Raw genomic sequence first — 57,671 nt, 5'->3', positions numbered from 1 at the left:
CCGCCGCTTCAGCCTTCTCTCCGCGACTCCGTGTGAGATTTCCTTAGGGGTCGGGCAAATAGGTTGACGGGCACCGTTCGGCCAGTCAAAGTAGGCACTCGCTGCTCGCGGTGCCCCTGATTGTCCGGCTTTTGAAGCAAAGGAGGCGGGTCGATGTCGCACCGTTGGTTCTCGGCTGGTTCATCTTGCATGGCCTTCTCGACTTCGCTGCTCTTGGTAGCCTCGCTTGCGTCTTTCGGCGATGCCGGGGCGCAAGCGGCGGAGGAGGGGCGGCCAATCCGGGCTCTCTTGGTCTGCGGCGGCTGCTGCCACGACTACGCCCAGCAAAAGGAGATTCTTACCAAGGGAATCTCCGAACGGGCAAACGTCGAATTCACGATCGCCTACGATCCCGTGGCGACGAAGGAACATAAGAATCCGGTCTACGATTCCCCCGATTGGGCGAAGGATTTCGATGTGGTCGTTCACGACGAATGCTCCGGCAAGGTGACCGATCCCGAGACAATCGATCGAATCCTGAAGCCGCATCGCGGCGGATTGCCGGCGGTCGTGCTCCATTGCGGGATTCACAGCTACGGCAGAGATGCATGGCCGAAAATGACGCCGTGGTTCGAGTTCACGGGCCTGCCGAGCACGGCCCACGGCGCGCTGGCGCCGATCGCTATTCATTTCGTCGACGAATCGAGCCCGATCACGAAGGGTATGGCCGACTGGACGACGATTCGCGAAGAGCTTTACAACAACGCGGCCGGGAAGGTGCTCGACACGGCCCACGGGCTGGCTCGCGGCAAGCAAACCACGAAGGACAAGAGCGGCAAATCGACGACCGCCAACTATGTCGTGGTGTGGACGAATTTCTACCGGGGCAAAACGCGCGTGTTTGCCACCACCATCGGCCACAACGATCAAACCGTTGCCGATCCGCGCTATCTCGATCTGGTCACGCGTGGTCTGCTATGGTCGGTCGACAAACTCGACGACGCCCACCTCAAGCGGGTGAAGAAATCTTCCGCCGAACCATCCCAGGCCGGGAGATAGCGCGACGCGATCACGAAATCAGCGTGGCCGGGCCTTCACGGCAACCGCCGCGCTGACGCTATCCTCTTCGCCGTTGATATACGACTTGAGGTAATGGTTTTCCAGCGTCAGGTTGTCGTGATGTGCTTTCACGATGTCGCCGATGGAAACGATGCCAACCAACCGCCCGCGATCGACGATCGGTAGATGGCGGATTCGCTCCTCGGTCATCACGCCCATCGTGTCTTCCACCGAATCGCTCGGCGAACCGGTGGTGACGTCGATGGTCATCGCGTCGGCGACTTTGACCGCTCCCAGCCCGCCCGGATGCGCGGCGCAGGCGCGGAGCACATCGCGTTCGGTGATGATGCCGAGCATCGGCGCGGAGGAATCGGATTCTGTCACGACGAGCGAGCCACAATTGCGCTGCACGAGCGAGCGCACCAATTCGTCGAGCGTGGCTTGTGGGCGGATCGTATGAACCGCGTTGCCCTTGTGGCGAAGAATGTCTTGCAGAAGCATGGCCGGACCCTTTGTGAGAAAAGAAACGCGTGTTTCAAATCGAACCCGAGCGCCATCAACGATGAAGGCACTCGACTCGTCTCGCCCGCGCAACGGCGATGCGAACGATCGCCGCTCGAGCCTACCACTTCTCACTGTATTTGGCGTGCGCCGGCCGCTGCTAATGGTCTCAGCCGTTCTGCCGAGCTATTCGTGTCAGCGCCCGCCTCGGATCGCCTGCCGAACAGATTTGCTCCGCATGAAGCATAGCGGTTCGATCGCAGGAAAGTCAAAAGAATTGGGGTAAAACGTTCTGCTGTTGCGCGGCGCCTCGTGAAAGATTTCACGGACACTTCGCGCGCCGCTGCAAGTCCGTCGGACAATTCTCGTCGATAGCACTCGACTCGACGCCTTGTGGATCACGCCGGCGTTGGGAAAATGGGACCGCTCACACCGCTCCGTCGAGAAGGAGACTCAAGCGTGCTGATCGATGTCGCCGAAACCGATCCTCAGACCGTTTATCGTGCGCTGGTCGGCGTGGTGACGCCGCGGCCGATTGCGTGGGTAACCAGCATCGACCGGCAAGGGCGAGCCAACTTGGCGCCGTTTAGTTTCTACAACACGTTCGGCGGCACGCCGCCAGTGGTGGTCTTTTCGCCGAACCGCAAGCTCGACGGCAGCAAGAAAGACACGCTGCGCAATATCGCCGAGACTGGCGAGTTCGTGATCAACGCCGCCGTGGCCGAATTGGCCGAGCAGGTGAATCTCTCGTCGACCGGCTTGCCGCACGGCGAATCCGAGATCGAGCTGACCGGGCTGACCGCCACCCCATCGCTCAAGGTAAAGCCGCCGCGGATTCAAGAATCGCCGGTCCATCTCGAATGCCGGCTGTTGCAAATTCTGCAAATCGGCGCGGCGCCGCAATCGGCGAACCTGGTCATCGGCCAAGTGCTGCTGATGAACATTGACGACCGCATTCTCGATGCCCGCGGCCGCATCGACCCGCGCAAGCTGCGCGCGATTGGCCGCCTCGGCGGATCGTATTACACGCAAAGCGACGATCCGTTCGAAATGCAACGCCCGCCGTCGGGGCAATAATACAGCGCAACTGTTCAACGCCGGTGAGCCGCGTCATGGTGATGATCATTTTCACAAAAATTCGGTAAGGGCCAGAAGGCGACACAGTCGCCGACCGGCCGCAGCGCGCGGGCCAATCCAGTTGCCCAGCTTCGAGAGAAACTCGGCCTCAACAGAAAGACATTCTCCCGACTTACCGGATTTTCCGAGCGGGCGATTGCCAATTGGGAAAGCGGCGGCAAACCGGAGGAGCCCGGTTTGCGACGAATCCGCGAGACAGATCGATTGCAGCGAAAGCTTGCAGAGGTCGTCGAAGCAAACGCGATTCCCGGCTGGCTCGACGCACCGAATGAAGCGTTCGGCGGCCTAAAACCGCTGGAGGTCATCGAACGCTGCGAAGTGGACCGCCTGTGGTCGATGATTTTCTATCTCGAATCCGGCGTGGCAGCGTGAGCGATTGCGCGAGTTGGCCATTGGAAACTGGCAGTCGCCAAAGGATGAGATTCAACCCCTCCGGCCCGGCGAAGCGACTGGGCCATTCTGCCCAAACGAAAAGCAGCCCCTTATGCCATCGACTGCTGCTGTCCGTTCATTGATGGTTGCGGCGGCAGGGCGAAGAAGACGGTGTGGATCGCATCGCCGGCGCGGTTCAGTTCCGATTGGAAGGAGTCGATGAATTCGTGCAGGCCTTGCTGAATGATGTCGTCGATGCTGGTGTAGTCCATCGACGATCGCAGCCGGCCCAAATGCTGCTCCGCACGGTCGTTGAACGAGCCGGGGGGCGTGCCGGTGATTTGATGCAGCGATTGCTCGCTGCGCACCAGGCAAAACCGCAACGACCGGGGAAAATCGATATCGAGAATCAAGAACTCGGCGACGTTCGACGGCAGCATTCGCCCCTTGCGCTTGCGATACATTTCCAGGGCGCTGGCCGATTTTAAGAGAGCCGACCATTGCACCACGTCGAGCGGCGTGCCGACATCGCGGCTGTCGGGCAAGAGGATGTAGTACTTCACGTCGAGGATTCGCGAGGTTTTATCCGCCCGTTCCAAGAGCTGGCCCATGCGGCCGAAATGCCAGGCTTCGCCGTGCGACATCGTCGTTTCGGTCACGCCTTGAATCAGATGGCTGTGGAGCTTGACCTGCTCGACGGTGTGGCGGATCGATTCGACGCTGGTTGAACGGGCTGCGTCGCGCATCATCAGGTAGAAGCGATTGATTTGTTCCCACATTGCCGAGGAAATGATGTCGCGAATCGCCCGGGCATTGTCGCGCGCCCGTTGCACGCACATCAGAATCGAGTTGGAATTCTCGGGGTCGAACGTGAGAAAGTGCATCACCTTCTCGCGCGACGATTCGCCGTAACGGGCGAAAAACAATTCGTGATCGCCGGTGGTGTAGACCAGCGGAGCCCACTGTTCGGTCAGCGTGCCTTGCAGATCGAGCGTCAGGTTTTCGTTGACGTCGATGAATCGCGCGACATTGTCGGCCCGCTCGAGATAGCGATTCATCCAAAAGACAGACTCGGCAACGCGGCTCAGCACGATGAATCCTGGACGGTGAGGGACGGCATACGATTACGGACGAAGATCTCACGCGGAGGCGCGGAGACGACGGAACAGAGAATTGTCAGAGGATAACGCTCCAGTTGTGATCGGATACGGCAGGCCAAATTGATTAACCACGGTGCTCGCCTTTGCTTTCTTCTCCGCTGTCTCCGCGTCTCCGCGCGAGATCTTTACGTCGTAGCGAATAGCGATTGCGACTGGCTCAGCGATGGTGGATCGCCATTTTGCGCGGCATGATCCATGAGCACCCAGGTGTCTTTGCTGCCGCCCCCTTGCGACGAGTTTACGATCATCGAGCCCTTGCGCAAAGCCACGCGGGTCAGACCGCCGGGCAAGACGTAAATATCCTTGCCATATAAAACGAACGGCCGCAAATCAACATGCCGCGCTTCGAGATGATCGTCGACCATCGTCGGCACGGTCGAAAGCGTCAGCATCGGCTGGGCGATATAGTTCCGCGGATTAGCGCGAATCTGGTCGCAATAGCGAGCGCGTTCTTCGGCCGAGGCTTGCGGGCCCATCAGGATGCCGTATCCACCCGATTCGTTCGTCGGCTTGACGACCAATTCGTGCATGTTGGTGATTACATGCTGGCATTGCGCGGGATCGGAGCAGACGAACGTCGGCACATTGGGCAGAATTGCATCTTCGTTGAGATAATAGCGAATGATCTGCGGCACGTAGGCATAGATGGCCTTGTCGTCGGCGATGCCGGTGCCGGGGGCATTGGCCAGCGTGATGCGGCCGGCCAGATAGCATTCCATCAAGCCTGGCACCCCGAGCATCGAATCCTCGCGAAAGCAGCGCGGATCGAGAAAATCGTCGTCGATTCGGCGATAGAGCACGTCGATGCGTCGCAGTCCGGTGGTGGTCCGCATATGCACATAGCCGCCGGTAATCACCAAGTCGCGCCCTTCGACCAGTTCGATGCCCATCTGCTGGGCCAGGAATGAGTGCTCGAAATAGGCGGAGTTGTAAACGCCGGGGGTCAGCAGCGCGACCGTGGGCGCGTCGCTATTCCGAGGCGCGGTGTGCAGCAGCGTGTCTAAGAGCTTTTCGGGATAATCTTCGACCGGCGTCACGCGCATTCCGTTGAACACTTGCGGAAAAGTGCGCTTCATCACCTCGCGATTCTCAAGCACGTATGAAACGCCCGACGGGCAGCGCAGATTGTCTTCCAGCACATAAAGCTGGCCATCGCGATCGCGAACCAGATCGGTGCCCGTGACATGGCACCAAACACCTTCGGGAGGCGTCATGCCGTTGCACGCCGGGCGGAGCGTTTTGGCCGTGGCGACGAGTTCTTCGGGCACGACGCCGTCGCGGCAGATCTTGCGGCCATTATAGATGTCTTGCACGAAATGGTTCAGCGCACGAATCCGCTGCTGCAATCCGCGCTCGATTTGCGGCCATTCTTCGCCGCCGACGATGCGCGGCAGAATATCGAAGGGCCACACCTTTTCGAGGCCGGCTTCATGGCCATACACGTTAAACGTGATGCCCATATTCCAGAGAGCGCCGTCGGCCGCCTTTTGATGGCGCTGCAGTTCGGCGAGGGTCAGCGATTGCAGCCGGCGAACCAGCGGCTCGCACCTTGGCCGGGGGTTGCCGCCGTCAATAAACGTTTCGTCGTAAGCCGAGCCCTGGTGATAGGTGCTGAAATCCATCATCCGAGAATTACGGCCGGAGCCGCCGCCTTGAGATCGTGATTTTGTGACGTGTACGCGGTGGGAGCGGTCTGTTTTGCCAGAAACAGACTCATCTAATCGCGATTTGCAGATCGGCTGAGTGGTAATGGGTGTCGTAGCAAAATGCGACGGCCAATGCAAATGTAGTGCCGCCCAGACATCTCCCTCCTGAACAAACGGTCGGCATGCCCCCCTTGCCTCTCCTAACCCTGAAGCAGAGCAAAGTTTCTGGCGAACCACGGTCAGCCATCGCCTGCCAACCTGACCGTTGTTCTGCACGACCTCTTGCATAAGGATCGCGCGTGCTTGCCACTGTTCAAGGCATGTTTGGGATAGGCGAAGCATTATCCAGAGGCGCCGACGTAAAATGCTTGCACTATTCCAAATGGCTTTCTAAGTGCAATACAGTAAATGATTTAGAAGTTAGCAATCAGGCAGGTCGCGGCCTCGCGTAGCATCAATCCGCATCATGCCGCGCGAGGTTGGCATATAGCTTGCGAAAAGGGCCGACCTGCCTTCGGTAGGGGATCCCTTGATGCGGCCAATTCATTTTGGGGGCCAATTCGACTGCCGTTATTCTAAACCGTTCGGAGATGGGTGCGTTGGAGTGCCAGGCGGCGGAATCCTTCAGCCTTGACTTATTTTCGCTCGCGGATCGTTATCGATCCGGTGCAACCTCGCCGACTCAGGTGATCCATCATCTGTGGAACGGGCTTGTAGCGTCGCGCGATTCGGCGATCTGGATTCATCTGCTGGGCCTTGAGGAATTATTGGCTCAGGCTCAGGCAGTCGAACACCGCTCGGAAGAGAGGAACTCCTTGCCGCTGTATGGTGTCCCGTTTGCCGTGAAGGACAATATCGACGTCGCCGGTTATCCGACGACTGCCGGTTGCGCGGCGTATCGCTATGTCGCGGAGCGTTCTGCCCCGGTCGTTGCCCGCCTGATGGCGGCCGGCGCGATTTTTGTCGGCAAGACGAATATGGATCAGTTTTCCACCGGCCTGGCGGGCGATCGAAGCCCGTATGGCGCGGTGTCGAATGCGTTCGATTCGAGCAGGATTTCGGGCGGATCGAGTTCGGGATCGGCGGCTGCGGTGGCTCGTGGACTCGTGTGTTTTGCGCTGGGGAGCGATACGGCCGGGTCGGGGCGGGTTCCGGCCGCCTGCAACAACATCGTGGGACTCAAACCGACGATTGGGGCGTTGAGTGCGGAGGGAATGGTTCCCGCATGCCGCTCGCTCGACTGCGTTGCGATCTTCGCCCTGACCGCGGAAGACGCCTGGGCCACGTTGCAAGTGGCGCGCGGCCGTAGCGCCCTCGATGGCATGGAGGGCATTGCCGGCGCGGGCATGGGCTGTGATGGGGCGGCGGAGGCGATTTCGCCGCGGTTTGCGGTTCCACGGCCGGAGCAACTCGAATTCTTCGGCGACGAAGCACATCAAAACGCGTTTCAGCAAGCGATCGGGCGATTGGAGTCGCTAGGCGGAGTTCGCGCGGAGATCGATTTTCAGCCGCTGCGCGACGTGGCCTCGATGCTCTACAAGGGGCCGTGGCTGGCCGAGCGGTTGGCGACACTGGGCCACTTTTTGCGCAGCCATTGGTCGGATGTTTATCCGGTTACACGCGAGGTGCTCGAAGCGGGGAGCCAATATTCGGCCATCGATTATTTTCGTGCCAGCCATCGCTTGGAATCACTCCGTCCGCTGTGCGACGTGATTTTCCGGGAATCCGACCTGCTCGTGGTCCCCACGATGCCGACGCTGCCGAAATTGGCCGAGGTGCAGGACGATTCGGTCGCTTGGAGCGGGCGGCTCGGATTTTATACGAACTTCGTCAACCTGCTCAAGCTGTCGGCCATCGCGCTTCCCGCGGGATTTACGCCGGACGGGCTTCCCCACGGCATCACCGTTATTGCTCCCGCCGGCCGAGAGCTGGAACTGTGCCGCTTTGGAGCCCGATGGCAACGGGCAACCGATTTGCCACTCGGTGCGACTGGCAACCGATTGCGTCCGCAGGGTGTGGCGGCGATTGTCCGATCAAGCTTGGCGTCGCAAGGCAACTCACATCCGCTCGATTCGAATTTGCCCAACTCGAAAGCGCCCAGTTCGAATTTCAGGAGGACACACTCCGTGCCATCTCAAGCGTGCGCGGCGGATCATGTGCGCGTGGCGGTTGCCGGCGCCCATTTGCGCGGCCAACCGTTGCACGAGGATTTGCTGCGTTGGGGAGGCCGGTTCGTGCGCTCCTGTCGCTCGGCGGCGCAATATCGCTTCATGGCTTTTTTGGATTTGAAGCCGCCTCGGCCTGGCCTGCTGCGCGACGACGCTCGGCCGGGAGCGGTGGATTTGGAAATCTTCGACATGCCCGTGGAAGGATTCGGCAGGCTTGTGGCTTCGGTGGCTCCGCCGCTGGCGATCGGGACGGTGGAGCTTGCCGATGGCGAGATGGTGAAAGGATTTTTATGCGAGTCGTTCGCCGCCGCGACTGCCCGCGACATCACCGATTTTGGCGGCTGGCGGAACTTCAGGGATCAACAGGCTCACGAGCCTTCGCGGTCCGATTCAACTTTTATTTCTTGAAAGGGAGCATGCATGGTTCGTAATTTTCGCGGGCTGTTGTGCGCGTTGCTCGGCGTGTCGTTGGCGATTTCGGGATTGAGCGGCTGCGGCAGTAAAGGCCCTTCGGGTTCGTCCGGCGATTTGATGGTCGGTTTTGTTTTTGTTGGGCCGAAAGACGACTACGGCTACAACCAGGCTCATGCGATCGGCGCCGACGCAGTCAAGAAAATTCCTGGCGTCAAGGTGGTCGAGGAAGAACGAGTCGCGGAAGATGCTTCGATTACGAAAACGATGAAGAGCATGATCAACACCGACGGCGTCAAGATGCTCTATCCGACTTCGTACGGCTATTTCAAGCCCTATGTGCTCGACGCCGCCAAGGAGTTCCCCGAAACGACCTTCTTGCATTGCGGCGGCCGTTGGGAAGAGGGGATGCCGACGAATGTCTACACCTATTTCGGCAACATTTACGAGTGCGAGTATCTTTCGGGCATCGTGGCCGGGAAGACGACAAAGTCCAAGAAGCTCGGTTTCATCGCCGCCAAGCCGATTCCGCAGGTGCGGCAGAACATCAACGCCTTCGAACTGGGCGCCAAAAGCGCGAATCCCGATGTCACTTGCACGGTGATCTTCACCGGCGATTGGTCGATGCCGGTCAAAGAAGCCGAGGCCGCCAACAGTTTGCTCGATCAAGGCGTCGACGTGTTGACCTGCCATGTCGATAGCCCGAAGGTGATCGCGGAAACGGCGGAAAAGCATGGCATCTACTTCTGCGGCTACCATTGCAGCCAAGCCAAACTTTGCCCCAAGGGTTATCTCACCGGCGCCGAATGGAACTGGGAAAAGGTCTACACCGACGAAGTCGACGAAGTGAAGGCCGGCAAGAAGATCGAGCCGCGCAATCTTCGGGGTGGGTTGAAGGCGGGGATCGTGAAGATGTCTCCCTACGGCGCTCCGGTCGACGACGCCACGAAGAAGGATGCCGACGCGGTAAAGGCCAAATTCATGGATGGCGGTTTCGTGATCTTCAAAGGACCACTAAAAGATAACACCGGAAAAGAAGTGATTCCGGCGGGCACCGGATATCCGTCGGGCGATCCGGAGCTCGACAAGATGGACTACTTTGTCGATGGCGTGAAAGCGGAAAAATAGACCCCGCGATGGAAGTTAAGAAGTCGTGAGCGCCAAAGGTGTGCCACTGGCAGCGTCTGGCTGCCCGTGGCGCTTTTGGCCGGTGGCGGCCAGGATCGTCGCCAATCCGTCTAGGACAACGTCGGGCGTCCAACCAAATCGGGAATGTCGTTATGAATTGGCGTGGAATGGCGGAGACGTTGACGATCACCGTGGCGGCGCTCGTGACTTCGTTGGTGTTGTTCGGAGCGTTCATGGTCGCTTTCGCCCATGTTTCGCTCACCGATTTGTACTACTACATGTATCTCGGCGCGTTCGGTAGTTCGACCTCATGGCAAGACACGCTGACACGGGCCGCTCCGCTAATTCTGACCGCGCTTTGCACGGCCTTGCCCGCCCGGCTGGGGCTCATCATCATCGGCGGCGAAGGGGCGTTGGTTCTCGGCGGGTTGGCCGCGGCAGGCACGGCCCTGGCGCTGCATTCGGCTCCGGCGTTTGTCATCCTGCCCTGCATGATGGTCGCAGGAATGGTCGTCGGCGGGCTGCTGATTGCCGGCGTGGGAGTGTTGCGCGACCGGCGCGGGGTGAACGAAACGATCTCCAGCTTGCTTGTGGCTTATGTGGCGATCGATGTTTATTCCTATCTCGTGGAAGGGCCGATGCGCGACCCGGCCAGTTTGAACAAGCCGTCGACGTATCCGATTCCGGCGGCCGCGGTGTTGGGCAATATGTTCGGCTCGGTGCACTGGGGGTTGGCGTTTGGCATCGTGTTTTGCATCTTTGGCTTCATCCTGATGCGATATACGACATTCGGTTTCGCCGTGCGGATGGTGGGCGGCAATGTCCGTGCGGCTCAAGGGGCTGGGCTTCCCGTGGGACGGCTGATCTTCATCACCTGTCTGTTGGGCGGCGCGGCGGCCGGCTTGGCTGGGGCGGTCGAAATTTCCGCGATTCAGATGCAGGCGAATGCCGCGCTGATGGCCGCGGGTTACGGATTCGCGGGGATCCTCGTGTCGTTTATCGCGCGGCACAACCCGCTGGCGATTATCCCCGCGGCGATTCTATTCGGCGGGCTGAATGCCGCATCCGGCATCTTGCAACGCCGCCTCGAAGTGCCCGACGCCTCGGTCAAGGTTCTGATGGGCATTATTTTTGTAACGATCTTGCTGTTTGAAACACTTTACGGCCGGATGAAGGTCTTCCAGATCAGCACGGCCGCCGCGGCTGCGGCAACCCCGCCGCCGCCGCCGGCGCCGCCCCACGTTGTCGCGGAGCCCGTCACTGTATGACCGATCTTGGAAACTGGTCGATTCCGTTGGCGGTGTTCGGCGGCGCGATTCGCGTCGGCACGCCTTATTTGTATGTCAGCCTTGGCGAATGCCTCACGGAGAAATCCGGCCGGGTGAATCTCGGCCTTGAAGGCACGCTCGTGATGGGAGCGATGGCCGGTTATGCCATCAGCTACAAAACCGGTTCGCCTTGGGTCGGCGTTCTTGCGGCCGGCGCGGTGGGAGCACTTTTCGGCGCGATTCATGCATTGATCTGCAATCGGCCAAGGGTCAATTCCGTCGCCGTCGGGATCGCAATGATGGTGTTCGGTATCGGCTTGGCCGCCTATCTCGGCAAGCCCTACATTCAGCCGAGCGCGCCGCAACTGCCGTCGTTCGAGCTTGGGGCTTGGTCGGCGATTCCGCAGGTCCGTTCGGCCCTGCAGATCAACGCCCTGTTCATCATCGGCCTGCTGCTGGCGCCGGCAATGGCATGGATGTTGAAGAACACACGCTGGGGCATGGTCGTCCGACTCGTGGGCGAAAACACCGCTGCCGCAACCGCGATGGGTTATTCGATCAATCGCACGCGGCTGATCGCCACGACCATCGGCGGAGTGTTTGCGGGCGTGGCCGGCAGCTATCTATCGCTCTACTATCCCGGCGCATGGACCGAATCGATTTCCTCGGGCCAAGGGTTGATGGCCGTGGCCCTGGTGATCTTCGCCCGCTGGCAGCCGATCAATTGCCTTTGGGCTTCGCTCTTGATCGGCGGGGCGGGATCAATTGGCGTGGCCCTGCAAGGCGTGGGGCTGGCAACTTCCGCCGCGGGCTACTTGTGGAACGCGGCCCCCTACATCCTCACGTTGGTGATCATGGTGCTGTCCTGCTCGCGAGCGCGGGCTTTGGCCGGCGCGCCGGCCGAATTGGGAATGGTGAGCTAAGGATCGACCGAAAAACTACTTCTCGGCAACGCCCTCTCCCCTCGCGGGAGAGGGCAGGCTGAGGGGCTAAAAACGGAAGTTATTTTTCGGTCGAGCTCAAGCGGAGAATACGATGAGCACAATTCAAAATGAACGCCCAATGCAAAGCGACAGCGCAATTCAAGACGTCGATTCGACTCGCGCCTACGACAGCGTCCACGTCGATGCGAATCCCTATCCCTGGCCGTTCGACGGCAATTTGCAACCAAGCAACACGGCGCTGATCGTGATCGACATGCAGATCGACTTCTGCGGCAAAGGCGGCTACGTCGACAAGATGGGCTACGATCTTTCGCTGACTCGCGCTCCCATCGAGCCGATCCGCCGCGTGCTCGCCGCCCTGCGTCCCAAAGGCTACACGATCATCCACACTCGCGAAGGCCATCGCCCCGATCTGTCGGACTTGCCGGCGAACAAGCGCTGGCGGTCGGAACGCATCGGCGCGGCGATCGGCGATCCCGGGCCGTGCGGGCGAATATTGGTGCGCGGCGAACCGGGCTGGGAGATCATTGCGGAATTGGCCCCCGAGCCCGGCGAGCCGATCATCGACAAGCCGGGCAAGGGATCTTTCTATGCCACCGATCTTGAACTGCTGCTTCATCGCCGCGGGATCAGAAACGTGATTCTCAGCGGCATCACCACCGACGTCTGCGTGCATACCACGATGCGCGACGCCAACGATCGCGGTTTCGAATGCTTGTTGCTGGAAGATTGCTGCGGCGCAACCGACCTGGGCAACCATCGGGCAGCCCTGAAAATGATCACCATGCAGGGAGGCGTTTTCGGCGCCGTCGCTCCCTCGCGAGCCCTTTTGGAGGTACTGCCATGACCCCGACCGCCCTCAGCCCGACCGCGGCCCTCGAGAAAACGAATGGGAAAATCAACGGGAAAGCCGCTTCGTTACGAGAACCCTTTCTCGGCAGCCCGCACGCCAACGGCAACGGCGCCGCGCCGCCTTACCTGGAAGCCCGGCGGCTATCGAAGCGGTTCGGAGCGTTGCAAGCCCTCTCCGACGTGTCGCTGAATCTGCGGCCGGGCTGCTTCCGGGCGCTGCTGGGGGAAAACGGCGCGGGAAAAAGCACGCTCGTCAAATGCATCATGGGCGTTTACCACGCCGACACCGGCTCGGTGCATGTCGGCGATAGCGCAGTCGAATTGAAAGGCCCGCGGCATGCCCATTCGCTCGGCCTTGGCATGGTCTACCAACACTTCACGTTGGTCGAAAACATGACGGTGGTCGAAAACATCGTCATGTCGCAAGAACACGTGCCGATGGTCGTGAATTGGAGGCGAGAGACCGAAAAGCTCGCCGCCTTCATGGACACGATGCCGTTTCGCGTCAGCCCGAAAGCGGTCGTGCGGGACCTTTCGGCCGGCGAAAAACAGAAGGCCGAGCTGCTCAAGCAACTCTACCTGCACCGCAAAATCCTGATTCTCGACGAGCCGACTTCCGTGCTGACGCCGCAAGAAGCCGACGAAATGCTCACCATGGTTCGCGGCATGTGCAACGAGGGGAAAGTGAGCGTGATGATGATCACGCATAAGTTCCGCGAGGTGATGACGTTTTGCGACGAAGTCACCGTGTTGCGCCACGGCAAATTCATGGGCGAAGGTTTGGTCCGCGATCTCGATCCGAAATCGATGGCCCAAATGATGATGGGATCGGCCACGCTCCCCGAGCCGGCAACGCGTGAAAATGTCAACGGCAATGGCAGCAAGAAAGGCCCGCTGCTCCAAATCATCGGCCTCAGGGCCGACGACGACACCGGTTTGCCCGCTCTGGAGGGCATCGATCTGGCGGTCGCTCCGCACGAAATCGTCGGCTTGGCCGGAGTGTCGGGCAACGGGCAGCGCGAGCTGGTGCAAGTGCTTGGCGGGCAGCGGGCGTTCGGCGGCGGCGAGATCATCGTCAACGGCAAGGCGTATCGGGCCACGCGCGATGAAATTCACGCCCATGATTTTCACGTGCTGCCGGAAATGCCCCTGCAAAACGCTTGCGTGGGCAATATGACCACGGCTGAAAATCTCGCCTTCCGGCATTTCGACCGCGAGCCGCTGGTTTGGGGCCGCTGGTTCCTCAAGGATCGAGCCATCCGCAACCGAGCCATCGATCTGATCAACCGTTTCAACATTCGTCCGCCGTGGCCGACGCTGCCGATCCGCACCCTTTCCGGCGGCAATATTCAGCGCGCCGTATTGGCCCGCGAATTGGCCGGCGATGTGAATGTGCTCGTCGCGGCGAATCCCTGTTTCGGGCTAGATTTCAAGTCCGTCGCCGAGATTCGATCTCGAATCATGCAAGCCCGGAATCGCGGCGCCGCAGTGCTCTTGGTGTCGGAAGATCTCGACGAAATTTTGGAACTGGCGGATCGTGTGTTGGTTATTTCCGACGGCAAGATCGTATACGAAACGCCGATCCAACAGGCCGACCGTCAAGTGATCGGCCGCCACATGGCCGGACATTGATTGGAGCCCCATGCCAACCATCCACGCGCAACCGTATGACTACACGTTCGCGCCCGAGCAACTTGCGCTAGTGATCATCGACATGCAGCGCGACTTCGTCGAGCCGGGCGGATTTGGCGCGGCGCTGGGCAACGACGTCGGCCTGCTGACGCCGATCATTCCGGCGGTGGCCGAATTATTGCACACATTTCGCCGCCTGGGCCTCACCGTGATCCACACCAAGGAATGCCATCAGCCCGATCTTTCCGACTGCCCGCCGGCAAAGCGCAGCCGCGGCCCGGGCCCCCTGCGGATTGGCGATCCGGGGCCGATGGGCCGAATTCTGATCGACGGCGAGCCCGGCAACGATTTCGTCGCCGACCTGTCGCCGCTGCCGGGCGAACTTGTCATCCGCAAGCCGGGCAAGGGCTCGTTTCACGCCACGCCGCTCGGCGAAGAACTCCGCCGCCGCGGCATCACGCATCTTTTGATCACCGGCGTGACCACCGAGGTGTGCGTGCAAACGACGATCCGCGAAGCGAACGACCGCGGCTATGAGTGCCTGCTGGTCGAAGATGCCACGGAAAGCTATTTTCCCGAATTCAAGCAATCGACGCTGGCCATGGTTCGTGCCCAGGCGGGAATCGTCGGCTGGACGGCCACGAAAGATCAAGTCCTCGCCGCGCTCGGATAGCGCCGGGCGCGACGCCGACTCTCCAGCCGACGTTCGAGTGCGCCCCGCTTGAGAAGGTCGCCGAGCAGCTATGTCTCTAGCCGGCAGTTCGGCAAACGCGCCTGCAAGTGTTTCAGTCCTTCCGCGGTGGCGTTCGTGTGGATGATTCTCAGCACTTCCACCGACGTCAGCTTCGCGATTATCGGAAGTGCCGCATCCGTTATCCGGGTTCGGCAAAAAGACGCTTCTCGTATTGTCCCGATCGTTAGCAGGTAGTTCACGACAATTTCGACTCCGTCATCCCCGATCGACGGCGTGTAGACGGGCCGAATCATCGTCACTTCGTCGCGCGGGCTGATAGCGGTCGAGAATCCAAGCCTGCCAAGCCTGTAAATTGCATTTCGCTTGCCTTCGTCAAACGCCATGCGTCGGCCGCACCGCACGCAACGTTCGACAACTGCCGGCAAAGGAACGCGGCAGTGCGGGCAGGGTCGGTCTTCATCGCCAAGAACACTTTGCGCAAGGGCCATGATTCGCGGCCTTTCGAATGAGCGAACGAAATACATTCGGGTCTTATTCGGCTCGCGCGGCGGCTTTTTTCAAATTACTGGGTCACCGAGCGGCGGCGCCGCAACGAACGTAGCAGGCACACTCCGTGTGCCGTCCGCGCTGCTCTGTGCGCGTCGCGGCGCGCCGCGCCGACGGCACATGGAGTGTGCCTACTACGATAAAGGCGCTTTTCGTCGCTCCTTACAAAGAATTCGTGTCTTCGTGCTCCGTGGCTCTGCGGTTAGCCTTCGTGGCCGTCCCTGCAAAATTACCGTCGAGAAGTGCTGAAGCGATAAAACGCGGTCTGCGTGAGACACTACACCAGACGCCCCCGGAGGCCGGTTGGTTCGCGGAAGTTGGCATCGGATCAAAATCGCAAACCACTGGAATTTGCTAGGTGAGACTGTGTAGTCTGTGGGTTATACAGGTGCAAGTGCTGGAATTTCCAACGGGGGTTCAGGGGATTGATCGATGCGCGATACGGCTGGCGGCGTGACTCGTGGTGCATCAATTCGGGCGGGCGTGATCGCGCTTGCCATGCTGCTGTGTTGTGTTCTGCGCGGCAGAAACTGTCCCGCCGCTGAAACCACAAAGCGGCCGCCGAATATTCTGATCATTCTCACCGACGATCAGGGGCGCGGCGATTACAGCGCGTTCGGCACCAAAGACATTCGCACGCCGAATATCGACCGCCTGTTCCATGAAGGCATGACGCTCGAGAATTTCTACGCCAATAGTTGCGTCTGCTCTCCGTCTCGGGCCGCACTGTTGACCGGCTGCTATCCCGATCGTGTCGGCGTGCCGGGCGTGATCCGCGAAGAAGATCCGGACGATTCGTGGGGCTCTCTCTCCTCCCGAGCGGTGCTCTTGCCGACGCTACTGAAGCCGGCCGGCTATCGCACGGCGATCATCGGCAAATGGCATCTCGGCATTTCGCCGCCCAACACGCCGAACGAACGCGGCTTCGACCTGTTCGAAGGTTTTTTAGGCGACATGATGGACGACTACTGGACCCATCTGCGCCACGGCTACAACTTCATGCGGCACAACGGCGAGACCGTCAGCCCGGCCGGACATGCCACCGACGTGTTTACCGCTTGGGCCTGCCATTACCTCGAGAAGCAGGCCAAGAGCGAACAGCCATTCTTTCTTTATTTGGCCTACAACGCCCCGCACGATCCGATCCAGCCGCCGCCCGAATGGCTCGCGAAAGTGCAACAGCGCGAGCCGCAGATGTCGGCGAAGCGCGCTCGGCTGGTGGCGCTCATCGAGCATCTCGATGCCGGCATCGGCCGTGTGTTGGAGACGCTCGACAACACCGGCTTGGCGAACAATACGCTCGTGATGTTCAATTCCGACAACGGCGGCGTACTGGCCAACGGCGCGAACAATGGCCCGTGGCGGGCCGACAAGGGACACATGTATGAAGGCGGCTTGCGGGTGCCGTTCGCCGCTCGCTGGCCGGCACGGATCAAACCCGGTTCCACCAGCCCGCACGTCGCGCTGACGATGGACATGTTCCCCACCGCACTGGCCGTGGCCGAAGTTTCGCCACCCGCGGGGATCGATGGAGTCAGCCTGCTGCCGACGTTTCTCGGCGAAGCGGAGCCCAGGGCGCGGCGGTTCGACTATTTCGTCCGTCGCGAAGGAGGCCCGGCCTACGGCGGAAAGACGATCGATGCGTTGCGGCTCGGCGATTGGAAACTTCTGCAAGACAGCCCTTTCGCGCCGCTCGAACTCTACAATTTGAAAGACGATCCGCGCGAATCGACAAACTTGGCCGGCAAGAACGGCGAAGTCCGCGCGAAGCTCGACGCCCTGCTCCGCAAGCAGATTCAAATCGGCGGCACGACGCCGTGGCAAGCATCGAAATAGCGCCGATCAAGATTGAAAACAGCCACCTCCGCGTAAATTCCTCCGCAGCTAAAATCCGATGGCAACCCTTCTTATTTTTGCATATCGCGATCGGTTATCGCGATTTCGTTTCATTTGCATTCTGGCGCTGGCGTCGGTCTCGGTCGCTGCTGCAACGGTCGCTGCTGCAACGGTCGCTGCCCAACAAACGACGATCGATATCCGGGCAGATCATGTGTTGCACTCTGTCTCGCGGCATCTGACCGGCGCTTGCATTGAAGACGTGAACCATGAAATCTACGGCGGCATCTACAGCCAGATGATCTTCGGCGAGAGCTTTCAAGAGCCGCCTCCGGTTCCGGCCGCCGGAAATGGCCCCGCCGCGCCGATCGTCAGCCGTATGTGGAGATCATTCTCGCATGGCGCCGCCAGCGGGCGGTTCGCCATCGTCCGCCAGCGGCCATTCATCGGCGCTCAATCGCAACAAATGACCTTCGCTTCGGGCGACGGCGAGGTTGGCATCGCGAACGAGGGCCTGAATCATTGGGGAATGAACTTCGTTGCCGGCAAGGAATACGAGGGGCACGTTTGGGTTCGCGCGGATAAGCCGACCACGCTTTTCGCGGCGCTGGAAAGCCGCGATGGAACACGCACCTTCGCCGAGCAGACGTTGCCGCTTACCGGCAAAGGAGAATGGCAACGCGTCGAACTTTCCATGAAGCCGGCGGACAGTGATATTTCAGGACGGTTTTCGCTAAAGCTCAAGCAGCCCGGCAGCGTGACGCTCGGCTACGCGCTGCTGCAACCCGGCGATTGGGGACGGTTCAAAGGCCTGCCGGTGCGCCGTGATGTTGCCGAAGGGCTGATCAACCAAGGCATCACGGTTCTCCGCTACGGCGGGTCGATGGTCAATAGTCCCAACTATCGCTGGAAGCAGATGATCGGCCCGCGCGACCGGCGACCGCCCTATTCAGGCACGTGGTATCCCTATTCATCGAACGGCTGGGCTGTACCCGATTTCATCAATTTCTGTGAGGCGGCGGGCTTCGAATACGTTCCCGATTTCAACATCGACGAATCTCCGCAAGACATGGCCGACTTCATCGAGTATGCCAAGGCGCCCGCAGATAGTCCCTGGGGACGCAAGCGCGTCGCCGATGGCCACGCGGGGCCCTACCGATTGCCCTACATCGAGTTGGGTAATGAAGAGCGCGTCGATGATACATATGCCGGGCGATTCGAGTCGCTCGCCGCGGCGATATGGGCCAAAGACCCACAGGTCATCCTGGTCGTCGGCGATTTTGCTTACGGCAAGCCGATCCGCGATCCGATGAAATTCGGCGGGGCAGCTTCGCGCATCACGAGCCTTGCCGCGCACGAGCGTATTCTTCGCTTCGCAAAGAAGCATGGCTGCGAAGTGTGGTTCGATGTGCACGTGGACACGGATCATCCGGTCGAGTTCAATGCCTCGCTGGGCGGAATGTTTTCTTTCGCCGACGCTCTCGACAAGATCGCCGATGGAGCAAAGCACAAAGTCGTGGTGTTCGAATTTAATTCCGGCAATCACGCGGTCAAGCGGGCCTTGGCCAACGCGCTGGCCACGCTGGCGATCGAGCGCGACGGCCGGCTGCCAATCGTCACCACCGCGAATTGCCTTCAGCCCGACAAGCAAAACAACAACGGTTGGGATCAGGGCCTGCTGTTTCTCAATCCGTCGCAGGCTTGGCTCCAGCCGCCCGGTTATCTGACGCAAATCCTTTCGAGAAATTTCGAGCCGCAAGTGGTGCAGTGCGATATTTCCGGGAGCGAACAGCAGTTGCATGCCGTGGCCACCCGCAGCGCCGATGGCCGAACGCTCGTGCTGCTGGTCGTGAATCCCGGTGAAAAAGAAGCCGCCACGGAAATCCGCGTCGCCGGATTCTCCGCCGCGAAACCGACTGCGGAAGTAACCGAGCTGTCGGGTCCGATGGATGCGGTGAACACGGCCGAAAAACCGAGTGCCATCGTGCCGCGGCACAGCCTGTGGAAGCACGAGGCCAACGTGGGAGGCGCGAGTCGCATGTTTCCCGCGCATTCCATTTCGGCGATCCGATTCGAGTGATGGGCATCGTGGAAGCGAAGGACGCACCGCACTAAAATTGGCAATCCGACATGAACGTGCGACTGACCGGAAAAACCGCGATTGTGACGGGCGCTGCCTCCGGCATCGGGCTGGCGACGGTGCTAAAGTACCTCGCCGCTGAAGCGAAGGGCGTGGTCGCGGTCGATATTTGCGATCCTCCCGACGCACTGGCGATGTTGGCCGGCGATCCGCGGCTGCGATATGTCCGTGGCGACGTGGCCATCGGGCAAACGGCCGAGGAATTCACGCGCACCGCGCTCGCGGCATTCGATTCGATCGATGTGCTGGTGAACAATGCCGGCATCGCGCTGGTCAAGCCGCTCCATGAGCACACGCCCGAGGAATGGGATTCGGTGATGAATGTGAACGTGAAGGCGGTGTTCTGGGCGGCCCGGCATGTCGTGCCCGTAATGATGCGGCAGCGATCGGGAGTGATCCTGAACACCGGCTCGATATCGGGCCAGGTGGGCATTCCTGGGCAGGGAGCCTATGGTCCGTCCAAGGGCGCGCTCCACGAGATGACTCGCCAAATGGCGATTGAATATGCGCCCTATGGCATCCGCGTCAACGCGATTGGCTGCGGAACTGTGGATACGCCGATCGTCTACAAATCGGCAGCGGAGTCGGGCGATCCGGAAAAATTCTGGGCCATGCTCCGCGGCAACCATCCGATCGGCCGCATCGCGTCGGCCGACGAAGTGGCGTCGTTTTTCACGTACATGGCCAGCGATCTGGCAAGCTTTTTCACCGGCTCAATCCTCATGATGGACGGCGGTTTTACCGCGAAGTGAATTTAGGGGCGAGGGACGAGGGACGAGTGACGCGCGAGCGAACTGCAATCGTCTTTTTTCTGGGTCTTCGTTTCTGCCCCATTCTTTCAAATCCTCTGACCTTTGTCCCCTGACTCCTCCCTTCCCATGCCCAACGCACCCACAACCAGCGTCCTTGATCTATTTCGCCTCGAAGGCCGTCGCGCTTTGATCACCGGCGGTTCAAAAGGATTGGGCCGCACGATTGCGACGGCCTTGGCCCAAGCCGGTGCGGATATCGTGATCACCAGCCGCACTGCGGACGATTGTGGATCGGCTGCCCGTGCGATCCGCGGATCGACCGCACGAACGGCGACGGCGATCGCGGCGGATATTTCGCTCGCCGGCGACGTCGATCGGCTTTACCAAGCAGCGACGAAAGACGGGCCGATCGATATCCTCGTCAATAGCGCCGGAGTGAATATCCGCAATCCGGTTGGGGACATCAGCGAGGCCGATTGGGATACGGTGCTGAATGTGAATCTGAAAGGGCCGTTCTTGCTCGCTCGGCGATTTGGCCCGGCGATGGCCGAGCGCGGCTGGGGGAGGCTGATTCAACTGGGCTCGATCATGTCGGTGGTCAGTTTGCCGGAGCGAACGCCCTACGCGTCGTCGAAGGCAGGCATTCTGGGCCTGACGCGGACATTGGCCTTGGAATGGGCCGGCAAAGGCGTGACCGTCAACGCGATCTGTCCGGGCCCGTTTGCCACGGACATGAACAAGCCGCTATTGGCGGATCCGGCGAAGTATGCCGCGTTCGTTTCCAAAATTCCGATGGGCCGCTGGGGCGAACTGCATGAGATCACGGGAGCCGCGCTTTTTTTGGCTTCGCCAGCCTCATCGTTCGTCACCGGCACGACGCTCTTCGTCGACGGCGGCTGGACGGCGCAGTGATCGTCGTCGCTTGGTTGGTCGCCGCTTACCGCTACTGGCTCGTCCGGCAGGGTGCGCCGCTCGGTGGGTCGGCACTCGTGGACAAGCCCGGATAAGCCAGCAGTGGCACCGCCGGCATCGCTTGCCTATTTTTCTATCGTACGGATTTGTGGCAACCGTCGCAGCAGTCTATTCCTTGAATCGCCGCGCGACCTTCCCTGATAAGAAACGGAACCAAGGCGAGGGCCGCCACACTGTCTAGCCACCACCAGTTCAACAGCCATGTCGCCGCCAAGCCGGCGATCAACACCATTGAGAGGTATCCGCAGGTGATCGCCTCCATTGCGTCGGCGCGTAGCGCCCGCGAGTTCAAGCGAGCAGCGATTTTCAGCTTGTGGCCGGCCAAGATTGGCATGCCGACCGTCGCTGTGAGTCCGATGATAATTCCCCAGATGCTCTCGCGCGTGTCCGTTGTCGGTCGGCTGATGAAGAGGCAATGTGCCGACGCCAGCAACACGTAGATCGCAAGCATTAGCAGCGCATAACCTGCGAGTTTCGAGGCTCGCCTCTCGACAGTTTCGACCCTCGACGCCGTCGCCCTCCTGCTGGATTCGGCTCTTAGGCGCCATAGCAAAACGCCCGCACTGAATAGCTCGATAGCGCTATCGATGCCAAACGCTTCCAGCAGCAAGCTTTTTGATACAAGTCCGAGGATCAACGACGCAGCGCCTTCGACGGTCATCCACGTCAACGTGATATAAGTAAGCCCGAGCGCGCGGCGAACGTCCGCCGCCCGCGCCTGAGAATCCGGCGGCAGCGTCAATCCGAGCACGAGTTTTTCCGCCCTTTGTCCGTCCAATGGTCAACCTCCTACGCCGGGGACAGTCGGGTCGACTTGATCGTATGGAGTCTGGGCCCTAATTTCAGCCACCGCTACCGGTTGGGCAAGAGTCGCTTCAGAATTTCACAGCGTTCATTCAAATGGCGCCACTGCTGGCTCGTCCTGGACCAGTCAGCAGTGGCACCCGCGCGAGACGTTTCACACCGATTCGCGGTTACTTCCGGTTGAATTCGATTTACTGTGCAGCCCGAGCCAGCGATGGCGGCGCACCCAATAGAATCGCACGGGGAGGAATAGATCGACCACTTCGTCGGAGATTAGCAGCCCGCCAAGCACCGGCGCCGCCATCGCCGACAACACTTCATGGCCGGTGCCGGATGCCCAGAGCATCGGCGCCAAGGCGACAATCGCCACGCCTTCGGTGAGCAGCTTTGGCCGCAGGCGGTGCACGGCCCCTTCCACGATGGCTTGTTTTAGTTCGTCGAGCGAGGCGATGTTTTCCAGACCGCCGCGGCGCTCGATCGCTTCGCGCAGATAAACGAGCATGATGATGCCGGTTTCGGTGGCCATGCCGAAGCAGGCAATGAAGCCCACCTGCACGGCGACGCTGTAGCTATGCCCCGTGAGCCAGAGAAAGAACACGCCGCCGACCAGCGCTTCGGGCACGGCCATCATCATCAGCACCGCGTCGGCGTGATCGTTGTAGGTGAGATACAAGATCACGAAAATCAGAACGAGCACCAGAGGCATCACCCAGCGCATCGTGCGATCGGCCCGCAGTTTGTGCTCGAACTGGCCGCTCCATTCCAAATGCATGCCGACCGGGAGCTTTACATCTTGCTCGACCCGGCGGCGGGCTTGCTCGACGAATCCGACCAGATCGGGGGTGTTGACGTTGAGCTGAACGTAGGCGCGGAGCATGCCGTTTTCGCTTTTGATTTCCGACGGCCCCTCGACGATCCGTACGTCGGCAACGCTGGCCAAGGGAATTTGCAGCGGCCGCGAGCGGGTAATGCCAGCCTTCGCCGAATTCCCGCTGTCCATCGCTGCCCCGCCGTCGCCCGCCGCGGCCCCGCCGGCGGCATTGATCAACAGATTCTTGATGTGCTCCTCATCGGCGCGGGCATCGCGCGCATAGCGAATCCGCACCGGATGACGCTCGCGGCCTTCGACCGTGGTCGTGATCGGCTTTCCGCCTAGCGCCACTTCGATCACATCCTGCACATCGCCGACGTTCACGCCGTAGCGGGCAGCACGCCCGCGGTCGATCGTGATTTCCAGATAGCCCTTGCCGACGATCTGGTCGGGCACGACCCCCACCGCCCCCGGCACTTTTCGCAGCACCTCGGCCACCTGCTGCGACACTTTTTGAATCTGGTCGAGATTGTTCCCAAACACTTTCACCCCGATCATCGTTCGCACCCCGGTGGCCAACATGTCGATGCGATTGATGATCGGCTGGGTAAAGATATTGCTCCAGCCGGGGACTTGAATCGTGCTGTCCATCTCCTTGACCAACTCTTCCTTGGAGGTCTGCCAAAGTAGCAGCCCTCGGCCGAACCGCTTGTCCAAATCGGCGCGGAGCGATTGCAGTTCGGCGGTTGGCGCGGTCCCTTTGCCGGCCTGCTTCGCGACGCCGTTGTTCGTCGTGTTGGAAGCCGGATGACCGTCGGCTGCTCTTTCAGCGGCGATTTTGCGCAGCTCTTCGATGCAATACCAATCGAACGCACCGACTGCCTGATCGAAAACTTCATAATTCAATCTTCCGGCCATTTCGCTCCAAGCTTGGTCGCGGCGTTGTTGGACGAACTGCTGCATCGCCGTGAACAAGGTCGCCGGTTCGACGCCCAATTGTTCGACGATGCCGCTCCAAGCCGTAGCGATCGGCCCGCGCGGCAGGCTCATTACACCTGGCTGGCGCAGATCGACGAACTTTTCCTGGTCGAGGGCCTCGGCCAGCTGCCGCATCAATTGATTAACGTCTTCTTGTGCGGCTCCCGCAGCGAGCCACGGCCCAGCTTTCGCGGAAAGCTGGTGCGCGAGCTGGTCGATCTTCGCATCATCAACCGGCTTCAAAAGCTGGCCGGAGGATCGCCATATTCCCACCAAGTGGGCGATGAACTCGCGCGTCAATTGAAATTCCAGCCGGCGTTCGAACTCCGAATAGCGATCGAGGATCAATCCGCGCAGGGCGGTATCGAGCCGACCGGTGGCGGCCATCGCGGCGTCGTTGATTAAATCCTGGCGGTCGGCGGGACTCGCGGGCGCCTGGATTAACTTGCGGTCTTCCAAGGTCGCGAGCACGATGCCCGTCTGAGCGATCGCGTCGGGATAACGCAAATGTCGCTTGGGCCAATATTCCTTTGGCCGCAGATTCACCACCGTTTCAATCATATCCAAGGGAGCCGGATCGGTCGGCGTTTCCGCTCGGCCGGCCTTGCCGACGACTTGCTCGACTTCGGGAAACTGCCGCAGCATGGCGTCTCGGGCTTTCAGATCGTCAGCCGCTTCCGTGACCGACACGCGCGGGATGCTGATCGGCATGTCCAAAATGCTGCCTTCGTCGAGCGGCGGCATATACTCTTCGCCGATCCTGCGGAAATCGGAAGCGATCAATCCCAGAATCGCGAGGCTCGCGAACGACAGCAGTTGCCATTTTCGGCCGTCGATGAACGCGACCGTTCCGATCGTGACGACGGCGAGCACGATCAGAAACGCCGTGCCCCAGGGAATGCCGAGCAGCGCGTTGAGCGGAAACAGGCCCGCGCCAAGGATCAGCAGCACCGCGAACAGCCATAGCACGACGTTGCGATGCGGCATCGCCCAATTCAACACCGGCTTGTAGATATCGATCAGCGTGCGCACGAGCCAACTTTCCTCTTCGCGCCGCAGGCGGCCCCGAATGAATGTGGGGATCAGGGCCGGCACGAGCGTGATCGACAGGATCGCCACGCCGATCATCGCGAAGCTTTTGGTGAACGCCAACGGGTGAAAGGTCTTGCCCTCTTGGCCCGTCAGCGCAAAAACGGGCATGAATGAAATCAGGATGATCATCACCGAAAAGAAAATCGGCCGCCCCACCGTGCGGCAGGCCGGAATCACCAGCTCGCGAATATCGCCGGTCACGCGCCGGCCGCCGAAATGGCCGGTGAGATGATGCGTCGCGTTTTCGACCATCACGATCGCTTGATCGACCAAGATGCCGATCGAAATTGCAATGCCCGAAAGCGACATGATGTTCGACGCGATGCCGAACGCGCGCATCAGGATGAATGACACCAACACCGACAGGGGCAGCGTCAGACAGATCAGCAGCGCGCTGCGAAAGTGCATTAGGATTAGCAGCACGGCCAGCGAGGCGATGATCATTTCGTGCGTGAGCACTTCGGAGAGCGTGTGGATCGCGCCGTGAATTAGCCGGGTGCGGTCGTAGAAAGGAACAATTCGCACTCCGGCGGGCAATCCCGGCTGGATCTCGACGATCTTTTGTTTGATGCGTTGGGTAACGTCGAGCGGATTTTCGCCGTAGCGCATCATCACCACGCCGCCGACGACTTCATTCCCATTTTTCTCAAGCACGCTGCGTCGAAACTGAGTCCCAAGGCTGACGGAGGCCAGATTCGCCACCGTGATCGGCGTGCCAGTCGCCGCTTGAGTCTTGATAACGATCTGCTCGATGTCGCGTTTCGACTTGATCCAGCCGACGCCGCGCACGAGATATTCGGCGTTGCCCTTGTGAATCACGCGCCCCCCGACCGACGAATTCGAGCGCTCGACGGCCGCATAGAGTTCGCCGAGCGTGATGCCATAGGCACGCAGCTTCAGCGGATCGACGTCGATCTGATATTCGATCGGATAACCACCGACCGACGCAACTTGGGCCACGCCCGGCACCGAGTTCAACTGGTAGCGCACGTTCCAATCTTGAATATCGCGGAGGCGGCCAAGGTCCTGGCCCTCGCCTTCGACGGTGTACCAAAAGATTTGCCCCAGCGCGGTCGCGTCCGGCGCCAAATACGGAACGACGCCCTGCGGCAGAAACGTGCTGGCCAGCGCCAGCCGCTCGGAGACTCGTTCGCGGGCAAAATAGAAATCGACCTTGTCGTCGAAGATGATATTGATCATCGAGAAATTGAATTCGCTCGACGCCCGAATCGCTTTCACGCCCGCCAGGCCCTGAAGATTGACCGACAGCGGGTAGGTGACCTGATCTTCGATCTCGCGCGGGCTACGGCCCATCCAATCGGTGAACACGATTACCTGGTTCTCCGACAGATCGGGGATCGCGTCGATGGGCGTGTTGACCACCGCATAAACACCCATTGCGATCATCGCGAGCGTGGCCACGATCACCACGAAGCGGTTCCGTATCGAGAATTCGATGATGCGTTCGATCATGCAGAAGGCTTTGAGGCTTTGAGGCTTTGAGGCTTTGAGGCTTTGGCGTTCAACCGGCTTATGGTTTCGCGCCGCGGTTGTCGGGGCCGCCGCTTGCGCCGAGGTAGGTCGAACCCGCCGCGGGGTTCAGCCGCGTCTCGGCATCGACCAGAAACGCGCCCGCCGCGGCGACTCTCTGACCGGCGCGCAATCCTTTGACCACGGGATAGAAGCCATCCGACTCGGGCCCGAGCTCCACGCTGATTCCATCGAAAACACCCGGCTCGTTCTCGATGTAAACGATTTTCTGCGAGCCGGTGTCGATTACTGCCGATTCAGGAACCACGAGCACTTCTCCCTTCGGGGCGGCACTCGACTCGTTGCTGATCTGTGCGAGGTATTTATCCTTGGACTGCTCGAACTTCTCGATGCAAGCAGGGCAACAAAGAAACACAACGCGCTCCCCGATTTGTCGCCGCACGGGCTCGCCCATGCTCCCCAATTCGTTGCCCGTCACGGGGCAAGTCTTTTGAAACGCGATCAACGTCTTGTCGCTCGCATGCTTGGCTTCGCGAGGCATCGGCGCGGGCCGGCTTTTGTACGGCTCCAGTCCGGCAAATGGCACGTCGATTTTGACCGTGGCATACATACCCGGCCGCAGCAAGTGGCCCGGATTCGGCAATTGAATGCGAATCCGGTTGGTGCGGGTGGCCGTTTCGAGATGCGGATGGACGAGGATGATCGTGCCGGTGATCGTTTGATTCGGCAGGGCTTCCGCCGTGATTTCGACCGTCTGCCCCATTTTCAACAGCGGAATGTCGCGCTCGAAGACATCGGCCTCGACCCAGACTTGCGATAGATCGGCGATTTCGAAGAGCGTCGTGCCCGGCTCGACCCGGTCGCCCAGTTCGATATTCTTGGCGATGACGTGTCCGACGCTTGGAGAACGGATCACCAATCCGGGCTCGGTTTGCCTGCCGCGCGCGAGGTCGTCGATTTCGGCATCGGCGATGCCAAGTTGTCGCAACCGGTCGCGGGCCGATTCGACGCCGGCCGCATTCTTGCTGTTGATCGCCCGAATCATCTGCCCGCGGGCCACGATCTCTTCGATCTCCGGTTGCTTGATTCCCAGCAGCCGCAGCCGTTGCTTGCCGCTCTCGATCATGTCGGCGGTGCCGCGGGCCAGCGCGAGGTCCAACTCCTGCACCGTGCTATACAACTCGGGGCTATAAAGCAGCGCCAGCGGTTCTCCTTTTTGGACGTTCATGAACGTCTTATCGACGAATAGTTTCTCGATATATCCGCTCACCCGCGTCACGATCCGCGACCGGCGGCTTTCGTCGTAATCGACGAACCCGACGGTCTCGATTTTCCTTGCGAGCGGGCGATAAGCGATTTCCGCCGTCTTGATGCCGGCCATTTCGATCCGTTCGGGCGAAAGCTGCACGCGGCTGAGCACACCCACCGGCAGCACCGCCTTTGCTCCCTTTTTCCGTTGCGATAGCGGCATGCCGCAGATCGGGCATTTGGGTAGTGAACCATCCGGCTCCAGCGACTCGCGAACGACCGACGGATGCATCGGGCAAAAATATTCCGTATCGGAACTTGCCTGGACAACTTTCGTGCCGGGGCGAGTCCATTTCTCCCAATGGTTCTTGATCGTGTCCCATTTGCCGATCAGCACGAACGTGGCCACGAGAATCAGAATGAACCGCAGGCGGATCTCAACCACCTTGAACAGGAACCGGGCTCGCTTCCCCATGCTCATTCGTGCCGGGTGACTCGGCTCCAGCGGAACCAGTGGTTCTCCCGGAGGATTCAAGGGCTCGATAGGCTGTGTTGATTCGTCGTGTCTGTCGCTCATTTTCAAATGCCTACGGTCTGTTGGATTGCGAGGTCGATTGCAGTTGTCGGTTCACGAATATCGCGTGCGCCGTTTCGACAACGTGCTCATCGCCGGCCGGGAATTGTTCGGACCTTTCCTCTTGAAGCCGAGAAGCTCGAATCGGCAATGTGCCGATTCCTACAAACACGGCCGGAAGAAAACTCAAGCTGCAAGCATTGGCCATTTTCGTCTTCATCCACATGGCTTTGCGCATGGCAAAACACGAGCGGAGCAACGACGTTTGGGCGGCGCGGTCGGAGATGCACGAACGAACGTGCGTGCCGCGCTTAAGAGAATCAGATTAAGAGTCGCTCGAATCGGTCCAGTATGTCGGCCGGTGGACCGGGCTCGTGACAGTCCGCGAAACGAGGCGAGGCTTGGCGGGGGATCAGCACCGGCGCAATGGCTGAGAGTGTTCCGAGCAGCCGGCTTGATCCGTCGGAAGCAACCACTGAGGTCACAACGACCGCCGATTCCCGCCCCATGATGGGGCAATTGCACCTATCGGATTGCGAACTATTGCCGGTGCCACGATTCCGAGGGCCGCTCAGGGTGGAATCGCGTTCGCAATCGTTGTGGCAACAGCAATGAGTGCAAACGCCCGACAAGCAGCCGCAGTTTACATCGTCAGCGTTGAAATTCGCTGCGAGCACCTCGCAACGTCCCGATCCATACCAACTGGCAATCGGGATCCCGCTCCACAGTGCCACCGGCACCATGCACCAAACGACTCCCGCGCGGAGTCGGTGAACCGGTTCGGCTTTGAGAATTCCAAACACGGGATTCATTTTAGAAGGATGTCGTTGTGCGGGCGGAAGCGCCGTAATAATTTGCCCGATCGCTAGCAATACTACCGTTGATCGGAAATAGGGTCAATGTAGCTTCATCCAATACGTCGTCCGCACGCAACAAGTTCGAGAGGACTTGTCCGACTTTGCGGTCTCCGCCGGAAATACTGGCAGGGCCGGTTTTCAGGGACCGATTTACTGCACTGGTAATGCCGAATATTCCGCCATGTGGCGTCGCATGACGGGTTCACCTCGCCGGAAAGAGCCACCGAACATCGCCGCGGATGCCATGCCATTGCGACACGTTAAAATCCTGCTGGCATTCGGGATATTCCTTGCCACTTTGGCATGCTCGCTCGGTTGCCGCTCGGCGGAGTCCGGCGGAGCCACCGCTCAGCTAACCCCCGTTCCACCGAATAATTCGCTCGTGGCGACAACAACGGAAACGCCGATACCCGCCGGCGGCGCGGTTCCGGCCGCATTCCAAACCTTGGATACGAGCGTCCCGCCCCTCGCACCGTCTCCGCCCGAAACCGCTGGTCGTTGCGACGACGATCCGTTTGCCGGTCAATCGCAGCTCGAGCCCGATGCGCTGGTCGCGGCGGTGATCGACCGCAATCCGTCGCTGGCGGCGATGAGCGCCGCGTGGCAGGCCGACGCGGAGCGCTATCCACAGGCCGTTTCGCTGGACGACCCGATGCTATCGATGTCGGTGGCGCCCGCTTCGATCGGGTCGACGACCAACGACGTGGGATGGATCGTGCGGGGTTCGCAAAAAATTCCCTGGTCAGGAAAGCGCGATCTGCGCGGCGAGCAGGCCGAGGCCGGCGCCTCGGCCGCCCGACTCGATTTGGCCGACGCCGAAATCCGGCTGGTCGCAGCCGCCCGCGTCGCACTATGGGACTATTATCTCGTGCGCCGGCAAAAGGAATTGAACGCTGAAAATCGTGTTGCCCTGAAGGGGTTTCGCGACACGGCGCAAGCGAAGTATCGGGCCGCGCAGGTGACGCAGCAAGACGTTCTGGCGGCCGACGTGGAATTGGCCGAGATCGAGCGCCGCGAATTCGAGCTGAACCGGATGGAATCGGTGGCGATCGCTCGCATCAACACGCTGTTGCACCGCTCGGCCGATCATCCTTTGCCGCCGCCGCGTCGGCCTCGGTCGGCTCAAGCGGCGCCGCCGGTCGTGTGGCTGCAGCAATTGGCCGTCGAGCGCCGCCCCGATCTGGCGGCGATCGGGGCTGAGCTGCGGGCGGAGCAAGCGGCCGTCGAACTGGCCGAGCGCGACTACTATCCCGATCTGGAGGTGTTCGGCCTGTACAACGGCAATTGGCAGGGAGCCAGCCGCCAGCTTGCGCCGATGGTGGGCGTGAATATGAACGTGCCTCTCGACAACGCTCGACGGCAAGCGGCCGTACGCGAAGCGTCGGCACGCGTCGAGCAGCGCCGTTGGCAATACGAAGCCAAACTGGACGAGATTCATTCCGAAGTGCAAATCGCCTACGCCCGTTTGACCGAATCCGACAAGACGCTCGCCCTCTATCGCCAAACGATCCTTCCGGCCGCGGGGCAATATCTGGAAGCCGCCCGCGGCAATTACACGGCGAACACGCTCGACTTTCTCCATCTGATCGACGCCGAGCGACGCTTGATTCAATTGCGCGAACAATATGAGGTGGCGCTAGCCGAACGCGAACGCCGCGGGGCGGAGTTGCAAGAGGCCGCCGGCGGCGCATGGCCCCAAGCCGCCGGCCCGGAAGCCGTCCCGACTCCACCGGGGAAAGAAAAAGATTGAGCACGCGGAGACGCGGAGATTCGGAGGAGGCGCGAGTAAAACGTCGAATCGATGTGGCGCAACCCCTCATCGCCGGGCTCCTCTCCCACAAGGGGGCGAGGGGAGAAGAACAGGCATTTTGCATCCGCCGCGTCCGTTTTCCGCATCCGCCGCGTCTCCGCGTGAGCCCTCTTCGTTCTTCCGACCAAAGATCCAGCCGTCTGGACGAACGGCCCGCAAGTCTGGACAATGCCGCAAGCGGCCGCACCCGAATTAGCCGGCGGCCCGTCCAAGTTCATCTCTGATTCGGAGCGGGCGAAAATTGTCCAAATCCATGAAGTCTTTGTTCGGCGGTTTCGAGAAAATCGTTCGCGAAGGGGAGCCGCTGGCTCCGCACACCTGGTTTCGCCTTGGCGGACCGGCCGAGTTTTTCGCCGAGCCAAATTCCGTGGAAGAATTGGCGGCCCTGGTGCGCCGCTGCCATGATGCCGGCGTGCAAATCCGATTGTTGGGCGGTGGATCGAATCTGCTGGTGCGCGACGACGGCGTCGAAGGGCTTGTCGTGCGGCTGGCGACGGCCCCGTTTTCCGAAATCAGCGTCCAAGGTCGCGCCGTTGCGGTCGGCGGCGGGGCCAAGCTGGGGCACGTCGTCTCGACCGTCGTTCGCGAAGGGCTCGCCGGATTGGAAACGCTGGTGGGCATTCCCGGCACCGTCGGCGGCGCGCTGCACGGCAATGCCGGCAGCCGCGGCGGCGATGTCGGGCAATGGACTTCCCGAGCGACGGTCATAAGCCGGTCGGGAGAGATCTTGCAGCGTGAACGCGAAGACCTCGTGTTCTCTTACCGCCAAAGCAGCCTCGACGATTTGGCGATCCTGGCGTGCCAATTCCAATTGGAGGAAGACGATCCGCAAGAATTGACGAAGCGGATGCAAACGCAATGGATCGTCAAACGGGCCGCGCAACCGCTGGGCGACAAACCGGCCGGCTGCATTTTCAAGAATCCCCGCGGGATCAGCGCGGGCATGCTGATCGAGCAGGCCGGCCTGAAGGGCCAGCATGTCGGCGGCGCCGAAGTGAGCGACCGGCACGCCAATTTCATCGTCGTCGCGCCGGAAGCTAAATCAGCCGACGTGCTCAAGCTCATCGACCTGGTTCGCGCCCGAGTCGCCGAACACCTTGGCGTGGAACTCGAAACCGAACTCGAAATCTGGTGACGGCGAAGAATCGCCCGCGCACGCGCCACTTTGCGTCAAGCCCAGGGAAGGCGAGCCATGCGTTCGCCGCGCGCGCACCGCGTCATTCGCCTTCCCTGGGCCCCCCACGCACCCTTTCTTAGATCCTACGGCCCGACTGGCACCTGCTCGACGTGCTCTTCGTATTCGATGCGGCAGGTCGTCACCGGCACTTTGCGAACTTGATCTTCGGTCTCGTAGTGCACGGTTTGCACCGGCACCTTGCGGACCTGATCTTCATCGACAAAGCGCACCGTCTGCACCGGCACTTTACGCACTTGCTGCTCTTGCACATAGCGCACCGTCTGCACCGGCACCGTGCGCACCTGCTGCTCCTGCACATAGTGCATCGTCTGCACCGGAACCTTTTGCACGACGGCTTGCGGGACGTAGTTCGTCACGGTTTGCTGGCCGATCGGGCAGCCGCAAGCGCCCACGACGGTTTGCGTGGAAGTGACGGGCACGTATTGCGTCGTATATTGATCCTGGTAGGCCGTCTCGTACACCGGCTTCTCGACGACATAGGTTTCTTGCCGCTGCGCGGTTTCGACGACCGGCTTCTGAACGATGTATGTTTCGTCGCGTTCGGCCGTTTCGACGACCTGCTTGCGAACCGTGTAGTGCTCTTCGCGCTCGGCGGTTTCCACGACCGGCTTTTGCACGGTGACATGTTCTTCGCGTTCGCTAGTTTCATACACCGGCTTAGCCACATAGAACCGCCGCTCGACCGTTGCCTGGCAAGCGGGCGGCGGAGCGGCTGCGCAGCATGCGGCGGGCGCCGCGGCTGGGGCATAAAGCGCCGTCGTTGCCGGAACGTAATATGCCGCGGTCGCCGCCGGGGCATAGTAGCTTGCTGCCGGCGAATAATAAGCGGCCGTCGGGGCCGCCATGATCGCGGGCGCCGCGGCCGGCGCTCCGCCGCCACAATTGCAGGCCCGCGCCGTTTGCACGCAACAACTTATCACTCCGCCGATCAACAACGCATTGCCGAGCCGCTGCAGCCGATACATAGCCTGCTCCTTGTGTCTATGAGAATTGTTTCGAATGCTATTCCATGACGCGTAGCAACCCACGAATGCTGAATCACAATGTCAGCAAGAATTTCACGGCCTTTTGTAAATATGTACTCAATGGGACCGGAACTCAAGCCGGTCCGCCGTGGTCGCACGAAGATAATCGGGTCGGCAAATCCGCTAAAAACCATCCCGCGCAAATGCAGAATTCATGCCGCCAACTCGGCAATCAGAAATCGCTGCTGGCTTGGGCAGAATGCCCAACCCCTACGACCCGCGCATTCGCTCCGGTCGGAGATGGGATCGAAGAGCCCATACTAGGACCGAACCGTCAGCGAGTTCGCGGCCGAACCGGTGGCTGACAGGATCGCGAAAATCGAGAAGTCAATACTAGTCCGAAGCGTCAGCGAGCGACAACCCGCGCGCGACCGCTGCTCCGGCTGGCGGCTCCGGTGGTGCCGGCTGCGTCGACAACGCAAGCCGCCGGATCGGATCAAGGCTCGATCAAGTCGCTGCTTTCTGCAACGGTCCGCACGATCGGCTCGGCGAGTTGCAAGGCGCCGCGCTTGACGGTATCGCTTCGTGTGAATCGGAGTTCGTAGGTAGCGACCACCTTGTCGTCGGTCTCGTCGAGATCGAAGGTATCAAGCGCCAAATGGTTTTGCGGATCGAATCGATGCTGAATCCGCGACGGCTGCGGATAGATTTCGACCTTCAGCGAACCGGGGCCGGCCGAGTCGTCGGCAAATCGCTCGATCACTCCGACACGATACGGATCGCCCGGCTTCTCGCCGCGTTGGGCGCGCACCTGGTACGTAACGCCAGTCAATCCGCTTAGCGTTGCCCCGCTTCCTGATGCTGGAACGCGATTCACGATATCGCCGAGTCTGACGACCCAATCCGGCGGTGTTCGCTGCTGCTTGACCCATGCCCTGACTTCCGCTTGCCTTGCCGCCACGGGCCAATTCTCCGCCGATAGCTTGAGCACCGGGGCGGGCATCGCCGGTTCCCAATTGGCGTCGTAAAAGATATAGGTGGGAAATAGGGCGTGCGGATCGTCGGAGTGCGGCGTGATTTCGACCCAAGCTTCCGCCAGTCGAGGCGCAAACTGCCGATCCGACCGCTGCACGGAGATCGGGAAGCTCGCACCATCGGCCGTGCGAATCGGCCGATGAACGCCGAGCAGCCACTCGGTGGTCGGTCCGCGATCGCCTGCGATCAGCGGCTGGAACTCCGGCTGGCCATGCTGATAGCCCATCGATTGAATCGAGCGGCCGTCGGCACTGATGGTGAGTTCGGCACGCTCTCCGCCGGCCAATTCCACGTGCGTGCTCAACGGCGGGAGCGAGACTTCGTAGGTCTTCAAGCCGATCGGTTTCGGCCGGACGGTGATGCTCGTGCCGACGGGCGCGTTGCCGATTGTATTGCCGGCGCTGTCGGTGACTTCATAACCTTTCGGGCCCAAAAGGCTTTGCAGCGAACGCACCAGCGCCGTTCCGCTCGACACCGGCACATACTCGCCGCCGGTTTTTTGTGCCAGCGAATCGAACTCCTTGGCCGCCGTGGCTGCCTCGGCATCGGAAATGCCAAAGCCGACGATGTCGATCGGAATCTTTTTGTCGCCCATCGCGGTAAGCACGCTTTCGCGCGTCTTCGGATTCGGCGAATTGAATTGATAGTTCAAACCGTCGGTGATGACGACAATCGATTTTTCGGTGCCCGGCTCATCATGGGAAAAATCGCCGATTGCGTCGACCAGCGACAGATAGAGCGGTGTTTCGCCCCAGGGCTTGATGCTCTTCATCAAATCGAACACGCCGCCGGCAACCACTTGATCGAATCGGCCAAGCGGCAGAACCGTTTCCACGTCTTCGCTTGGCCGCAGGTCGTCGGGGATTCGGCGGTCGTAGTCGGATTGGCGCAATATCTGATCCGGCTTCTTGAGATTCCAGCCAACGCGGTGCCCATAAAAAATGATTCCGACCCGCGCGTCCCCTTCCTCGGCCAGGCTTTCGAGCATTTGCTTCAGAGCGATCCTTGCGGCATCGAGGCGAGGAATTTTTTCGTCGCCCTCGGGCCCTTCCATATCGGTCGGCTCCGACATGCTGTTCGAGCAGTCGAGGATGAACATGATCGAAGCCCGCCGCCGGCTGCGCCCGCCGAGCGTGATCTGCGGCAGGCCATAGTGATACGGCATCGTATCGACCTTGATGCCGCCGGTGGCCCGCAATAGAAAATTCGTCGAATAGCGATTGCCGCGCAGCAGCGCCACTGCTTCCAGGATCGGCCCGCGACCGGCCAAAGCACTTCCCGGCACGGTGATCGTCACCGGAACGCGGCCCTTGCCGGGGTCGGCCATGGGGAGATCGAGCGAGCGGCTTGTGCCGTCGATCCGGCCGCGAGCGTCGCGCACGAACACGGCCGCCTCTCCGTTCGGCAGTCCGTGCAGGGCATCCTCGGGGCCGGACTGCACCGCCATCTTGATTTTCACGGGTTCCGCCGGATCGATCAAAAGCACATCGGAAGCGACGGCGCCCAAGCCGGCCGCCGCGCCTTGCCGCCGCGCATCGAGCAACTTGGCCAGACGGTTCGACTCGGCCAGCACGGCCGGTTCTGCCTGGCCGATCGCCTGAATGCCCCGCAGCGAATCGGTTGCCGCGGCTACGAACCAGGGAGGATCGGCCGGCTGGCCCGGGCCCCAAAAATCGTCGAGCGCCCGCCGGCAGTGCCAGAGCAACAGATGCTGCAAATCCCACTGCCGCAAGCGACGCACCGGATCGTCGTCGAGCGCGGGCAGGCCGATCCCTGCCGCCGCACGCACGATTTGCTCGGCGCGACTGTGGGGCGCACGCCCGGCGAGCAATTCCTTCAATTTGCTATTGGTGGAAGAACTGCCGGGCGGCCCATTACTGCCGGACGGCACCGCGGCGGACACACTTTCCGCCGCAGTGCCGGTTCCAGCATCGCGAAGCCGGCGAACTTCGCCGGCAATCGCATCCAATCGCTCCCGAACACGATGCTCGTAGTCGACGCAAACGGTTTCCAATTCGCCGATCATCAATTGCTTGCGCGGCTTGGCCGCGGCGGTTGCCGGCTGCGCGGGCGTTTCGCTTGCGGTATCCAAAATCACTAGCGCCGGATGTTGCTCCCAAACCACGAGTGCCCGATGTCGATAATCGAATCCTTCGGGTTCGCTGTCGGACGATACCGTGTTCGCGGCTTGCGAACCGCCGCCGCTCGTGGTCGATGTCGAGCCGGCTGCCGAAGCGATGTTCTTCGAATCGGCCTTTTGCGTTCCCCCTGCGCTGCCATTTTTATCGTCGCCCGTTCTTGTCGCGACTGCCGCGGGCGGAGCGCTGTCGATGGCGATCGTTTCACGGTTGAGCTTATTGGCAATCTCTTCCGCCTTCTTGCGAAGCTGCTCGCGTTGGCGGGCCGGCGCGATCGTCGCCGCTAAAACGGCTTCGATGTCTTGAAGCGTGCGGCCATTGGCACGCTTGATTTCGACCTCTTCAAGGTTGGTCGATGCTTTGGCGAACAATTGCTCCAAGTGATCGAGCCGTTCGGAGACTTCGTGGGCCTCGCCCTCGAACGGCGGCGATTCACTTGCGGTCGTCGTGTCGCCGGTGGGGGGCGACGCGAGCGTGGCGTCCAATAGATGTGCCGCGCGAATCAACTGCAGCAGCGTTCCGTTGATTTCCCGATCGGCAGCATCCGGCGCTTCGCCGACCGGGAGCGGACGACAGAGCCAGGCGGCCAAATAGGGAATCTCGGCCCAGGCACGATCGCGAATCGTCAGCGCGCCGCCGACCGTGTGAGTGAGCTTTTCGGCGCCGGCATACGCATCGTCGGCGGCATTCCAGTGCGGATCCGCGGCCGCCAATGCGGCATCGTCGCCGACAAACAGTTGGTCGCGCGCCGTCCGCTGCTCGCGATTTCCCGCCGTTACCAGCGGCAGCGACCAGAATTGGCCACGTTCGTCGTCGGCCACGGCAGCTCGATCGCCGTGCGCTTGCACCTGCATCGCCCGGCTCAAAAGGTTCGGTTGCTGCCATACACGTGCGGCCAAGTGCGCTTCAAGCAGTCGCAGGAATTCGACTTCCGCGTATTGCCCGGCATGCTCGCTGGCGGGAGTGCTGGCGAGAAAATCCGCCACGGCGGCTTGGCTCGGCGACTTTTGCAGGGCCACGAGCCGGGTGCGCCAGTCCGCGAAACCCGCATCGGGCTCGCTCATGTATTCGGCCAGCGGAATCCAATGGGCGACGATCGCCGGCGGCCGTTTGGCGGCGTGATCGCCGAAACGGTCGGAACGAACAAGAATGTTCGACGGATTCTTTGTTTGAGCGGCTTGCGATTCGATTCGGTCGACAAAGCCGTGCAACTGCCGCTGCAGGGTGCGAACCGGAGTGCGATAGACGCTTCCGGCGGTCAGCGCTTCGCCGGTCCACAGCAATTCGTGTTCGAAATCGCTCCACGCCAACGGATCGAAGCGCTGCGGATCGAGCGATTGCAAGCGGTCGTGAGCGCGCCACAGCTTGTCGTTCGCGGCCACGAGCGAGGCCGGTGCGGAAACCGACTCGCCAGTCGCCGATTCGGCAAGCTTTTTTTGCGTGTGCGAATTGAGCGCCCACACGACGGTGAAATCCGCCGCACTTGCCGGCACCAACATCGGCCGCTGCCGCGCGGAACGGTTGTGCATCGTCCAGGCGTCGACGTGCCGATCCAGATAATTCACCAGCTCGCGAAGCGACACTTGATGATCGCCGTTGCCGCCGGCGCCATCCGCCAGCTTCGCATCGGCGGCGCCGGCAAGCCCGAGCTGCAAATAATGCCCGAACACCGAGCCCGCCAGATCTTGCGACGCCCAGCCGCGCTCGCCGGGGCTGGTCGAATTGAGGACCACGAGATTGGGAATGCCCGAATCGCGGACGGTATCGGCCAGGCCGTCGGCAAACCCGTCGGACAACACGCCCATCCGCCAATTCACGTCGATCCGGTTGCAATCCAGGATCAGCAGCTTGTGCCATGCATCGGGGAGTTGCTGGGCCTTGATGTGCTCGAGCAAGTCCGACAATCGCAGCCAGGTTTCGCTCCTCAATGGCGATGCGCCCGGCGGCAACAGTGCCGGCCGGCCCGCGGAATCGGCCGTGCCATGCATGCTGACATACAGGATCACCGTGCCGGTCGCCGAGCCTTGCTGAACGATCGCATGCAGTTGCCGATCGAGGCTGGCCAATCCGCTTTCGACGGTTTGCCAGGGCTGGCCGAGTTCAAGATGAATGGATTCTTGTTTGTCGAGATTCGAGAACGCTTCGAGGTCCTCGGCAGCCCAGGCGTTTGGCGGAAACGGCCAGGAATAGCTCGGCGCGACGATTGCCACCATCGGCGTCTGAATCGGCCGGAACCAGAGATAATGGACCAAGAGAGCCGTCAGACCGAGAAACAGCAGCAAAAAGCCCCCGACCCGAAATCGTTGCCAGATGTCGGCGGCGCGAAGTTGTTCGAGCGGCTGTGCGTCCCAATCGCGCTGCCAGCGGTGGCGAATGGTTGCGACCTCGCGGCCAGCGCGTCCGCGCCAACCCAAGCGTCGCGGCGGCGCCGCGGGGGGCGCTTGGCTGGCTGCAAGATATGTTGATTCCTGTCGGCCCGATGCCATCAGGATGTTCCTTTAACGGTTGGAGTAACTCCACTTGCGATTGACGTTTGCTCGCAATTTCGTGGCGACTCTCGCGCTTCGGCGGCCATTGCCAACTATCTACGGCGGTGCGCCACGCCTTGGTTCATTCTGCCATCGCACCGGTCGGCGGGCAACGCGTGGCGAGCCCGGCTCGTTCAGCCGTTTTCCACTGCCGGACAAGCCAGCGGTCGCACCCGGCCGGCCACCTAGGTGATGACGCACGACTAGGCGGTTGCGCTGAACGATTCGGCGGCGGTCGACGGGGCGTTTGGCAGGGATGCGGTTTGTGGCGATGTGTTTGCCGCTGCTGTGCCGGACGACGACGCCGCTGTCGTCGCACCGGACTGTGTGCCGCCGCTGCCGACCGCGGCGGTCTTCAAGGCCGCCTGTTTGCCAGCCAAGAGCGTGGAAAACTGTTGCTGGGTGCCCAGCGCTTTGCCCGCTTTGGATTTCTTGCCGTGACTGTAGAGTGATGCGGCCTGTCCGGACTTTCCTAGTCGCGAGATCGCGCCGATGCTACCTGTTGCGCCTGCCATAAAAAAATGTTTCCTGACGCATGTAGCTCCCCTGCAAAAGTTTTTTCTACCTTCCGCCTGCCGCATCCAGCGGGCGAACCATTTTCAACTCGGTTCGCGGTGGATCGAAGATCGTCCAGATTTGTGCCCGGCTCCGCAATTGGCTCAGATACGCTTGTTGCAGATATTCGCGCCGCTCGCGGAGAATCTGCTGGCGCACGGCCTCGGCACATTGCTCCAGCGGCACCAGGCCGGCTGCATGTCGCTCGAGCACGCGATCAATGTGCAACGTGTCGCCGCTATCGAGCAGCGGCGAGATGCCGCCGACCGGTATGCGGAACAACAGCTCCGCTGCCGCGGGCGATGGAATGTCGTCGCGGCGAACCCATCCGGAAGTCTGCACGTGGATCGCCTCGAGGTTGGCCGGCGGCTGACCAACCGGATTGCCGAGCGCTCGATTCCGCACGTACGACATTGCAGCCACCGCGGCATCGCGTGACGCGAAGCGATCGATCCGAACGGAAACTTGCTCGAACCGCACCTCTGCCGGTCGAACGAATTTTTGTTGGTTCACACGGTAGCAGGTCCAAAGCTGTTCCGGTGTCGTGTTCGTGTCGACCCGCACCACCGCCTTGATCAAGGCGTCGGCCAAGGCGCTCTCGTCGTTGCCGGCCGCTTGAAACGATGCCTGGTTGATCTGCGGACCGGTGCGTCGCGCTTCCTGGGCCAGCAGCTTTCGATCGATGACGCGAGCCAATTGGCGGCGGATATATTCGGCCCGAATTCGCAGCTTCTCGGCCGGCGCCACGGCCGGCAGATCGGCCAACTGCCGATCGGCCTCGGGCACGACTTCGCTTTCGAAGATCGGCCGGCCATTGATTTCCGCCAGCACTGCGCCCGATGCCGGAGCGGCGGCGTGAACGGCGCTGCTCGCGGTCGGGTTTGCCACGACGACACTTGCCAAATTGGCGTTCGCTGTCGGCGGCGCACCAACTGCCGCCGGTGCCGGTGCCGGCAAGGCGGCCTTCAGAATCGACGCCGCGATCGCCGGAATGGCTGCCACCGCTTCCGACGATGGATTCGCGGGAGCGGCGGGTGTCGGCTGTTGGTTGCTTGCCGCTGCCGATGACGCGGGAATAAAGACCGAAGCCGATTGGTTCACGCCGCAGCCGCATTCCAATGGAGTCTGAGAAACGCGAACCTGGACGGAAGAAGCGGGCCGGGCATCGTTGGCCGAAGCGGGGCCCGGTGCGCTCGCGGCATTTGCGCTTGCGGGCGTGACAAGGTTGCTCACCAGTGCCGCGAGCGCTTTGGTGGTCTGATCGTCATCGGCGGCAGTTTTCGCAGGCAGTTTGCCTTTTTGCGGCGGGTTTTCCGAGGGGCCTTCCTGAGGCGCGGGGGTTGGGGTCGCTCCGCCGCCGCAGCCGGCCAACGCAAGCCGTGCCATGCGGCGCACGCGCTCCGACGGCTCCTTGTAGCAATTCTTTTCCTTCTTGTTGGCAACTTCGTCCAACTTCTTGCGCACTTTCGGGCTGCAGCAACTCTTGGTTTTGCAAGCGGAGCACGATCGGCCCGACAACTCGCGGAACGCTTTCGCCGCTTCATAGCGCACGGCCTCCGTGCAATCGTCGAGCGAAGCGAGCAATGCATCTTCGATATCCGGATAGCAGCCGGCGCAGCCGAGGGTGGCCAAGTAGCGGATCGCTTTGATCTTCTGTCCGGCCTGGTCTTCGTCGGCCTTCGCGCCGGCTGCCGCCGCGATGGCCGGGTTCGACGAATTCATGTTCGCCGGATTCGTGATCGCCGTCAGCGGTGGCACCGATTCCAAACCAGGGAATGTCGAACCGAGGCAATTTCGCAGCGCCTCGATCAGCTTCATGATGTCGGTGAAGGCATTCTTGATGCCCAGGAACTGCCACAACGTCTGATGCGGGCAGCAAGGGGTCGACGGTGTGGCCACATTCACGGTCGTGCCGCTGGCACTCGTCGAGGTGGCCGGAGCAGCCGCGGCAGCAGGCGCCGCCGGGGCGCCGCCGGCGGCTGCCAACGGGCTCGCCGCCGGTGGTGCGGTCGAAATGCACCCGGCAAAGAAGCCGATCGCGATAAGCAATCCGAGCAGTTGGCGCCGCATGGTGGTCCTTGGATCCGTCCGCAATCGAACGCGTCTGGGGCAATGCCGCCCCGCTCGATACGCCCACTCGATACAATCCGCAGAATTATCCGCACGTATCGGCACGCTTCGGGGCCAGGCTTCACACTTTGGGGAAACTTTGCCGGTTGCACCGAGATTGATGGGCCGAGGCGGGGGAATGCGCGGGATGGGGGCAGCACGCGCGCGCAGCAAAAACCCAGGGAAGGCCCGGATGCGTTTTCCAAGTGGAAAACGCTGTGGGGCCTTCCCTGGGCTTGAGTCGCCGATGGGGCGAGGACTATCGGGGGTCGGATTGGGCGGTCAGTTTCGCTAGCATTGCCGAGGCGTGCTGGCGCACATAGGACAAATCGGCTGGGCTCAGGCGGTCAAGCGGAACCGTTGTGGTTCGGCCCGTTTCCTTCAGCAGCCGTACTTTGCCGGGCAACATCAACACCAGCTTGGCGCGAAGCTCGAACTCACCGGTGTCGTCGTGCCAAACACGCATCGGGTCGTTTTCGACGACCGCGACTGTCATCGGCTTCTCGACGGTTGAAGCGCTGGCCACTTCGACGACTTTCGCCGCCGGGGCCGCAATCGCGGGAGCGACAGGCGGCATCGCGGCCTTTGCAGCGACCGATTCAAGAGCCGCCGGCGCAGCGGTAGAACCGCCATCCTTCGTGGCCGGCTTGGCCGGGACGGGCGCGAACGGATCGTCGATCGGCGCTTCGGCCGGCTTGCTCTTGTCGGGCGTGGGCTGAGAATCCGCTGCCGGCTTGGTTTCAGAGGACTTCAATTCCGCGGCATTCGCTTCGGGTGCCTTCGGCTCCGCTGCATTCGAATCGGCGGACTTGGCTTTTGCAACCGGGTCTTGAGCTGGTTTTGCTTCCGGCACTTCCGGCTTTGCCTCGACTTGTCTTGCCTTGGGCGATTTCCCGGCGGTGGCAGACACCGGGCTCGGTGCGAACGGATCCGCAAGATCGTCGAGCGGCTTTACCGGCAGCGGCGCCTTGTCGGCAGCCGTTTTTTCGGCCACCGGTTTATCGGCCAACGCCTTGTCGCCCAGCGGTTTCTCGATCACCGGTTTCTCGATCACCGGTTTCTCGACCACCGGTTTCTCGACCACCGGTTTCTCGACCACGGTCGTTACTGCGGGCGATTGCTTGTCAGTTGAAGCGTTTTTCCCCCCGAACGGATCGTCAGGCGATTGGTCGGGCTTGGAAGGGGCCGGACTCGGCTTGGCGGGGATAGCTGGCGCAGCGTCCTTCGGTGTTTCCGTGGGCGCGGTTTTCACTGGCTCGGCAAACGGATCGGCGTCGGACGGCTTCGCAGGGGCTGGCGCTTCCTTCGCCGGTTGCTTCGCGGGCTCTTTCGGCGCCGGCTTCGCGGGCTCGCTGAAGATGTCGTCGGGCGTTGCGGGCTTGGCTGGCTCCGTGGCCGGCGGCTTCGGCTGCTCCTTCGGCGCCGGTGCAGGCGCGGGCTTGGCCGGTTCGCTGAAGATGTCGTCGGGAGTGCTGCTCTTTGGCGTTGCCGGTGGCTGTGTCGCCGGCGGCTTTGGTTCTTCCTTTTCCTTCGGCATCGGCGCCGGCTTGGCCGGTTCGCTGAAGATGTCGTCCGGAGTCGTCGTCTTTGCGGGCTCCTTTGGCGCGGGTTTTGGAACTACGGGCACGACCGGCGGAGTTACGGGGGGAGCCGGCGGAGCCACCGGGATTGCCGGCGGAGTCGCTGGCGTCGTGGCGGGCGGAGCCGGAGTTGCCGGCGTAGTCGGTGGAGTCGATGGTGTGAGGGCGCCGCTTGGTTGCTTCGGAGGAGCGGGCGGGGCGGGGGGCACTGGCGTCTCGGGCACGCCTTGCGGCGGAGACGTGGTCGGGCCTGTCGTCGGCGGCGGTGGCATCGTCGGAGGGCTGTTTTCCGTTGCTCCCGCAGATGCTTCGCCCGACGACGATTGATTCGATCCACTGCTGCAACCACACGACACGGGCGCCGCGCAGGTTGTTTGGCAGCAGCTCTCGCGCCAGCAGCAGCGGCGCCATCGGCGTCCCCAGCCGAATGCCGAAACCGAATCGACCATCATCGAGGCGATCATGGCCCAAACCAGGAAGGTCCGCGTGGTGCGTCGCATGAACAAAGTCCTCCGGAATAATTCGAACTTTAGCTGCCGCTTGGAAAAGATTGGCGATTTCGGAATCGCGCCCCCACGACGAACATCGAGCTGTTTCGCGCTTCGATTTCGAGTTATATGCTAGTCGGAGCGGATTTCGCTTGCAAGCAAACCAGGTAGTTTTGGCAAGGTTTAACAACATCTCGGCCGCAAATCAAAGCAATCCGGACCAAGGGCTGCGATCGGTCGGCGATCGGCTGCCCGTGGCGAGTGCCGGTTTTGCGAATTACAATGGTTTTGACGCCGTGCACCGTGCCGGCCGCGGGGGCCATATATCGGGGAGAAGGAGCCTGCCGGTGAAGTTGCGAATTCGGCGAATATCTTGTCACTTATGCTTGGCGGCGGCATTCTTTCTCGCAGCTTCGGCTAGAACAACCATAGCTCGGTCCGACGATATTGGTCCGCCGAAGGGCTCGCAGACTGGCCAATCCAGGCCAGCCGAGGCAGCCGCTTCTCACCCCGAATCCGGCAACCAATTCCAACTTCGCAGCGGCGACCGGGTGGTGCTGATCGGCAGCACGCTCATCGAGCGCGATCAGATGTACGGCTACCTGGAAACGGCGCTTACCACGCGGTTCTACGATCGCAACATCACCTTTCGCAACCTGGGCTGGAGCGGCGACACGGTGTGGGGCGACGGCTGGGCCATGTTCGGCTCCCCCGCCGACGGCTTTCGCGATCGGCTCAAGAATGTCGTGGCGATGAAGCCGACCGTGATCGTCCTCGGATTCGGCACCAACGAATCGTTTGCCGGCAAGCCGGCCCTGCCGCACTTCGTCGAAGGGCTGAACACGCTGCTCGATGCGCTTGCCAAAACCGGCGCCCGGATCGTGATCTTCTCGCCGACGCGCGAAGAAAATCTGGGCCGGCCGCTGCCGGATCCGGCCCCGCAAAACGAGCGGCTCGCCATCTACACCGATGCAATGCGGCAAGTCGCGAAGCAGCGCGGCTATCGATTCGTCGATCTGTTTACGGATTTGATTCCCGAGAGAATGCCGCCGGGCTACACGCCATTGACCGACGACGAAATGCATCTCACCGAGCATGGTTATCAGCGCTTGGCCGAGGTCGTCGATACCGATTTGTTTGGTCCCCGGCCTGCCGGTCCGACGTTGAAACCCGACGAGCTCGAAGCGCTCCGTCATTGGATCAACAAGAAGAATGAATTGTCGTTTCACCGCTGGCGGCCTGAGAATTTTACCTATTTGTATTTGTTCCGCGCGCATGAGCAGCCGGGAACCGCGGCCGAAACACCCGACTTCGAGCCGCTTGTGCTTCAGGCCGAAGCGGAAATCGCCAAGGGCCGCCAGCCGCGCGGCCGCGAGCATTAGCAGCCCGCTGAATATGTATCGACAGGCTGTTACCGCTAGCCGCTAGCCGCTACCCGCTACCCCGCTACCCCGCTACCCGTTGCCGCGTTGCCGCTCGCTTGCGGTTTCGCGGGTCGAGCCCCGCTCGTTCGAATTCCGCTGTTTGACCCTCCCGCCCGGAGTCGAGAATGATGAGTTTGTGGCCCTCCTTCCGACCTGTTTTATTCGCGCGCCATCGGGTCAGCCGAGCTTCTGCGTTGCTTTGCTTGTTGGCGTTCAGCGGCGCGAGCGGCTTCGCGGGCCACGCATTTGCCGAGAAAAAGCCGGCCTCAAAACCGCCGTCGGATGATCCGGAGCAAGAGCGGCAGGCGTTCCAGGTGGCCGATGGATTCGAAGTGAACCTGTGGGCTGCGGATCCGTTGATCCAAAAGCCGATCGAAATCAATTTCGATCCGCAGGGCCGGCTGTGGGTCGCCAGCAGCGAAACGTATCCACAGGTTCGTCCGGGCAAAGAGGCCAACGACAAGATCCTGGTCCTCGAAGACACGAAGCACGCCGGCCACGCCGATAAGACAACGGTGTTCGCGTCCGGCTTGCTCATTCCCACCGGCGTCTTGCCGGGCGATGGCGGCGTATATGCCGCGAACAGCACCGAATTGCTCTTCTTTTCCGACACCAAGGGAACCGGTCATGCCGACACGCGCCGGGTCGTGCTTTCCGGTTTTGGCACCGAAGACACGCATCACATCTTGCATACGCTCCGTTGGGGGCCCGACGGAATGATGTATTGCAACCAATCGGTCTATATCCATAGCCACATCGAAACTCCTTACGGACCGCGCTTGCTCAATGGCAGCGGCATCTGGCAATTCCGGCCCGAAACGATGGAATTGAACGTTTTCGCCCGCGGTTGGTGGAACCCCTGGGGCCATTCGTTCGATCGCTGGGGCAATTCGTTCGTCACCGATGGCGCGGGCGGGCAAGGCATCAACTATTGCGTCCCCGGCGGTTGGTATGAAACGGCCGTCGGCGCCCGTCGCACATTGCCGGGCCTCAATCCGGGCAGCCCCAAGGAATGCAGTTTGGAGATCATTAGCGGCCGCCAGTTTCCCGACGACTGGCAAGGCAATCTAATCACCAACGATTTCCGCGCTCATCGCGTCTGCCGCTACGTGATCAGCGAAAACGGCTCGAGCTACACCTCAAAGGAACTTCCCGAGCTGATCAAAACAAATTTCCCGGCGTTTCGGCCGGTCGACGTGAAGCTCGGGCCCGACGGCGCGCTCTATATTGCCGACTGGTACAACCCGATCATCAACCACGGCGAAGTCGATTTCCGCGATCCGCGGCGCGATCACACGCACGGACGGATTTGGCGCGTCACGGCCAAGGGGCGGCCACTGGTCGATCCGCCGCAACTCGTCGGCGCGAGCGACGTGGCCGTGCTCGATGCGTTGAAAGCGCCCGAAGATTTCACGCGGCAACAAGCCCGGCGGGTGCTCAAGGAACGCGGCGCGCGAGTGTTGCCGGCACTGGCGGCATGGGTGAAAGAATTGAATTCCAGCACGCCGGGCGCCCACGCTGCGGCGGCAAGCACCGCGGCCAGCGAGTTGGATCACCAGCGACTGGAAGCCCTGTGGGTATATCAGGCGCTGCGGCACGTCGAACCGGATTTGCTGCGAACGCTCTTGCACTCGACCGATTATCATGCCCGAGCCGCGGCAACGCGCGTGTTGGCGGCATGGCACGCCGATATTCCCGATGTGCTGGCGCTACTGGCCGAACGCGTGGTTGATGGCAATCCGCATGTGCGTCTTGAAGCGGTGCGAGCGTGCGCGGCCGTTCCGACCGCCGCCGCAGCGGAAATCGCGATGCGCGCCCTCGATCGGCCTTTGGATCGCTTTTTGGACTACGCCGTGTGGCAAACGGCCAATGATTTGCAGGACGCGTGGCTGCCGGCCGTGAAATCGGGTGAAGATGTATTCGCGGGCAACGCGAGCCATCTGACCTACGCCTTGCAAGCCGTCGGATCGCGCGACGTCGTGCCGTTGCTGATGGGCTTGCTGCGCGAAGGGAAGCTGCCGCCGCAACGAACCGAAGGGGCGTTGCAACTCGTGGCCGTGCTCGGCGGGACGAAAGACCTGGGCACGATCTTCGCGATGGTCCTCTCCGACGCCACGCCAATCGAGCGCCGCCGCGTGCTCTTGCAAGGACTGCTCACCGCCGCCGAACAACGCGGCAGTGTTCCGTCCGGCGATCTGAACCGTTTGGCAAAGCTCATTGTCGCGTCGGGTGCAACCGGCGACGAAAGCCTGCAAACGCTCGCGATTCGAGCCGCCGGGCTATGGAAGGTGGAGACCATGCATCCGAAGCTCGCCGAACTTGCGCTCGCGAGCAGCACTTCCGAATCGTCCCGCGCCGCGGCGATCGAGAGCCTGGCGGCGATGGGGGGCTCGCGGAGCCGCGAAGTGCTTGAAAGCCTGACGGCTGCCGATCGCCCGTTCGCCATTCGCAGCGCGGCGGTCGTCGCGCTAGCGCAGATTGATTTGGCCGCCGCCGCGTCGCGAGCGGCGAAAATGTTGGCCGCCGCGCCGGCGGCAGCCGATCCGGCGCCGTTGATCGCCGGTTTTTTGCAGCGCAAAGCCGGCCCAGCGGCTCTCGCCGCGGCAATCGCCAGCGAAAAACTATCGCCCGACATCGCCAAGCTTTCCGTCCGGGCCGTGCGGGCCTCGGCATCCGAACAACCGGCGCTCGTCGCAGCATTAACCACTGCCGGCGGGCTGACGATCGGGGGCAAGCGAATGCCGCGCGGCGCGGAGCTCGAGCGATTGGTCGCGGAGGTCCGAGCCAAAGGCGATCCCGCTCGCGGCGAGGCTATCTTTCGCCGCCAGGATGAATCCTGCTCGAAGTGCCATTCGATCGGCGGCGTCGGCGGGCAGGTTGCCCCCGATTTATCGAGCATCGGCGCTAGCGCCCCGGTCGATTATCTCATCGAATCCGTTCTCGAACCGAGCGCGAAGATCAAAGACGGTTTCGAAACCACGATCGTCACGACCGACTCCGGCCGCGTCTTTACCGGCATCAAGAACCGGCAGACCGATAAAGACCTCGTGCTGCGCGACGCCAACGACCACGAGATCAGCATTCCGCTTTCGTCGATCGACACCGCCGAGCGAAGCCGCACGTCGCTCATGCCCGTCGGTCTCGCCGATGGGCTGACCCGGGCGGAGCTGGTTGATCTGGTGCGGTTCCTCTCGGAGCTTGGCAAGGTTGGCCCGTATTCGCTAAGCAAGGCGCCGATCGCGCGGCGGTGGCAATCGCTCATTCAACCGCCTCACGCCGAGCCCGCCAAAGCGCTCGCCAGCGCCGTGGTCGACGATGCGTTGCTGCAATGGACGCCCGCCTATAGCCGAGTGGCGGGCGATCTGCCGCTCGACGATCTGCCGCAACTCGCCGGCGAGCGCCACGAGAAAATCAGCATCGTCCGCTGCCGCGTCGATGTCGCCGCCGCCGGCAAAGTCGATTTCCGATTGAATTCCGCCGCCGGCCTCGCGCTCCGGGTCGATGGAAAACCGATCCCGGCCGCGCCCGCGTTCGCCGCCGATCTCACGGCGGGGCAACACACGATTGTCGTGCAGATTGATCGCCACGAGCGAACCGAACCACTGCGGCTGGCAATCACCGATCGCGCTGGTTCTTCATCCCGCGCAGTATTCGTCGGCGGCAGGTAACCGACAATCGGTTCCGATTTCGGTCCGACCGACGTTACGGGCTCGTCGATGGCGGAATGTTGCCCGACGGGCTTGTGGCGGGCGCCGGCGTACTCGGGGCGAATGTGGTCGGACCGGGCGCGGTGCTCGGCATGGGCGCCAAACTCGGGGCCGGCGCCAAGCCTGGCATCGTCGTGGTTCCGGGAATCGGCGACAGGGATGGGACGGCGCTCGGCCCGGCGATCACCGGCGCGGCGACGCCATCGGAGCCATAAACTGGCACTCCGGGCGAAACCTGCGGGCAGCCACAGCTACCGCATTGAATCGGCGAGCAGATGGCCGGCGCCTCGGCTAGCGTCGGCGCGCGGCTCGTGCAGCAGCCGGAAAAAGCAGCAGCACCCCAGCAAACGATAGATACGATCGATAGTTGGCGCATGGCCGAACCCTCCGCGTCATCGCCTGATCCCGACCGCATGTTGCGGCCATGCAACCATACATCACGGCCTGCGATGTGCAAATTCAGCGCGGTGTGATTTTGGCGACGCTGGTCGTTGCCGAGCCGGCGCGATCGGCGCAGCCGCCAGCGCAATCCTCAGAGTCGAGGCACGAACTCGCCAGCCGATGCTTTTCAGAAACCGGCGCCTTGCGGCAACCGATGATTGACCGGAAGCCTCCAGCCCAGCAATGGCTGGAGATCGTTGTTAGAGCGCAGTCGAATTTAGCCTTTGCGATGGCGGATTTTCGACCGCATGCGGCGCTTCTTGCGACCCAACTTGCGCCGCCCCTTGCCAGTTTTCTTTACTCCCACGCGGTTCTCCTATCACGGTTTTCAGGGCTCGGGAATGCATCATTCCCCCGATCTCCGTCCCCCAGTCGTCCGGAGAAAAGCCATGATACCACACCGGCAGCGCCGGGCAAGAGCGAGCGCTATCCGTTGACGATAGGAGATGGCGATTGAGGCCGAACAGCCCAATGCCTAGCCCGCCATCGGAAAGTCGGAATCGGGGAATTCCGGATTCTCGCATTGCCGCGATTCGTCGATCGCATGCCGCAGCACGATCAGCAGTGTGCTGGGGTCGTACGGCTTGCGGATGAAATACTGGCAGCCCGCCGCCCGGCAGCGACGCAGAACGTCTGGCCGATCCGATCCGCTGATGATGATCACCGGCACGTCGCAGGTGCGGCGATCGTCGACCAATTGCTGACAAATATCGAGCCCGTCGGCATCGGGCAAGTGCAGGTCGAGCAAGACGGCCGCAAACCGCTTTTCTCGGGCCAATTCCAACGCGCGATTGCCGGACCGGGAGCTGGCCGTCTCGAAGCCCTGCTTGGAAAGCGACAGGCTGAGAGCCATCGAAAGAGCCACATCGTCTTCGACGATCAGCACCACGGCAGGCCGGTCGACGACCGGTTCGTCAAGCTGCGGTTGCTCGTAGAAACAAGCGTTCATGCAGAATCGCCCTTCTTGGGCAAGGGTAACCGCTTTTGAAAGAATGGGGATTGGCCCCGACCGGCTCGAAAAGGCGGTCTCCGCGAGGTGCCGATCCTCATTCTTTCACATCCTCCGACTGCTGCAATCGGCAACGGCCGGACTGCGCAGCGGAATCGCACCGTTGCGCGGCGATGTAAAACCCTACCGCGCATTTTCAAGCCGTCAAACCTTTGCCGCGAAGATTGGCAGCCGCCGAGAATGAAGCTTAGCGGGTCGCAGGGGCCTTAACGATTCTTCCAATCGATGCCCGAGATCGATGCCAGCGCCAGAATCAGCGAATGCGTGCCGTCGCGGCCGTGGCCTTGGCTCCGCAGGGCAATGTACAACTGCCTGGCCAGCGCCAGCCCGGGCAGCGCCAAACCCATACGGCCGGCCTCGGCCAGGGCGATGCCCATGTCCTTGAGAAAATGCTCGACGAAGAATCCCGGCTCGAATCGCCCGCCGATGATTCGTGGGCCGTAATTCGTGAGCGACCAGCTTCCGGCCGCCCCCGACGACACCGATTCCATCACTTTTTCGAGATTCAAGCCGGCCCGATACGCGTAGAGCAATCCCTCGCAGACGGCGACCATGCCCGAGGCGATGAGCACTTGATTCACCATTTTGGCATGCTGGCCGGCGCCCGGGCCGCCTTGATGTACGATGGTTTTGCCCATCGCTTCGAAGCAAGGGCGCAATTTTTCGGACACGTCTCGATCGCCGCCGACCATGATCGAAAGCCGAGCTTCGCGGGCGCCGATGTCCCCGCCGGTCACCGGTGCGTCGAGGCTTGCGACGTTCCGTTCGGCAGCCTGTTTGGCGATTTCGATCGCCAGCGCCGGCTCGCTCGTGGTCATATCGACCAAGATGTTTCCCGGGCGGCTGCCGGCCAATGTGCCTTGCGGTCCGAGCACCACCTCGCGAACGTCGGCAGGAAAACCGACCAGCGTAAACACCACTTCCGAAGCTTCGGCGACAGCCTTGGGATTATCGGCCCATCGAGCGCCGGCAGCCAACAGCGGCTCGGCCTTGGCCCGCGTGCGATTGAACACCGTCACGGCAAATCCGCGGCGCAACAAATGCCCGCACATGCTCTGCCCCATCACGCCAGTGCCGATCCAGCCGAGGTTCATGGGTAGGGGTTAGGGGTAGGGGGTAGGGGTTAGGGTGAGGGGATAGAGTGAGGGGATAGAGCGAGGGGATAGGGCGGCGAAGAACGACGCGGCAGCGCTGGTTTAAACTCGTCCCTCGCCCCTATTCCACTACCAGCGGTGCTCGGGGCGTTGGAAGATTTCGTTGAGCGCGATGGCTCGTTTCAGATCGGTGCCGCTGCGGAACAGGTTCGCAAGCACATTCAAATTCACGGGGATCGGCTGAAGCGCCGCGGCAGTCGCGGCCGAATCGCCGCCGTCGGCCAACGTGCTGGGCTTGAGATGGCCGAGTTCGTGGCTGAATGTCTGCTTCAGCTTCAGATCGAATTCCCGTTCTTTCTCATCGATCGAGCTGAGATTTGACGTTCGCTGATCGAACTGGCGCATGCTGAGGAATTGCTTGACGTGTTCCGAAATTGCTTCCGGAGTTTCGATCGTTTCCACCGGGGCGGGGGGCGGCGATTTTGTTCGCACCGCCGTGGGCGCGGCCCTGACGCGCCGCGGATCAGCCTTGGCCCCGGCAACGCTCGGACGCCCTGCCGCGGGGCGCTGGCGCTGCGCTTGGCCCGGCTGTGGCGTGGGGTCGCGGCGGCCTGTAGCACGGCGAAGAAATTCGTCGATTTCGTTTTGCATGGATTCACCGGCCGACCGCGGCTGGCCTTGCGGCGCGACCCGTTGCCGCGGCATCGACTCTGCTTGTTGCGCCGCATCGGCTGGAGGGGGCACCGGTTGCAACGGCCTTCGAACTGGCGGCGGGCGGCGGGCCACTTCAACCGCCGTCGATATCCGGTTGATGAGCCACAAAAAGCCCATAATCAACAGGAATATTCCCTCGGCCCAAGCTTCAAAGTTCGGAGCGGCAGCGATTGGCATAGGATGCATAGGAATCTGCCTCTGAGCGGCGAGGCGCTAGCCGCCGGTGCCTGCTTGGGTTTTTGCGATTCACCCGATCAAGTGCTCGGCGACATCTGCATGGCCGCCGGAGTTCCCGCGCCAGCGATGCTGCGCCGCATGTCCGTATCGGCTTGAACGTTTCGCAGTTTGTAGTAATCCATTATACCGAGCGTGCCGCCGCGAATCGCATCCGCGATGGCTTTGGGAACTTCGGCCTCGGCTTCCACCAATTTAGCACGGCTTTCCTCGATCTGGGCAACCATTTCCTGCTCGCGCGCCACGGCCATCGTGCGCCGTCCCTCGGCGTTCGCCCGAGCCACGCGCATCCCCGCTTCGGCCTGATCGGCTTGCAGCCGGGCGCCAATGTTGTCGCCCACGTCGACGTCGGCAATATCGATCGACACGATCTCGAAGGCGGTTTGCGAATCGAGCCGACGGGCAAGCACCGCTTTTGAAATCCGATCGGGGTTTTGCAACACATCGGTATGCTTTTCCGCCGAACCGATCGCGCTCACGATCCCCTCGCCCACGCGAGCAATGATCGTCTGCTCGGTGGCGCCGCCGACCAATTGGTTCAAATTGGCCCGCACAGTCACCCGCGCTTTCACCTTGAGTTGGATTCCATTCTTCGCCAGGGCGTCGAGCGCTTCTTTCCCCGAGCCGCGGGCCGGGCAATCGATCACCTTTGGATAAACGCTCGTCTGCACGGCTTCGAGCACGTCGCGGCCGGCCAGATCGATGGTCGTCGCGAGCTTCCAATCCAGTGCGATCATCTTGGCCTTGTGAGCGGCGATGATCGCCCGCACCACCAGCGGCACGTGCCCTTGGGCCATATAGTGCGCTTCCAGGGCCTTGGTCGTAATGCCCGATTCTTCGCCCAAGCCCGATTGCACGGCCATGATTTTGCTGCGAACGATCACGCGCGGGTCGACTTTGCGAAATGTCATTGCCAACAGGTCGAAAATGCCGATGCCGGCGCCGCTGGCCATCGATTGCACCCACAATCGCAAGTACCGCCCGAGCACGGCGACCAGAAACAATGCGAAAATGACGATGAACATCGCCGCGACGATGATCACGATCCGCACGACACTTTCTTCTGCCAACAACATAGGAATTCCAACACCAAGAAGGTGCAGCCATTGCATCGAGATGACGAATCTCGATTCGTGAACGACCGCGGATCCATGGAAGCCCGGCCGGGCGAATCCAAACCCCTGCGCGGCTCGGGCCGGCTACCGCCCCATTATACCCGTTTTTACCGCCGATTGCTGGCAGTCTCGCGCAGCGGGCATCGCTTGTCAAGCCGACGAACGCCACGCTCACGATAATGGATCGTCGAAGGGATCAATCCCGAGCGTGTCGATCGGACGAGAAAGCGGGTCTTCGGCGCTTCGGGGCGGCTGCTCTTCGCCGTGTTCGACCGGCCGCACGATCACCCGCGTGCCGCGCACTTCGATGACGCGCACCACTTGCCCCGGTTCGATCGGCATGCCCTCGCTGACTGCATCGATGGTGCGGCCTTCGACGAGCACGGCGCCGCTGGGGAGCATCATCGATTTCGCCTGACCGATCTTGCCCACCAAGCCGCGTAGCACCCGCCGCTCTTCGGTGTCGGGGAGCACATCTTTGCTGGTGGGCACGGCCGGCAATATCCGCCTGCCGATGGGCGTACGCGGCAAAACCCGAAATGCCAGCCCGAGCACGGCCGGCAGCGCCACTGCGGCCACGAGCAGGAACCCGAATCCATACGTTAATCCGCCCTGCCAAAACGCCAGCGCGATTCCCAAGAGAATCGCCGTCAGCGACAAAAACCCAAGCAAGCCGCCGGTCGGCACGAACACCTCGAGCATGACCAAAGTCAAACCCAAGAGCAGCAGCAGACCTGCCCAAATAACCGGTTCCATAGGCGAATCGTTGGCTACGCTCCGTCAAAACCCGCGGGCAACGCAACGCTTCGATTATAGCAGAGTGCGGGGGCGCGAATGCCAACTTGCGGGTTGCCAAACGCGCCAAACCGCAAGCCAGCATCCAAGCCGGATACGAGGAATTAAGTCGCTTGCGGTTTTGCGTGGGCCCGCGTGGCGAGGCGCCGGCCGGCCCGATCAGCGTTGCTGTTCCGCCGCCGCGCGATGCACCAACACCCGGTTGCCGCGCACCTCGACGACCACGACCGCCTCGCCCCGGTCGATCGCCTCGCCGTCAGCAATAACGTCGAGCAACTGGTCGCCGAACCGCGCTTTGCCGGAGGGCATCAGCGGCGTCACGGTCGTGCCGCCGCGGCCGACGAGATGGGCGAAATCCACCAGCGATTCGCGCGTGGCCAGATTCTGCCTCTCCTCGCCCGAAAAGGGCTGGAGAAACACGCGATTGAACACCGGCGCATGCGGCAAGAAACGCCGGAAGGCGATCGCGGCAACAAACGCTCCCACGACCGCCCCGCCTAGCGACGCCAATGTCGTTTCCAATTGCTCCCATTGATAGTCGTTGCGCGGCAGCAGCGACGTTTGGCTGGCGAGCACCAGCGAGGCGATGATCATCAGCCCACCGCCCAAGCCAAATATGGCGAAGCCGGGTAAGACAAAAATCTCCAACAGCAGGCAACACACTCCGGCCAAGAAGAGCAACACCACCAGCCAACCCGCGGTGCCGTGCAGGTGCAAGATCCAGAAATAAAGCATGAACGCCACGATCGCCACAAACGCGCCGATCCCCAGCCCCGGCGAATAGAGTTCCGCGATCACTCCGGCCAGCCCCAGAAACATCAAGATGCCCAGCATGCTCGGCGACGACAAAGCGCTGATCAGATAGTCGGCCCAGCCGGGCTCGACCAATTGCACGTCCTTTTCCAGGCCGTAGAGATGTTTGAACTCGTTGAAATTGTCGACTGTGTGCCAGACGAAGCCGTATTCCTCGCCGCGCTGGCCGGACAGGCGCCAGGGGCTGCCCCCCTGCCAGATCATCTCGCCTTGCTTCCAAGCGGCCGCATCGGGTCGCGCGGCAATTTCTTCCGGGGAGACGAATTCCTGCATCCCACGATCGCGCTGCGAGTAGCGATAGATCTTGATTTCGGGATCGAACAAAGCCTCGGGGATCGACCAGGAAATATGCTTTTTCTCGGCGATATCGCGGATAATCCGATCGACTTGCACCAGATCGTCGTGATCTATATTCACGTCGCCGCTGCCGCCGATGATTGCTTCGGGACCGGCAACGATTTGATCGCATGCGATGGCCATAAGTGCCGCATCGCCTCGCGCCTTTTCGGGGATATAGGCGACCGTGCGAACTTTGTCCGATGGCAGGTCGGCCAAATAGCCGGCGAGCCGCTGGCTTTGCTCCAGCGAACCGCCGGCGCTATCGATCCACAAGCAAATGAAATTGGCGTGGTTGTCGATCTGATCGCGGATTTTCGACTCCGTTTCGGTGATCAGCGCCTGGGTGATGACGCCCCGCAAGGGAATCCGCACCGCCTGCCATTGGCCGCCGAGCGAAGGATCGTCGCGCAGCGAATTCGGCGCCAAGCCGAGTTCCTTGGCAACCGCTTGACGGTCGTCGGCCAGATAACTGACGAAGCCCAATTCGGTTCGTCCCCGAATTCCGCTATAAAGACCCGGCACCGGCGACAGTTCTTCCGTCTTGAGAACAGCGCGCTGTTTCTTCAACTTGTCCAGATCGCTGGCAAGAATGATATCCGTCCCCTGTTCGGTCAGAACCTTCAGCACCCGGACGTTTTTATCGAGCATCCCGAGCGCAAGAGCGGGGGGGATATTTTTTCGGGCTTCGGCAATTTCCTGATAGGCGCTGCGGATGGTCGCCCCGATCACGGTTTCATCGATGCCCGCATCGCCAATTTCGGCGTTGGGGGCCATGATGATTTCTTCGCAGGCCATCGCCACCAAAACGGCATGGCCTTCGATGGTTTTGGGGATATAGGCGACCGTTTTGACTCCGGCCAGATCGCGATTCAACGCGATCATATGGGCCAGGCTTAGGGCACGACTGAAATCGCTTCCTCGGCCACCCTCCGTTTCGGGATCAAATTCGAACACGAGCACCGGCCGCGGACCGCCTTTGGGCATCGTTGCACGCAAATGCGAAATCGCTGAGCGGACCCGCGTGTCGGCGTTGAGCTCGATCGGCACGGGAACGCGGATCAAATGCCCGACGGGGCGCTGAGCCCCATTGGCGTCGGCCGGAGGCGCGTCGGCCGGCTTTGCGCCGGCGGCTTTTTTGTCGGCGGGATTCGCAGCAACGGGATTGGCATCCGCCGCCTTGGCGTCAGGTTTCGCGGGAGCATCGTTCGCGGGGGCGGGCTGGGCATCCTTGGCGTCACGCTGCCCCGGGTCGGCTCGCCCCAAGATTGGAATCGCTATACCGGCAAGGCTCGCAATTAATAGCACGATTCGCGGCAGTGCGGCCTGGATCACTGCGAGATGCGAGTGAAGAATCTTGGCCGGCGAGGCAGTTCCGGCAGCGCGCCGTACCGAACTCGCCAATCGCTTTGGACTGCCGACCATAGATGCATGCCCTCTCCTGGGCTGGGAATCGTCTCTGGGCCGCGAGCCGCTGCGTGTGCTATGCCCACCAATCGAGACCGCAATGAGCTTCTTCTACCCAGGCATTTCCAAACTGCGCGTGTCACGACCATCTTGAGTACGCAGCCGTTTGCAAACAGCGGCCGGCTCGAAACCAACTCCATTTCTGTCCAGCATGATTATAGATGGCACACGGCGGCAGTCAATTCGCCTCCACTTCGGTCGCCCGTCACCGACGATAGCGCAAGTCGTTGGAGCGATTGCGATTCTTATTCGTCGACCGATGGAGCGCGATGCGCCTCCGGCAAAGAGCGGCTGCCAAAAAAACGGGCAACAAATCGCCCAAGCGTACCGCCGCTCTGACACCGGCGACCCTGTGGGAGTTCACGCTAAAGCGAGCGGCCGACATGCTAAGGCGTGAACTCCAACATTCTGCCGCCCGCGCCTACGCAGTGTCTCCGTGTCTCGGTGTCTCCCGCCACGCGCCGGTGGTGATACCGTATGAAAAAATTAAAGGGAAAAGTGGCTAGGGGGCATCCTTGCTCACTTCCCGGCCGTCTAATCTCCTTCTGACCTTTGCTGGTCGGTCTCTTGCGCCTGTTGAGTTTTTACGGTTGCGAGCAAGGAATAGACGTACTCCAGCACCAAGAAAACCTCCGAATGCTGTACTAACCAAGGCTCCAATCCCAAGCGTAATAAAGTAGATGGTAAACAAGTTGCCCACCGCCAAGTTGCCGCCGTGCGAGCCGAACGATGGGGGTGTGCCTCCGTTCCAAACATCGCCTGACCCAAACACAGCCCCACAAACGAAGACAGTCAGGAATAAAATGGGATGGATAAGAACGGCACCAAGGATAATCGCGCGAAGCATATATATTCCTCTTCAGTGTTCTGGCCTGCCCCCATTCTACCAGCGCATGAAAAACCTCGCCGGAATGGCGCCTAATGCTTGGCTCTTCCGTTTCTGAGTGCCTGACGCGGCGGAACCGGGCTTGCTCGGCTGCTTAGGATTAGATGCGGGTCGGGGCATTCCGGTCAAGCAGCCCTACAAGGTGCGTTATGAACAGCGTTGCCGTGGAAGTCGAAGT

At 61.5% G+C, this 57,671-nt stretch carries 38 protein-coding genes; 20 read left to right on the top strand and 18 right to left on the bottom strand.

What is annotated here, in order from left to right; all coding sequences use genetic code 11:
* Positions 1 to 153: 153 nt before the first annotated feature.
* On the top strand, positions 154 to 1,038 hold the full coding sequence (locus VHX65_16230) for a ThuA domain-containing protein (GenBank protein HEX4000102.1): 885 nt from the start codon (positions 154 to 156) through the stop codon (positions 1,036 to 1,038).
* Positions 1,039 to 1,056: 18 nt separating this feature from the next.
* Here VHX65_16230 and VHX65_16225 read toward each other — a convergent pair whose 3' ends face one another.
* Positions 1,057 to 1,539: a CBS domain-containing protein gene (locus VHX65_16225; GenBank protein ID HEX4000101.1), complete on the bottom strand. Its 483-nt coding sequence runs from the start codon at positions 1,537 to 1,539 to the stop codon at positions 1,057 to 1,059.
* 459 nt (positions 1,540 to 1,998) lie between these two features.
* On the opposite strand from VHX65_16225, the gene VHX65_16220 reads away from it, so the two are divergent.
* Together VHX65_16220 and VHX65_16215 are read left to right on the top strand one after the other, a co-directional pair.
* Complete coding sequence (locus VHX65_16220; protein ID HEX4000100.1) at positions 1,999 to 2,616, top strand: flavin reductase family protein; 618 nt, start codon at positions 1,999 to 2,001, stop codon at positions 2,614 to 2,616.
* Positions 2,617 to 2,853: 237 nt separating this feature from the next.
* Positions 2,854 to 3,048: a hypothetical protein gene (locus VHX65_16215; protein HEX4000099.1), complete on the top strand. Its 195-nt coding sequence runs from the start codon at positions 2,854 to 2,856 to the stop codon at positions 3,046 to 3,048.
* A 110-nt stretch (positions 3,049 to 3,158) separates the two neighbouring features.
* Here the strand turns inward: VHX65_16215 and VHX65_16210 are convergent, their stop codons facing one another.
* On the bottom strand, positions 3,159 to 4,139 hold the full coding sequence (locus VHX65_16210) for an alpha-E domain-containing protein (protein HEX4000098.1): 981 nt from the start codon (positions 4,137 to 4,139) through the stop codon (positions 3,159 to 3,161).
* Between the two features lie 194 nt (positions 4,140 to 4,333).
* Complete coding sequence (locus VHX65_16205; GenBank protein HEX4000097.1) at positions 4,334 to 5,833, bottom strand: circularly permuted type 2 ATP-grasp protein; 1,500 nt, start codon at positions 5,831 to 5,833, stop codon at positions 4,334 to 4,336.
* A 611-nt stretch (positions 5,834 to 6,444) separates the two neighbouring features.
* Here VHX65_16205 and atzF point away from each other — a divergent pair.
* The 7 genes from atzF to VHX65_16170 all read left to right on the top strand — a co-directional run bounded on the left by atzF (position 6,445) and on the right by VHX65_16170 (position 14,930).
* On the top strand, positions 6,445 to 8,430 hold the full coding sequence (gene atzF / locus VHX65_16200; GenBank protein ID HEX4000096.1) for an allophanate hydrolase: 1,986 nt from the start codon (positions 6,445 to 6,447) through the stop codon (positions 8,428 to 8,430).
* Between the two features lie 12 nt (positions 8,431 to 8,442).
* The gene (locus VHX65_16195; GenBank protein ID HEX4000095.1) at positions 8,443 to 9,561 is read left to right on the top strand and encodes a BMP family ABC transporter substrate-binding protein; all 1,119 of its coding nucleotides are present in this window, start codon (positions 8,443 to 8,445) and stop codon (positions 9,559 to 9,561) included.
* Between the two features lie 152 nt (positions 9,562 to 9,713).
* Positions 9,714 to 10,829: an ABC transporter permease gene (locus VHX65_16190; GenBank protein ID HEX4000094.1), complete on the top strand. Its 1,116-nt coding sequence runs from the start codon at positions 9,714 to 9,716 to the stop codon at positions 10,827 to 10,829.
* Positions 10,826 to 11,752 carry an ABC transporter permease gene (locus tag VHX65_16185; GenBank protein ID HEX4000093.1) on the top strand — a complete coding sequence of 309 codons (927 nt, stop codon included), beginning with the start codon at positions 10,826 to 10,828 and terminating at the stop codon, positions 11,750 to 11,752. Before VHX65_16190 ends, VHX65_16185 begins: the two co-directional genes overlap by 4 nt.
* 112 nt (positions 11,753 to 11,864) lie before the next feature.
* The gene (locus VHX65_16180) at positions 11,865 to 12,620 is read left to right on the top strand and encodes an isochorismatase family cysteine hydrolase (protein ID HEX4000092.1); all 756 of its coding nucleotides are present in this window, start codon (positions 11,865 to 11,867) and stop codon (positions 12,618 to 12,620) included.
* Positions 12,617 to 14,257, top strand: coding sequence for an ABC transporter ATP-binding protein (locus VHX65_16175; GenBank protein HEX4000091.1), 1,641 nt, complete (start codon positions 12,617 to 12,619; stop codon positions 14,255 to 14,257). The genes VHX65_16180 and VHX65_16175 overlap by 4 nt, the downstream gene beginning before the upstream one ends.
* 10 nt (positions 14,258 to 14,267) lie before the next feature.
* Positions 14,268 to 14,930, top strand: coding sequence for an isochorismatase family cysteine hydrolase (locus tag VHX65_16170; GenBank protein HEX4000090.1), 663 nt, complete (start codon positions 14,268 to 14,270; stop codon positions 14,928 to 14,930).
* A 68-nt stretch (positions 14,931 to 14,998) separates the two neighbouring features.
* Here VHX65_16170 and VHX65_16165 read toward each other — a convergent pair whose 3' ends face one another.
* A complete protein-coding gene (locus tag VHX65_16165; GenBank protein HEX4000089.1) occupies positions 14,999 to 15,334 on the bottom strand; it encodes a hypothetical protein in 336 nt (111 codons plus the stop codon).
* 595 nt (positions 15,335 to 15,929) lie between these two features.
* Here VHX65_16165 and VHX65_16160 point away from each other — a divergent pair.
* The 4 genes from VHX65_16160 to VHX65_16145 all read left to right on the top strand — a co-directional run bounded on the left by VHX65_16160 (position 15,930) and on the right by VHX65_16145 (position 21,137).
* Positions 15,930 to 17,333, top strand: a complete 1,404-nt coding sequence (locus VHX65_16160; protein ID HEX4000088.1) for a sulfatase-like hydrolase/transferase — start codon at positions 15,930 to 15,932, stop codon at positions 17,331 to 17,333.
* 58 nt (positions 17,334 to 17,391) lie between these two features.
* On the top strand, positions 17,392 to 19,413 hold the full coding sequence (locus tag VHX65_16155) for an alpha-L-arabinofuranosidase C-terminal domain-containing protein (GenBank protein HEX4000087.1): 2,022 nt from the start codon (positions 17,392 to 17,394) through the stop codon (positions 19,411 to 19,413).
* A gap of 50 nt (positions 19,414 to 19,463) precedes the next feature.
* Positions 19,464 to 20,225: an SDR family oxidoreductase gene (locus tag VHX65_16150; protein HEX4000086.1), complete on the top strand. Its 762-nt coding sequence runs from the start codon at positions 19,464 to 19,466 to the stop codon at positions 20,223 to 20,225.
* 126 nt (positions 20,226 to 20,351) lie between these two features.
* A complete protein-coding gene (locus tag VHX65_16145; protein ID HEX4000085.1) occupies positions 20,352 to 21,137 on the top strand; it encodes an SDR family oxidoreductase in 786 nt (261 codons plus the stop codon).
* Between the two features lie 133 nt (positions 21,138 to 21,270).
* On the opposite strand, the gene VHX65_16140 is transcribed toward VHX65_16145, so the two are convergent.
* The 3 genes from VHX65_16140 to VHX65_16130 all read right to left on the bottom strand — a co-directional run bounded on the left by VHX65_16140 (position 21,271) and on the right by VHX65_16130 (position 28,096).
* Positions 21,271 to 21,975 carry a cation transporter gene (locus VHX65_16140; GenBank protein ID HEX4000084.1) on the bottom strand — a complete coding sequence of 235 codons (705 nt, stop codon included), beginning with the start codon at positions 21,973 to 21,975 and terminating at the stop codon, positions 21,271 to 21,273.
* A gap of 180 nt (positions 21,976 to 22,155) precedes the next feature.
* The gene (locus tag VHX65_16135) at positions 22,156 to 26,355 is read right to left on the bottom strand and encodes an efflux RND transporter permease subunit (GenBank protein ID HEX4000083.1); all 4,200 of its coding nucleotides are present in this window, start codon (positions 26,353 to 26,355) and stop codon (positions 22,156 to 22,158) included.
* A 58-nt stretch (positions 26,356 to 26,413) separates the two neighbouring features.
* Positions 26,414 to 28,096, bottom strand: a complete 1,683-nt coding sequence (locus VHX65_16130; GenBank protein ID HEX4000082.1) for an efflux RND transporter periplasmic adaptor subunit — start codon at positions 28,094 to 28,096, stop codon at positions 26,414 to 26,416.
* A 1,338-nt stretch (positions 28,097 to 29,434) separates the two neighbouring features.
* Between VHX65_16130 and VHX65_16125 the strand changes: the two genes are divergently transcribed.
* Positions 29,435 to 30,802, top strand: a complete 1,368-nt coding sequence (locus tag VHX65_16125; protein ID HEX4000081.1) for a TolC family protein — start codon at positions 29,435 to 29,437, stop codon at positions 30,800 to 30,802.
* 313 nt (positions 30,803 to 31,115) lie between these two features.
* The gene (murB, locus tag VHX65_16120; protein HEX4000080.1) at positions 31,116 to 31,997 is read left to right on the top strand and encodes a UDP-N-acetylmuramate dehydrogenase; all 882 of its coding nucleotides are present in this window, start codon (positions 31,116 to 31,118) and stop codon (positions 31,995 to 31,997) included.
* A 125-nt stretch (positions 31,998 to 32,122) separates the two neighbouring features.
* Here murB and VHX65_16115 read toward each other — a convergent pair whose 3' ends face one another.
* From VHX65_16115 to VHX65_16095, 5 genes are all read right to left on the bottom strand, one after another.
* A complete protein-coding gene (locus VHX65_16115) occupies positions 32,123 to 33,025 on the bottom strand; it encodes a hypothetical protein (GenBank protein ID HEX4000079.1) in 903 nt (300 codons plus the stop codon).
* A gap of 496 nt (positions 33,026 to 33,521) precedes the next feature.
* Positions 33,522 to 38,684 (bottom strand): hypothetical protein, encoded by a 5,163-nt coding sequence (locus VHX65_16110; protein HEX4000078.1) that lies wholly within the window; start codon positions 38,682 to 38,684, stop codon positions 33,522 to 33,524.
* Positions 38,685 to 38,929: 245 nt separating this feature from the next.
* Positions 38,930 to 39,241 (bottom strand): hypothetical protein, encoded by a 312-nt coding sequence (locus VHX65_16105; protein ID HEX4000077.1) that lies wholly within the window; start codon positions 39,239 to 39,241, stop codon positions 38,930 to 38,932.
* A 46-nt stretch (positions 39,242 to 39,287) separates the two neighbouring features.
* Entirely contained in the window at positions 39,288 to 41,351 is a 2,064-nt protein-coding gene (locus VHX65_16100; protein HEX4000076.1) for a peptidylprolyl isomerase, read from the bottom strand.
* Positions 41,352 to 41,649: 298 nt separating this feature from the next.
* On the bottom strand, positions 41,650 to 43,470 hold the full coding sequence (locus tag VHX65_16095) for an SHD1 domain-containing protein (protein ID HEX4000075.1): 1,821 nt from the start codon (positions 43,468 to 43,470) through the stop codon (positions 41,650 to 41,652).
* A 542-nt stretch (positions 43,471 to 44,012) separates the two neighbouring features.
* Between VHX65_16095 and VHX65_16090 the strand changes: the two genes are divergently transcribed.
* From VHX65_16090 to VHX65_16075, 4 genes are all read left to right on the top strand, one after another.
* Positions 44,013 to 44,840: an SGNH/GDSL hydrolase family protein gene (locus VHX65_16090; protein HEX4000074.1), complete on the top strand. Its 828-nt coding sequence runs from the start codon at positions 44,013 to 44,015 to the stop codon at positions 44,838 to 44,840.
* 236 nt (positions 44,841 to 45,076) lie between these two features.
* Complete coding sequence (locus VHX65_16085) at positions 45,077 to 48,550, top strand: PVC-type heme-binding CxxCH protein (GenBank protein ID HEX4000073.1); 3,474 nt, start codon at positions 45,077 to 45,079, stop codon at positions 48,548 to 48,550.
* Between the two features lie 56 nt (positions 48,551 to 48,606).
* The gene (locus tag VHX65_16080) at positions 48,607 to 48,804 is read left to right on the top strand and encodes a hypothetical protein (protein HEX4000072.1); all 198 of its coding nucleotides are present in this window, start codon (positions 48,607 to 48,609) and stop codon (positions 48,802 to 48,804) included.
* Positions 48,805 to 49,013: 209 nt separating this feature from the next.
* A complete protein-coding gene (locus tag VHX65_16075) occupies positions 49,014 to 49,487 on the top strand; it encodes a hypothetical protein (protein ID HEX4000071.1) in 474 nt (157 codons plus the stop codon).
* Positions 49,488 to 49,505: 18 nt separating this feature from the next.
* Here VHX65_16075 and VHX65_16070 read toward each other — a convergent pair whose 3' ends face one another.
* From VHX65_16070 to VHX65_16045, 6 genes are all read right to left on the bottom strand, one after another.
* Entirely contained in the window at positions 49,506 to 49,979 is a 474-nt protein-coding gene (locus tag VHX65_16070; protein ID HEX4000070.1) for a response regulator, read from the bottom strand.
* A 266-nt stretch (positions 49,980 to 50,245) separates the two neighbouring features.
* Complete coding sequence (locus tag VHX65_16065; GenBank protein HEX4000069.1) at positions 50,246 to 51,133, bottom strand: NAD(P)-dependent oxidoreductase; 888 nt, start codon at positions 51,131 to 51,133, stop codon at positions 50,246 to 50,248.
* Between the two features lie 129 nt (positions 51,134 to 51,262).
* The gene (locus VHX65_16060; GenBank protein HEX4000068.1) at positions 51,263 to 52,033 is read right to left on the bottom strand and encodes a hypothetical protein; all 771 of its coding nucleotides are present in this window, start codon (positions 52,031 to 52,033) and stop codon (positions 51,263 to 51,265) included.
* A 68-nt stretch (positions 52,034 to 52,101) separates the two neighbouring features.
* Positions 52,102 to 53,157 carry a flotillin-like protein FloA gene (floA, locus tag VHX65_16055; GenBank protein ID HEX4000067.1) on the bottom strand — a complete coding sequence of 352 codons (1,056 nt, stop codon included), beginning with the start codon at positions 53,155 to 53,157 and terminating at the stop codon, positions 52,102 to 52,104.
* Positions 53,158 to 53,367: 210 nt separating this feature from the next.
* Complete coding sequence (locus VHX65_16050) at positions 53,368 to 53,952, bottom strand: NfeD family protein (protein HEX4000066.1); 585 nt, start codon at positions 53,950 to 53,952, stop codon at positions 53,368 to 53,370.
* A gap of 198 nt (positions 53,953 to 54,150) precedes the next feature.
* Positions 54,151 to 56,406 carry an NfeD family protein gene (locus VHX65_16045; GenBank protein ID HEX4000065.1) on the bottom strand — a complete coding sequence of 752 codons (2,256 nt, stop codon included), beginning with the start codon at positions 56,404 to 56,406 and terminating at the stop codon, positions 54,151 to 54,153.
* Between the last annotated feature and the right edge of the window lie 1,265 nt (positions 56,407 to 57,671).

It is taken from the genome of Pirellulales bacterium (assembly GCA_036267355.1).
In the GTDB taxonomy this organism is placed as follows: Bacteria; Planctomycetota; Planctomycetia; order Pirellulales; family DATAWG01; genus DATAWG01.
This window is presented reverse-complemented; position numbering and strand designations above follow the sequence as displayed.

What these genes read in the sequence shown, in the direction of transcription:
- VHX65_16170 (HEX4000090.1), top strand. Translation starts at nt 14,268, where the DNA reads ATGCCAACCATCCACGCGCAACCGTATGACTACACGTTCGCGCCCGAG.
- VHX65_16230 (HEX4000102.1), top strand. Translation starts at nt 154, where the DNA reads ATGTCGCACCGTTGGTTCTCGGCTGGTTCATCTTGCATGGCCTTCTCG.
- VHX65_16050 (HEX4000066.1), bottom strand. Translation starts at nt 53,952, where the DNA reads ATGGAACCGGTTATTTGGGCAGGTCTGCTGCTGCTCTTGGGTTTGACT.
- VHX65_16075 (HEX4000071.1), top strand. Translation starts at nt 49,014, where the DNA reads ATGCAACCATACATCACGGCCTGCGATGTGCAAATTCAGCGCGGTGTG.
- VHX65_16135 (HEX4000083.1), bottom strand. Translation starts at nt 26,355, where the DNA reads ATGATCGAACGCATCATCGAATTCTCGATACGGAACCGCTTCGTGGTG.
- VHX65_16095 (HEX4000075.1), bottom strand. Translation starts at nt 43,470, where the DNA reads ATGCGACGCACCACGCGGACCTTCCTGGTTTGGGCCATGATCGCCTCG.
- VHX65_16180 (HEX4000092.1), top strand. Translation starts at nt 11,865, where the DNA reads ATGAGCACAATTCAAAATGAACGCCCAATGCAAAGCGACAGCGCAATT.
- VHX65_16115 (HEX4000079.1), bottom strand. Translation starts at nt 33,025, where the DNA reads ATGTATCGGCTGCAGCGGCTCGGCAATGCGTTGTTGATCGGCGGAGTG.
- VHX65_16100 (HEX4000076.1), bottom strand. Translation starts at nt 41,351, where the DNA reads ATGCGGCGCCAACTGCTCGGATTGCTTATCGCGATCGGCTTCTTTGCC.
- VHX65_16145 (HEX4000085.1), top strand. Translation starts at nt 20,352, where the DNA reads ATGCCCAACGCACCCACAACCAGCGTCCTTGATCTATTTCGCCTCGAA.
- floA (HEX4000067.1), bottom strand. Translation starts at nt 53,157, where the DNA reads ATGTTGTTGGCAGAAGAAAGTGTCGTGCGGATCGTGATCATCGTCGCG.
- murB (HEX4000080.1), top strand. Translation starts at nt 31,116, where the DNA reads ATGAAGTCTTTGTTCGGCGGTTTCGAGAAAATCGTTCGCGAAGGGGAG.
- VHX65_16225 (HEX4000101.1), bottom strand. Translation starts at nt 1,539, where the DNA reads ATGCTTCTGCAAGACATTCTTCGCCACAAGGGCAACGCGGTTCATACG.
- VHX65_16150 (HEX4000086.1), top strand. Translation starts at nt 19,464, where the DNA reads ATGAACGTGCGACTGACCGGAAAAACCGCGATTGTGACGGGCGCTGCC.
- VHX65_16155 (HEX4000087.1), top strand. Translation starts at nt 17,392, where the DNA reads ATGGCAACCCTTCTTATTTTTGCATATCGCGATCGGTTATCGCGATTT.
- VHX65_16080 (HEX4000072.1), top strand. Translation starts at nt 48,607, where the DNA reads ATGTTGCCCGACGGGCTTGTGGCGGGCGCCGGCGTACTCGGGGCGAAT.
- VHX65_16175 (HEX4000091.1), top strand. Translation starts at nt 12,617, where the DNA reads ATGACCCCGACCGCCCTCAGCCCGACCGCGGCCCTCGAGAAAACGAAT.
- VHX65_16065 (HEX4000069.1), bottom strand. Translation starts at nt 51,133, where the DNA reads ATGAACCTCGGCTGGATCGGCACTGGCGTGATGGGGCAGAGCATGTGC.
- VHX65_16105 (HEX4000077.1), bottom strand. Translation starts at nt 39,241, where the DNA reads ATGGCAGGCGCAACAGGTAGCATCGGCGCGATCTCGCGACTAGGAAAG.
- VHX65_16195 (HEX4000095.1), top strand. Translation starts at nt 8,443, where the DNA reads ATGGTTCGTAATTTTCGCGGGCTGTTGTGCGCGTTGCTCGGCGTGTCG.
- VHX65_16165 (HEX4000089.1), bottom strand. Translation starts at nt 15,334, where the DNA reads ATGGCGTTTGACGAAGGCAAGCGAAATGCAATTTACAGGCTTGGCAGG.
- VHX65_16160 (HEX4000088.1), top strand. Translation starts at nt 15,930, where the DNA reads ATGCGCGATACGGCTGGCGGCGTGACTCGTGGTGCATCAATTCGGGCG.
- VHX65_16205 (HEX4000097.1), bottom strand. Translation starts at nt 5,833, where the DNA reads ATGATGGATTTCAGCACCTATCACCAGGGCTCGGCTTACGACGAAACG.
- atzF (HEX4000096.1), top strand. Translation starts at nt 6,445, where the DNA reads ATGGGTGCGTTGGAGTGCCAGGCGGCGGAATCCTTCAGCCTTGACTTA.
- VHX65_16110 (HEX4000078.1), bottom strand. Translation starts at nt 38,684, where the DNA reads ATGGCATCGGGCCGACAGGAATCAACATATCTTGCAGCCAGCCAAGCG.
- VHX65_16185 (HEX4000093.1), top strand. Translation starts at nt 10,826, where the DNA reads ATGACCGATCTTGGAAACTGGTCGATTCCGTTGGCGGTGTTCGGCGGC.
- VHX65_16130 (HEX4000082.1), bottom strand. Translation starts at nt 28,096, where the DNA reads ATGGGGAAGCGAGCCCGGTTCCTGTTCAAGGTGGTTGAGATCCGCCTG.
- VHX65_16060 (HEX4000068.1), bottom strand. Translation starts at nt 52,033, where the DNA reads ATGCATCCTATGCCAATCGCTGCCGCTCCGAACTTTGAAGCTTGGGCC.
- VHX65_16190 (HEX4000094.1), top strand. Translation starts at nt 9,714, where the DNA reads ATGAATTGGCGTGGAATGGCGGAGACGTTGACGATCACCGTGGCGGCG.
- VHX65_16070 (HEX4000070.1), bottom strand. Translation starts at nt 49,979, where the DNA reads ATGAACGCTTGTTTCTACGAGCAACCGCAGCTTGACGAACCGGTCGTC.